The sequence below is a fragment of the Vibrio sp. Hep-1b-8 genome (genome assembly GCF_006124995.1).
Classification (GTDB): domain Bacteria; phylum Pseudomonadota; class Gammaproteobacteria; order Enterobacterales; family Vibrionaceae; genus Vibrio.
Map to the genome: position 1 here is coordinate 1 of NZ_QEWN01000010.1, position 57,671 is coordinate 57,671.

A 57,671-nucleotide genomic window follows, 5' to 3' on the forward strand; every position below is an offset into this window, starting at 1 on the left:
TCTATAAACAGCGTTGGTGAGTTCAAAAATGGTCGGCAACTGTCCGCGTGGTTAGGGTTGACGCCGTCTCAATACAGCAGTGGTGACAAAAACTATCTTGGAAAAATCACTAAACGCGGAAACCGAGATTTAAGGAAGCTACTCATTCAGGGGGCAAGAGCAGTGATAAACTGGTGTGAGCGAAAATCGGACCCACTCAGTCTGTGGCTACAGACATTAAAACCCAAGATGCATGTCTGCAAATTGGTCGTTGCTCTCGCGAATAAGCTGGCACGGATTATTTGGGCCGTGTTGGTAAAAAGAGCGCCTTATAATCCTCATTTGGCGTGTGCCTGATAAAGAGAACCATCTGTAAAAGAGCGGTAATACACTGATGTAAAACGGTTTGTCTTATTCAAAACCTGTTAAGGACAGCGGCTATTGAAAAGCCATGCGTGTGTAGAGGAGGATAAGACGTCAATTTGGAACTCATTAGGGCGCAGCAAACTAAACGTTGCTATAACGACGCCGGATATATGTCGCAAGACCGTCGACCATCAATGTTAATCTCCGTTAAGGGTGCCTATGAAATAGCTTAAAGAAAAGACCGACATTAATTTCAATCAGGCCTTGCGAACAGCGAGGTGACCATATATGTCCTTTTACATTTTTTTTACATGTTCCTTTTGCATTTTTTACATTTTTACATTATTGGCAAACTGATACCGATTTCACCATTAAATGATGTCAAGAACATTAGTGGTTATTTCATTGCGTCTATCCTATCCTTTTGCATTTATTTAACTTTTGACATCCTGTTTTGAGGTAATGGTGTGTGTCCCCTTAGCTTATGCCTTAGCTTATTGTGTGTCCCCTTAGCTTGCTCTTCCCCTTAGCTTTTCTTTAGCTTTACTCATCATCTTTCTGTTCCACACGAGTGACCAGCAGTTGGTCTACTTTATAGTCATCAATGTCAACGACCTCAAATTTGTAGCCTGAGAAGGTGACCGAGTCGGTACGACGAGGAATTTTTTTCAGCATAAACATCATAAAACCAGCGATGGTTTCGTAGTTTTGAGAGTGTGGTAATTCGTCAATTTGCAGCGTGCGCATCACATCGGTGATAGGCGTTACACCATCAACCAGCCAAGAGTGTTCATCGCGAGCAACAATTTGCTCTTCACCTTCGGCCAGCACCCAGCTACCCATTACTGCGCTTTGTAAATCATTAAACGTCACGACGCCAAGTACTAGCGCGTATTCGTTCATTACCACAGAGAAGTCGACGCGATTGGTTTTAAAATAATCCAATGCTTCGGATAAGCTCAACGTATCAGGGATGATAGGGCAGGTTTGAACCACGCTGCTGCTTTTTAAGTCCAAAGTTTGCTCGTTAATAAGGCGAATCAACAGCTCGGTTGAATTGACGAAGCCCTTAATCGCATCAAGTTGTCCATCACAAACAAGGAACTTGTGATGTGGGTTGTCGGCGATTTTACGTTTGAGCATGCTTTCATCGTCATCAAGAGAGAGAAATGCGATGTTTTCGCGTGGCGTCATGGCTGAAGTAACAGCAATGGATTGCATCTGGAACACGCTTTCCATCATCTGTTGCTCATTGGTATCGAGTACACCTGCTTCTGCGCCTGCATCCATAACCGCGTAAATATCATCACTGGTGATGTCGTCATTACGCTCCGCGGGAACGCTGAAAGGCAGCGACGATGAGTCAGAACAAGCGAGCCCAATATCTGGTAAAGGAAAAAGCGGCGATAAGGGCAACCACAATAGTGGTAAAGATAAGGGTGGCAAAGGCAAAGACAAATAGTGTTTGAGCTGTGATCAAAAAGCCCCGCTCATTGCTGAGCGGGGCTTTTGTGTATGATGGCTTACCTAGTCGATCAGCCCGTAATCGCGAGAAAGGATATCGATGATTTCCTGCTTCGGATTGTCACTTAGTTTGATCTCTTGGCCAGTAATTTTAGCGGCAATGCTTAGATAAGTCGTTGAAATATCGATCAGTGATTCTAATGGTAACGCATTGTCACGAGCCAAAGCCTCACGTTCATCCATTCGCTCTTTGTTGAGCAAAATGTCTGGATCTGGGAAGTAACTAAGTAGGAATTGGCGGAAACCTTCTTTTGAGTTCTCGACGATTCGACCTTGATTGTACTCTTCCTCATCCCAAATTCGTGATGAATCGGGTGTACCAACTTCATCCATGTATATGAGCTTTTCGTTACCTGCTGCGTCAGTCACGTAGCCAAATTCGAATTTAGTGTCGACAAAAATCTGGTCGACTTCGGCAAGTGCATTGCTGATAACCACGAAACCTTCACGAAGTAATTTTTCGTAAAGTGCGATGTCTTCTGCTTTAGAGAAGTTAAAGGCAGCGAAGTTATCCTCGATATTTTTACGAGTAATATTAACATCGTCAGCTTCAGGTACACCTGAGATGCCTTTAAGAATGCCTTTTGTCGACGGTGTCATGAGCAACTCAGGAAGCGGCTTATCTTTCTCTAGCCCTTCTGGTAGTTGAATTCCACAGAATTCACGCTCGCCTTTTTCGTATGCACGCCACATTGAGCCAGTAATATATTGGCGACAGATCGCCTCAATCATGATTGGTTTGGCTTTTTGGACAATCCAAACAAATGGGTGCGGAATATCTAGAATATGGCTGTCAGCAAGCCCGTTGTCTTTAAACAACTTAAACCAGTGGTTGGAGATAGCGTTTAGAGCCGCTCCTTTACCAGGAACACCTTTTAATCCACCTTCAGCATGCCAGATACAATCAAAAGCAGAAATACGGTCACTGATCACCATGATAGCCAATGGTGCATCAGGGGCAACATCGTAGCCTTTCTCTTTAATAAGGCGTTTACTGTCTTCTTCCGTCAGCCAATAGACTGAACGGACTTTGCCACTGTGAACGGGTTTATCAGTACGAATTGGGAGATCATCGTTTACGGCAAGAACTTGATCAGCGAGACTCATTTCGACATTCCTATCTTTAGCAAGGTGGGCGACTGCCATTCGCGACAGCCGATATCCAACGCATCATACCAGAACTATTCTGTGCTGCCAGAGAAAAAGCAAACGTTTGCTTATTTTTTTATGTTGCAAGCAAAATGAGCTGAGATTAACAAAAAACAACCCCTCAGAGAGGGGCGATTGGCAGTGTTGATTAGTGAAATTGGTTCACTCTTCCTTCGACGAAGAAGACTTCACATTGATACTGACGAGCATGTTCACAAAGTAGGCTTTGCTCAACAGTAGAAAGATTGTTAGAGGCAACGACAGCACTGGCATTACCGGATTGGATCGCCTTAATGACGATTTCGAATTCAGACTGGGTCTGTGAAGGTTTCATCTGAATAATCTTTTTGCAGCTCACATGGCACGAAGCGAACTGATCATAATTCGGGCGAGGGCACTCAGCAGTAAACAGAATCCATTGCTTTTGATTGGAAAGACCCGCTAGACGATTTAACGTCGTGTCATCGATGTTCATCGGCTGAGTCGGTTGAGCAAGAACATTATATTTTGAAAACGCTGAAGTCTGAGTTTGTGCCTGAATCATAATTACTGTTCCCTTATACATGCTGTATGTGTATACAGTAGTTTTAATCCAAATAAGAAGCAAGCATTTTTGTGGGATTTTTATACGATAAAAACAAAGCCATAGAGGGTGGCGTTTGTTTATATGATTGATATTTAATGGTTTTGTTTGTTTTTTGGAATACTTTTGGGCGTGAGGGCTAAAATGAAAATTGTGAGCTGACGCACTCACATAGCCAGTGTTATCCAGTGGTGGTGGATAACACTGTACAGGTTACTACTGAGGATTATGCGTGAGAAAGCGTTGAGGAAAGTCGCTAAAAATGGCGTCGAGCTTCGATAGATGACGCAATGATTTTGGATTGTTGACGGTATAGCTCCACACCTGAAATCCCTCCGCTTGGAGCCGATAAATCTTGCTGTTGTTAAGGAATTTATAGTTAACGTTGCAGCTAAAAGCAGAGACTTGCTTAAGTAAACGTTCCACCTTAGTCGTTACTCGATCACACAACACGGCGAGTCTGTACTCGGGAATAAGTTGGTGCAGACAACGCACAATGTCGTGGTTAAAGCTCGATAGGACAATGTCTTCAGTTGTGGCTTGGCTGCTGCCTAGCTCTTTAGCGAGGAGTTGACAAACTAGCATTGGATCGTGACGATCGATTTTGACCTCTAAATTAAGTTTTAGCTTGTTCTCTACAGCTAAATTGAGCAGTTCATTGAGTGTCATAATTGTCTGGTTGGCAAACTTGCGGTCGAACCAACGACCAAAATCAAATTGTTTGAGTTCATCCAACGTATAGCGATCAACGCGGCCACGACCGTTACTACAACGGTTGATGGTGTGGTCATGACAGACAACTAGCTGGTTATCTTTGGTTGGTTGAATATCGACTTCTACCCATTTCAAACCAAGCGCGATGGCGGCTTCAATACTGCAACGTGTATTTTCAGGGAAATGTCCGGCGACACCTCGGTGTCCAACAATGATCATATCGAATAATCCTCAAATAGTTCAGAGTGATAGCTTAGTATGAAGTGGTGAAGATGAGTAGATAATAAATAGCTTCTGTTCAATAAATCTGACACTATCAAAACGATAATAACGAGAAAGAGAACTTGAATTTGAACGCTGAAAACAAAGCTGGCTGGATACTATTTGCAACAACAGCACTCGCAGGGCTGGGGTGGATTTTTTCCAAAGAGACGATTCAAGGTTTGCCGCCTTTTGGTTTCGTTGGCTTGCGTTTTCTCGTCGCGTCGGTTTGCTTACTTCCCCTATGTGTTAAGCGTTTTCGCCAATTGACGCTTGCTCTTATTGGGCAGGCGGTTGGAGGAGGGGTGATACTGTCTTTCGCGTTGCTGAGTTGGGTCTATGCGATTTCAATCAGTGAGACATTGGGCGAAGGGGCGTTTATCGTCAGCCTATCGATGATTATTGTCCCTATTATTGCTTGGGTTCTTTACCAAGATAGACCGAAACGAGCATTTTGGATTTCTATGCCTATAGCAGTAGCTGGCTTGGCGATGTTGTCGTTAACCAATGGTTGGAATAGCTCTGCGGGTCAGCTTTGGTTTTTGGCCAATGCGTGTTTACTTGCTCTGCATTTCAACGTTAACAGTCAGCTCGCCCGCAAGGTGCCAGTGTTGTTGCTGACCTGTATCCAGCTATTTGTTACTGGCGTGATTGCACTGCTTATGTCGATGATGTTCGAAACTTTCCCTGAAAGTGTGGACGCTTCCATTTGGGGATGGTTTGCACTGAGCGCCTTGTTAGCAACCAGTTTGAGATACGTGATGCAAACTTTAGGTCAGAAAGGTTGTAATCCAGCCAACGCGGCGTTGATCATGCTCTTTGAGCCAATCTGGACTGTGGTTCTCAGTATTGTTTGGTATGGTGAGCAGTTGTCTGGCAATAAGTTGATCGGTTGTGGGCTGATCTTGGTGTCGCTGATATTCTATCGCACAGATGGGCGGCTATTTAAGAGACGTGTCTAGTCGTTGCGCGATATTTAGATTAAACATCTGATATTTATTTCATAGATAAAATTAAATTAGCATCATTGATGAAATTGTTAGTACAATCCAAAGTTATAGGACAGATCTAACAAGGAAAGATAAATGAAAATCGGTGTGATTGGTGCTGGTTCTGTAGGGGTAGGCGTATGTAACTACCTTCTGACACTAGGAAGTATCAGTGAGCTTGTACTGCTGGATAAAGACTTACAACGCGCAGAAGGCGAGGTCTTTGATTTTAGGCACACAGCCGCTTTGACGTTTTCAAAAAACACCCATTTAGTCCCGACGGATAACTACCTGACTCTCATTGGCGCTGATATCGTCGTGATTACCGCAGGTGCTCAGATCAAACAAGGACAAACACGTATCGATCTGGCTGAAATCAATACCCGCATTGGTGTTGAGATTGCCAAAGAAGTTGAACGCGTAGCGCCTAACGCGACTTTAATCGTGGTCAGTAATCCATGTGATGTCGTGGCTCACTTTATCGCCACCAATACCCATTTCCCGCGTTCTAAAGTGATCAGTAGTGGCTGTGTTATTGATACCGCCCGTTTGATGAGTATTGTCGGCAATCGTGTCAATCTCGACCCCAAGAACGTATTTGGCTATGTGCTGGGTGAGCATGGTAGCCACTGTTTTACACCCAAAAGTCTCATTTCTATCGCTGGTCAGCCCGCGGATTACTATTGTGATACCCACCATATTGAGCGGATCTGTGCTGACGAACTGCTAGAGTCGGTCAAGCAGGCAGGGTATGAGATTTTCAAACGTAAGCAAAATACCACTCACGGTATCTCCGCCAGCGTATTTCGAATCATACAAGCGTTGATGATTGACGAACGCTCTGTCTTGCCTGTTGCTACCTTGCTCAAGGGAGAATATGGCCTGAAAGACGTCGTGCTGAGTTTGCCAACGGTGGTGGGTAAAAATGGTGCAGAAGCGATCTTGCAACATCCGTTTAGTGACGAAGAGATGGAGACACTCAAGCAGATTGCCCAGCAAGTGAATACCGTCGTAGAGCAGGTGGCTAAGATGACTGGCTTATCAACCAGCAAAGCACACTGAGTCAAGGGTATTGATATGAGAGCGCGGTGTGAATGTCGCACTTTTGTGTTTGTATTGTTCTAATTTGTTGGTCAAAGGCATCTGTGACGTCACATATTAGAGCTAATACTCTTTGCAATAGTGATAAGCCTGATAAGTTGAATGTAAATGCAATGTTAAATGTTTAGCGGCTATGAAGATCCATGCTTTAGATGGCTATATCCAAAAAATTTATCTGGTGGAGTATGAAAAAAAGCTGATGTTACTAGATGGTGCATCAAGAGCTGATATTTCGTATCTCAAACATTTAATTACTCATGAGTTGCAACGCCCGTTTAGTGATCTAGCCGCAGTGGTAGTGACACACATGCACCCAGACCATGCGGGCGCAGCGCATAAGCTACGATCGATTACAGGGTGTAAGATAGTGTCGGCAAAACGAGATCATCATTGGTATGGCGGGGTGAGCGGATTTGCAATGCATTTGACCGATATTATGCTGGCGCGTTGGGTTGCGCGACGTAAAAACAAACCGCGGAGAAATTTGTGGTATTCACGAAAGCTGATCGCTGATATTGAGCTTTCAGATGGTGAAATGATTCCTGGCTTTGAAGATTGGACCGTGCTCGAAACACCGGGGCACACCGATAGAGACCTTTCGCTGCATCACCAAGAGAAAGGAATTTTGTATGTCGCCGATCTGATGGTCGAAGTCAAAAAACATCTTATCTCACCGTTTCCCGTCTTCCATCCAAATAAATATCGGGCTTCGATTAAGCGTATCTACAATCTCCAGCCGAAAGTATTGCTGGTTGCGCATGGAGGGCAGGTCGAATTTACTGAGCCTTGGTTGATGTTAGATCCGACTATTCGCACAGTACTTCGCAACTAAGTGCCATTGTCTTCAATATGGCCTTAGTTTAGAATGCGAACCCTTTTCAATTGTACTGCTATTCTCATGTCGCGAATTTTAGTTGTCGATGATGATATCGAACTGTGTCACTTGCTGTCTGATGTTCTGGAAGCTGAAGGTTACCTCGTTGAATGTGTCCACTGCGGTGAGAGCGCACTTAAATACTTAGAAAAGAAGGCCGTAGATCTGGTTTTACTTGATGTCATGCTGCCTAAACTTAATGGTATGCAAGTTGCGCGAAAAATCTGCCAGCGCTTTGCGACTCCTATCCTAATGCTGACGGCTCTCAATGATGAAGAATCGATACTTGATGGCTATCAGTCTGGCGCGGATCAATATATCGCTAAGCCTTTCAAGGTTCCTGAATTACTGACTCGGATCAAGGCGATATTTCGACGTGTCGGTCTAGAGAAACAAAGACAAGCCAATAGTTGCGAGTCTCAAGGTTCGTTTGATTCTTCTCAGTTGCCTTTGACCTGCACCGAGGCTGATTTACTCGGTTATCTGATAAAGAATGAAGGTGTGGTTGTGTCTAAAGCAGAGTTACAGATCCAAGTGCTGAAAAAAGAACTCAGCCCATACGATCGAAATTTAGACATGCACATCAGCAACTTGAGACGTAAGTTTGTGGAAGCCGGACTCTCAAAACAACATATAAAGACGGTGAGAGGCAAAGGATATAGCTTCAACGCCAACGCCAACGCAGGCTAATGACCATGTATCGATTTAGTTTACGCAACAGTTTTGCCCAGCGAAAAGACAGCTTGGTGTTCCAGTTGTTTAGCCATATGGCGGCAGTCATGGTGTCGATACTCCTGTTGCAAGTTATTGCTGAGCAGGCATTAGTTAAAGCGGTGCTCAAGGTGCCGGTGCCAATCAAGCAACATATTTTACAATTGGCTCATCAGGCCAATGTTCTGATCGAAGAAGGGGATATGGATGAACTGGCCGACTGGGCCAACGCACAACCTTATTACCTCTTTGTTCTCGATCGGGACAATCAGCCGCTGTCTCACCGTCAGATGCATCCACACTTCGAATTTAAACTGCGCTTCTTGCGAGAGTTAGATAGCCCCTTAAGCGATACGGTGAGTAAGCCATTGATTGGATTGGGCCTTGATGGTGGCAACACCTTAGTTGTGCAATTGCCAAGTGAAATGCACCCAGCACATCGTTTTCTTGTTTATCTGGCGGTAAGTAAAGTGGTGATCGTCATTACCATGCTCTCGTTGTTTTCGCTGATTTTGGCTAATCAACTGAAAAGACCGTTGGACCGATTGCGCGAGTCGAGTCGTCGACTTGCGTCCGGTGATTTTAATATCAGTGTTGTGAGCGAATTGCGCTCCAACACGCGCGAGTTTAATGACTTAGCTCGTGATTTCGACGATATGACCAAAGAGATCCATGCTTTAGCCCAGCGTCAACGCAACTTGATAAGAGACGTCTCTCATGAACTGCGCACACCATTAGCCAGACAGAATCTCGCACTCCATCTACTTCGAGCAAAATCATCAGATTCACACCGCCCTTTGATTGAGCGATTGGAACGAGAAGTGGATCAAATGGACGTCTTGGTAGCCGAGATTTTAGAGTACAGTCGATTGGAAAACTCTCGCTATGAAGCGAGTTATAAGCCTGTCTGCCTCGAAAGTTTGATTTCAAGTCAGGTTGAGCAAAGCCGTCTCCAACTCAGGCAGCATCAAACGATGACGGTCGATTATGGTGCGAATCTTCCTATGATCGTGACGGATCAGCGCTTGGTACTCCGATGCCTTAATAACCTGCTGACCAACAGCATCAAGTATGCTGGTGATAGCGCTGAAATAAGGGTAAGCGTAGACACTAAATCAACGCACTTAGGCTATGTGGTGGTAGAGGTTTGTGACAACGGGCCAGGCATTCCTCAAAGTCATATTAAGGAGATATTCAGACCGTTTACACGCTTGGAATCCTCGCGCAACAAGCAGCAGGGTGGGTATGGTTTGGGGCTGGCGATTGTCAAAGAGGCAGTGAGTCTGCTTAATGGTAAGGTGATCGCATCCAACCGAGCGACTGGCGGACTGAGTGTTCAGCTCATTTTGCCCATTAGACGTTAATACGACGACGAATCACGCGAAGCGAATGTCATGTGGCATTCGCTTTTGTGCTTTATGGGCAAGGGATTGACGATGAAATGTACGCCCATTGCAAAGATTGTAAATTTAATGCAAATGATATTGGTTATCACTTACACTTCGCTCCATTGAAAATGATGAGGCAGAGCTGCTTTGCTCTGCACAAGCTACGGAGAAGAAAATGTTCACTAAAAGTCGCTTAGCACTGGTTATTGGTACGGTATTGGCGGTACCTGGAGTTTACGCGCACAGTGTTGATACCGATGAACACATGGTGGTTCAAGGGCGTGATTACGGTTATCAGGCAGAGACGAATTCTACCTCTATGCGTATGGAAGTGAGTCAGCTAGAAACTCCGGGACAGGTTGCTGTGATAGGCGAACAGCTTATTGAAGAACAGCGAGCAAGCACTTTGGGAGAGGTTCTAAAGAATGATGCCAGTGTGAGTGCTGGTGGAACAGGCCGTAACCGTGAACGTTTTTCGTTACGTGGTTTTGAAGTTGAAAGTTCATCTGGCTTCTTACGTGATGGTCATCAACATTGGTCTCATTATCGCCAACCTGTCGAGTTACTAGAGCGAGTCGAAGTGGTGAAAGGGCCATCGGGTTTGTTGTACGGTGTCTCTGCCCCTGGCGGCTTGATCAATATGGTCACGAAAAAGCCGACTTATGAGACGCAAGTAAACGTTAGCCAGGATATCGGGTCGAACAATCATTCTCGTACGATGGTTGATGCTAGCGGTGCGCTTAACGAGGCAGAGACATTGCGCACTCGCACGGTGTTGGTGAAAGAAAGTGCGGGTTCGTGGAGAACTTACTCAGACGGTTCCAAACCACAAACTGACCGATTAGTCGCGGGGCTGTTTGTTGATTATGACATTAATGATGACGTCACACTGTCACTTAATTACGACAAAACTAATGATAAAGGCAGTGTTGATTCTGGCGCTCTCTACACTCTAGATGGTCAGCCTGTCAGAGGAAAAGAATTGATATGGGACGCACAGTGGTCTCAAATCGAAAATGATGTAGAGAATATTGGTTTCAACATTGATGCACACCTTTCTGCTGTCTGGTCTGTTAACACGGGCTTTAACTATCAGGACATGGAGCGAACGGATATTGAAAGCTATCCAGACTTCTCTGATTTAGACAGTAACGGTACGGTAGGGCATGGTGGTAACAATCGCCATGATAAGTGGCGTTACAGAACAGGTCATTTCGATCTGATTGGTCATCTTGAATTGGCGGGCATGAGCCATCAGCTACTAATTGGCTCGAACTGGTTGGGATACAGCTATGACCGCAATCAGAAAGGCTTCACGACTCAAGATGTTGCACCTGGCGAAAGCGTGGGAGTACCGACACAAAGCGGTCGAAATATAGTGAGTCATTCCAGCTACGACACTTGGGGCTTTTATGCACAAGACCTGATGACGTTAAACGAGCAGTGGCAGTTACTTGCAGGCGTTCGTTTTGATCGTAAGGTTGCGGATGGCGTTGCTGAAGAGAATATCTCGCCTAAGTTTGCTGTTATCTATCATCCCGCAGACAACGGCAGTGTTTACGCTTCATATGCCGAAAGCTTTGAACCACAAGGCGCGGTGGCAAGTGGTCGCCGCACTTACACCAATGATGGCGCTCTTTTAGACGCAGCAACGGGTGTCTCTTATGAAGTGGGTACTAAGTGGGAATTACTTGATAAGCGTCTATATCTATCTGGCGCGCTATTTGATATCACGCAACAGAATGTTGCTATGGATGTCGAAGATACTATCAATGCCGGCAACTACATCAAAACTCAAGACGGTGAACAGCAACACCGAGGCGCTGAATTGACGGCGCAGGGTATGGTAACAGAGCGAGTGTCACTGTTTGGTTCTGCCATGTATTTGGATGCTGAAATCAGTCAGCACGAGACCTATGCAGGTAACAAACCGAAAGATGTCCCTGAGTTTGCCGCGAGTTTATGGTCTAGCTATGCTGCTACTAACGAGCTAGATGTGAATTTGGGTATTATCTATCAAGGCGCTCGATATGGTGATGATGCCAATACTTTTAAGAAAGAGGGGTATACTCGAGTCGATATGGGGCTTGCCTACACCTATAAGTATGATGCAAACCTTGATATGGTGGCTCGTCTTAGCGTAGAAAACCTGTTTGACACCGATTATTTGGCCGGAGGTGGTGCAACCTCATTGAGCCATAACTACGCGGAAGATGTAGTGATTGGAGAAGGTCGAAACTATATGGCAACACTGCAAATTAAATACTAATCACAGTTGAGTATAATTCTGTGAACGAATCAGGGAGAGGGTAGTACCTTTCCCTATTCCTGTTTAAGTGTAGCGATCATTGCAATTTTGCTTAATGACGCTACTATGAGCATCACCCTAAATGAGATTGCTTCTCAATTATATAATGACATCAGTAAAAACAGACGTTATGAATTCAGTTACGATAAGTTTGGCACTTAGTCTTACCCTCGCAGCAACAAGTACATTGGCTAGCGGTTTAGATACCGCGCAAGGCATTCAAAGCAAGACCAATTCGGCTTCTGCCAGCAGCCAAAAACGCATTGATAGCAGTGCTGAAAAAACACTGTTGCTTAAGGCAGAGATTGAGCAGTTGCAAGAAGAGGTCAAGAACCTCGAAGTCTATCGTCAGCATTTGACATCTTTGGTCAATAGCCAGCAACAAGAGGCAAGTAGCTTAGAGCGCCAGATTGAAGAAATTAAGGCGACACGTCAGGGGATTGTACCTTTGATGTATCAGATGATTGATGGACTGAAACAGATTGTCGCTCAAGATGTCCCAATTAAGTTAGATCAACGCAATGAGCGTCTCGCTAAGCTTGACTCTATGATGACCCGAGCGGATGTCAGTGATGCTGAGAAGTATCGTCGTATTCTGGAAGCTTATCAAATCGAGATGGACTACGGAACAAAGTTGGGGCTTTATCAGGGGCAAGTGATTATCGATGGCGAAAAACGTCAGGCAGATGTGCTCTATGTTGGTCGTGTGTCTCTTGTTGCACGCAGCCTGAATGGCAAAAAATTCTGGTCTTGGAATCAAAATGACTCGAAGTGGTATGAAGTAGACGCTTCCCTAAAATCTCAACTAGATAGCGCGTTTAGTATGGCGGCGAAACAGGTTGCGCCAAGTTTGATCACTTTGCCGGTATCACTGAAAGTTGCGGAGGCGAAGCAATGAGATTCCCAGCCCTAATAACTTTGCTGACCTTAACGGCTTTGCCAATCTATTCTTCGGCGAGTGATTTAGTCTCCGCCGCGAAGAATGAAGCGAAAGTTCAGCAACAGCACAATCAATTACGTGAATCTGGCTTTAAACAAACCGAGCAAGAACTGGCGCAGTTAAAGCAACAACTTTCAAAGCAGAAACAGACACTGCAAGCGCAAAACGACCAGTTAGCCGCTGATTTCAGTCGAAATGAACAGCAGTTAGCAGAATTGGAAGAGAAACTGCGTCTAGAAACAGGTAGCTTGGGCGAGGTGTTTGGTGTCGTGCGACAAAATGCCAAACAACTGCAATCGGAGTTATCTCAATCGGTCACTGGTGCAGGCGCGCAGACGCATACCGAGGCAGTGAATGAGATCGTCGCTGCAATGCAGCTCCCTTCCTTACCGCAGTTGAATGAACTGTGGCTCGCGTTTAGTGAGCAGGTTGATGCTAGCCGAGAGATCGAATCTACGCTTGTGGCCTTTATCGACGGTGAAGGGATATCTCAGCAAACACATGCGCTGCGCTTAGGAGCTTTTGGACTTGTTGGTCAGCAAGGTTACCTCAACTGGAACGGCAGTAAGCAGGTTGCGACAGCGTATATTCAACAACCGGAAAATGGTCCAACGCTAGATACGTTAGCAAACTTGAATAAAGGTCTACCGACAGCGCTAGTCATAGATCCTTCCCGTGGCGTGATGCTAGAGCAACTCGCATTGACCCCAAGTCTTATGGACAGACTTCAAGCGGGCGGTGCTGTGGGTAAAGTGATTCTTGGCTTGCTTGCTATTGGTTTGTTGATTGCTTTGGTTCGTGGTGTAAGTTTATCTGTTGCTCGCCAAAAAATTCGAAGTCAGTTTAAAAATCCTAACATGCCCACGGATAACCCACTTGGTCGTGTGTTGGCGGTTTATGGAAATGGTAAACACAAGACTGTTGAAGCTTTAGAGTTACGCTTGCTAGAAGCGGTGGTTGATGAACAGGCCAGTTTAGAGAAAGGCCTCTCAATGCTTAAATTGCTGGCGGCGTTGGCACCCATGCTCGGTCTATTAGGCACGGTGACAGGTATGATTGAAACCTTCCAAGTGATTACACAATTCGGCAATGGTGATCCAAAAGTAATGGCTGGCGGAATATCAATGGCATTGGTAACGACAGTACTAGGCCTCATCGCTGCCATGCCGTTGTTGTTGGCACACAATATTTTGAGTGCTCAAGCGGAAGCCATCCGTAACATTCTTGAGAAGCAAGGGATCGCTTTAGTGGCCGAGCAGGCGGAACAGGATAATGTCGTGGTTGACGACAAGTTGGGGAATGCAGCGTAATGGACGCGCTATTTGCTCTATTGTCGGAGTTGATCACGACACAATCTTGGCTAAGTGCTCTGCAACAATTTATGCAGCAGGGTGGCCAAGTGCTTTGGTGGTTAGCCTCAGTGGTGTTATTGAGCTGGATTTTACTGATAGAGCGTGTGGTGTTTTTGTGGTTTCAGTTTCCCAAGTTAAAAAAACAGTGGGTGGCTAAATGGCAATTGAGAACCGACCACGACTCTTGGTATGCGCGGTCTATCCGTGATGGTTGGCTATCTGAAGCGCATCGTCAGCTCCACCAACACCTAAATATCATCAAGGTGCTGGTGGCGATTTGCCCAATGTTGGGGTTGTTAGGCACCGTAACAGGAATGATTTCAGTATTTGATGTCATGGCCAATCAGGGCAGCAGTAATCCCAAATTGATGGCGTCTGGTATTTCACTAGCGACCTTGCCAACGATGGCGGGTATGGTTGCGGCTTTAACTGGCATGTTTGCTTACGCCCGTTTACAAAAAGCGTGTCACATGAACGAAATTAAATTAGAAAAATCATTAAGGAGTCAACGATGAGACTCGGTCGACGTCAACAGAGACAAGAAGAAGCGCAGGTCGATCTGACATCAATGCTTGATATTGTATTTATCATGTTGATCTTCTTTATCGTTACCAGTTCATTTGTACGAGAATCAGGTGTAGAGGTCAATCGACCGACTGCATCAAACGTGGTGAGTCAGAAAGAAGTGGGGATCTTTGTCGCTATTACCTCGGCCAACGATATATATATCGACAAACGTGTTGTTGATGTAGAGCGAGTGCAGGCGACGCTTGAACACTTGATGTTGGACAAGCCGGACGCGTCATTGGTTATTCAGGCGGACGAACACGCGTACAGTGGTACCGTGGTTAAGGTCATGGATGCAGCCAAGAGCGCAGGTGTACGCAATATCGCATTAGCAGCGGAGAAGATCTAGTGATGCGATTGCTATTAGCGATACCGCTTGCGTTCGCGTGTGTGCTCGCGATATTCAGCGTGATGGCACTGATGGTAGACAGTGGTCAACGATCTGTCCCCGACACAAGCCAATCGCTCAGTTTTAACATGATCATGTTGGAGAATGAGCAAGACGTGCAGAGACGTCAACGCAGTGTCCCAGAACCGCCTAAAGCACCGCAGATGCCGCAGCATATGCCGACTTCTCAAGCGAATGCTGAACAGACTCAATTATCTCCGGTTTCTCAACCTTCACTAGGTCTCAGTACTGCGATCGAAGGATTGGCGATTCGCGCCCCGAGTTTTGGCGATTTTGGGGTTAATCAACAGGCGATGCCACTCTATCGAGTTGAGCCTAGATATCCAAGCCAGGCGGCAAAGCGCCGCATTGAAGGTTATGTTGTGATTAAATTTACCATTGACCCAACAGGTAGACCGACGGATTTAGAGGTGCTAGATGCTAAGCCCAAGCGCACCTTTGAGCGAGAAGCTATCGCAGCACTCAAAAAATGGAAGTATCAGCCGAAGATTGTCGATGGCAAAGCCTTATCGCAATTCGGTCAGACGGCTACAGTGGAGTTTAAAATAGCGCCATGATTAGACATCTATTCGTCGTTTTTCTTGTGTTGTTTTCCGTGATGGGAACCGCCCAAGAGTTGAGTCAATATAGTGCGATTCGTGTACAAAAGGCGCACCAGTTGGCGCAAAATGACCAGCTCAAAGAGGCGATTAACGAACTTCAGCAGATCGACACATCAAGAGCTTATGACCAAGCATTTATCGCTCGTATGCAGGGTGTTTTTTTATGGCAGGATGGTCAAGTGGATGCCGCGATTGGGCAGTTAACCAAGGCGGTAATGAGTGGACTGCTACAAGATGAACAGGCTTGGACTACCCAGAAAATGCTGGCAGATCTGCATCTTAGCCAGCAAAACTATCAACTGGCTCTCAAGCATTACTATTCGTTGGTTAAATCCGCTGCCGAGAAAACACCAATAGAAGATGTGTGGCTACGTATTGCTCAGTCTCATTATCAACTTGAACAGTGGAATAAGGTAATTCCGGCAGCGAATCACTATCTGAAGGCATCGGCCAGTGACCGAATTCAGCCATTATCACTCATTTTGGGCGCACAATTGCAGTTAAAACAGTGGTCACAGGCGATTCCAACGCTAAAACAGTTGATTGCTTTGCAACCTGAGAAGCTTAATTGGTGGCGACAGTTAGCGAGCTTGCAGATGCGGGTAGGGCAAGACAAAGAGGCTCTGGATACGCTCTCTCTGGCCAAGCTGAATCAGCTAGCATTAACGCAAAATGATCGCCGTATTCTCGCCCAGCTCTACGCTAAACGAGGTGTACCGGAGCGTGCAGCGTTGGAAATTAGTGAGCTCGAAAACGCATCTAGTGACGTAAAACTGTTGGTGGAACAGGCCGTCTATTGGCAATCGGCAAAGGAATGGAGCAAAGCGATAGAGGTGTGGAGGCAGGCCGCGCAGTTAGATAAAGACTATCATTGGAATGTTGCCCAGTTAATGGTACAGCAGGGACACTATCAACAAGCTCTGCCAGTACTAAACAAAGTCGAGGGGCACAAAGAACAAGTGGCGTTAGCTAAGACGCGTGTACTATTCAAGTTAAATCGAGTCGAAGATGCCCTTATTGAGGCAAAACGCGCTGAGCAGATAGAGCCTTCATCGCAGGCGAAAAGTTGGATTCGATACCTCACTCAGGTGAGAAAAATGGCGGATTCGCCTTCGAGTTAAAGCAAACAAAAAAGGGAAGCGCAATGCTTCCCTTTTCCTTATCAACGAATGAGGCTATTTGTTGTTGGAGCAGACAAACTCAGCACGCCACAATAAGCGTTCGGACTGTTTCAAATTGGTCAATAGCTCCTGCCCAGACATTTGTGGATAAGCATGCATCACCGTCACATCCTCGCCTTGATCTGACTTTTGGTAAGCCCTGACATGAGTAAACGTGCTCGCTAGGTTGTTGGAGAGCATACTTCTTGATAAACAAATGCCGAAAATATCCCTTTTCATCGCCTTTTCCTCTGTCATACCTTCAGCCAAAATAGTTGTAGTATTTATGTGAAATTTGGCTGGCCAAACTAACGTTTTGCACAATGGCTGTGCTCAACAATTATACGAAAAATCTGACTGCATTGCGTAAAAAATGACCATAAATATTCATGATCTAGATCAAATGTTATACCGATTTCATATTTCAAAATGCCTAATAACCCCAAGGCAAACGTTTTCTTTATGCGGCCTGGTGGCTTTATAACCACTGTCAATATTTTATCTTTGTGGGCTTCACATATTACTCATCCTCCAATCGTTGGCTTGTTATCCGAATGTTATCCTTTAGGTGGAAAAAGGAGTATTTATGAAATGGAGTAGCATCAGTTTTCGTAAACGAATGCTGATTATTATGACGCTATCTGGCTTAATCGAGTTGCTGTTACTCGTTGCAGCTGGCTTTGTCTATATTAAGCATGCCCAAGAAGATGAGATGGGGCAGAAAGCGTTGGGAATTGCTTCATTTCTTGCCGAATCTCCTTACGTAATTGAAATGATCGAAAATGGCCCAGATGAAGAAAGTCAGGAACGCTATCGAACGCTGACGACCTTAATTGGTGCTGCTTTTATTGTTGTCGGTAACAACGAAGGTGTCCGTTTAGTGCATCCGTTGGATGAGCGAATTGGTAAACCAATGAAAGGCGGGGATAACGATCGAGCTCTGATCGATGGACAATCTTACGTTTCGATCGCTAAAGGCTCGCTTGGTTATTCCGTCCGAGGAAAGTCGGCAGTATTCAATACGCAAGGGCAAATCATCGGTGTCGTCTCAGTCGGTTATCTAATCGACAGACTACAAGACCGAATAGAACCGTTTTTGATTTACCTGATCCTGATGGCATTTGCTGTTGTTGGCGCCAATGCGATTGTTTCGAGCTATGCGTCACGTCGCTTTCAGCGTGCGATTTTAGGCTTTGAGCCCGAAGAAATTGGGCGGTTGTATGTTGAGCTTGATGTTACTCTCGAAACCCTTAAAGAGGGAATTCTAACCATTGATGATAAAGGCAAGTTGCGGTCTATCAATAAGAGTGCGTGCCAAATATTAGGCCTCAGCAAAGAGCAGTCGCTTAACCAACCATTAAGTGAAGTACTCCCAGACAGTGACTTGCAAACCGTGTTGCAAACAGCTCGTACAGACCATGATATTAACCTCTACCTCAACAAGCAGCGTTTGATTGCCAACCGAAGTCCCATCATTGTTGATGGCAAAGTGGTGGGGGCGGTGTCGAGTTTTCGCTTGAGAGACGACCTGACCGAATTGACTGAGCAATTGGCTAAGACCAAAGAGTATGCAGAAATGTTGCGCTCTCAGACTCATGAGCATCGAAATAAGCTCAATACGATTAGCGGCATGGTTCAGATGGGAGAGCTGGAAGCGGTGCAATATTTGATCGGTCAGGAAACTGAGCACTATCAAGCATTGATCGAGTTTTTACGAGAAACAGTCAAAGAGCCTCTGATTGCGGGTATGTTATTAGGCAAAACTGAACGTGCAAGAGAGCTTGGTCTGCGTTTAGTGGTTGAAGAAGGCTCTCGTCTCGAACCTTTACCGAAACGAATTAACCCAGAAGATCTGGTCACGATTCTTGGTAATTTAATCGACAATGCATTCGATGCGACGCGTGAAGCGATAACGAAAGAGACCTTATTTGCCCCCCACCGACGTACGATTGAAGTCTCAATTAGTGACTTTGGTAATGAAGTGATTTTAGAAGTAATCGATCAAGGATGTGGGTTGCCTGAAAACATGAGTGTAGAATCATTGGTAAGACGGGGCGTCTCGAGTAAAGATAAGGCAACACGAGGAGTGGGCTTATATCTCATCAATGAACTCGCAATTCGTTATCACGGTGAGTTGGAAATGGTCAACAATAAGCAACATGGAGCAAGGATCACGGTGTACCTACCTAAGGAAGAACAGATATGACCTCAGTAACGCGAGTAATGATCATTGAAGACGATCTCGCGATAGCGCAACTCCATCAACGCTACTTAGAGCAGATGGATGGCTATGAAGTAATTGGCATTGCGACGACAAAGCGAGAAGCGGGTCTTCAGTTAGAGGTATTAGCGCCTGACTTATTGTTGTTAGATGTTTACCTTCCCGACGGTACTGGGTTAGAGATTTTACATGAACTGCGCAGCAACCATTTAAGTTGTGATGTCATTCTGATTACCGCTGCACGCGACGTTGAAACGCTACAACAGGCGATGCGTGGGGGCGTGGTCGACTACTTGCTCAAACCGGTCGTATTTCCGAGACTTGAAGTGGCACTCAAGAAATACATTTCGCAGAAGCATCAGTTGAATCACGCAAGTGACTTGGACCAAAACATCGTGGATAAGATGCTCCAATCGACACCTTCCAACGAGTCGCCTAAGAATCGTTTACCCAAGGGGATTGATGGGGTAACGCTCGAAAAAATCAAAACGCTATTTGTTGAACATGTTCATCTTACTGCGGATGAAGCTGGGGAACAGATTGGTGCGAGTCGCACCACTGCGAGACGCTATTTGGAGTACCTGATTAGTACAGGTGAACTAGAGGCGGATCTCAACTATGGTTCAGTTGGTCGACCAGAGCGCACCTACAAAAAAGCCAATTAGAGGCTCTACTGAATAGGGTGTTTCCTAGACGGAATCGTTATAGACCTCTACATTAATAAGTAGAATGTTATTAATTTGTAGGGGTCGTATATGCGACTTTTGACATGTTTTTTGATGGGTATGTCCTTTCTCGCTGTTAGCGTAAACGGTAGAGAGCTCAATCAATTAAACTATCTCACCGAACAGTATCCTCCTTACAATTATCAGAACGATGGCGTAGTACAAGGTATTGCCGTTGATGTGTTGGCTGCCGCGAGCGCTCATATTGAAAGTCCTGTTGGTCTTGAGGCGATTCAGGTTCAGCCTTGGCCAAGGGCTTATCGCACTGCATTGATTAAACCTAATACTGTCCTTTTCTCAACCACGCGAACCAAATTGCGAGAGCATATCTTCCAATGGGCTGGACCAATAAGCACGACGAGGATTGTGGTATTAGCAAAACGCTCACGCAATATCGTCATCAACCAAACCATAGCATTAGCTCAATATCGTATAGGGGTCATCCGAGATGATGTGGGTGAACAGCTGCTATTGGAGTTGGGTGTACCGCGTGATTCCATGATTGAAAGCTCAGTACCGGATATGCTGGCGAGTCAACTAGCCAAAGATCGCATTGATTTATGGGCCTATGAAGAGAACGTTGCCAAATGGTGGCTAAAGAGCGCGGGTTACAGCACCGAGGAATATGAAGTGGTACACGTACTTCGTGAAGGTGAACTCTATTTTGCATTTAATCTGGAAGTGGACAGAAAACTTGTGTCTCAATTGCAAAAGGGAGTCGATGCGTTGAAAAAAACAGTGGGTGAAAGTGGTGTAAGCCGCTATCAAGAAATCTTAAACAAATACCGTTAGGCGATGATATGAAATTATTCGTTGTACTGTTATGCGCTCTTGCGCCGTTGACCTGGGCAAAAGAAACCATCACGCTCACTCTAGCCTCGCAAATTGATGGCGGGCATAGGTATTACCATGAACTTCTTTATGAAGCGCTGAGCAATGCGGGTTTTGAAGTTTTCATTGAAGAGCCCAGTGAACATATCCCGCAAAAGCGAGTGCTTAAGATGGTGGAAGCCAACCAGTTAAGTATGACTTGGCTAATCAGTACGGCGGAGCGAGATCGTCGTTATATCGCAGTTGATGTGCCCTTAACGAATGGGTTGATTGGCAAGCGAGTGCTGCTAATTCCGCCTAAACTGCAGCCAGTATTTGATAAGGTAACCTCACTCGAAGAGCTACAAGGCATTGATAAGGTCGCCGGTATGGGGATCAATTGGTATGATGCCAAGGTATGGCAGAACAATGGTCTCAACGTCTACCTTCAGGATGGTGAATGGCGAGTTTTGTACAACCTCCTCACCACCGACGGTAAGGTGAACTACTTTCCTCGTGGTTTGAATGAGATCGTTACGGAGTCGCAGCAAAACCCTCACCTTGCAATAGAGCAACGTCTAATACTCGTTTACGAACGCGACTTTAAGTTCTATCTCTCGCCTAATATGGCACCATATCGTCATAAGATTGAACAGGCATTACTCGATGCCAAACGCAGTGGTTTGATAGATCGCCTAGTTGAAAAATATTGGGGCGAAGACATTAAACAAATCAAACCAGAGCAAAGAGTAGTCATAAAGTTAGCCCTACCTGCCTCTGCCTCTCAAAAACGTTAACCACTTATTGCTGTCTGGGTATAATATCGAATAATTAAATATCAAAAACAAATATCCACTTTATATAGGGTTAGCAGAAACCAGATGGAAAGCGTTTTCATAGTTGTTGCCATATTGGTCATTTTCTTCGTCGTTATACAAAAGCGTTATCTTAAACAAGATGAGCTAAAAGACTGCTCGTATAAAAAGAAAGGCCCACTTCTTACAGGACAAGAGTCGGCGTTTTACAACGCATTGATTACGGCAGTAGGGCATCATGGAGTGGTGATGAGTAAAGTGAACTTGTCCAATGTGATCGCCCCATTGGCGACGGACAAGAAACAGTGGTTTATTGCCAACAATCGCATCGCTAAAAGCTATTTTGACTACGTTGTGTGCGATCCTCGCACTCTTGAAGTTCGTGTCGTTATTGAATTAGACAATGGCAAAGAGTTGGATAAAGGTAAGGTCGAACGGCAAAAGCTCCTGATGCATGTGTGTAAGTCGGCTGGGATCCCTCTGATTGGAGCCAACATCAAACATAGCTATCAGGTGAGTAGATTGCGCCGATTACTTGCGGCACATATTGATCTGATTGAACCCGAAAAAGAGGTTCGTTTTTGTAAACGTTGCGGAAGTCCAATGGTGATTAAGACCGCCAGCCAAGGTGAGCACAAAGGTCGACGTTTTTTCACCTGTAGCCGTCAACCACATTGTACGTACACTGAAAATTATAATGTTGTATTCGAAGAGGGACAGCAGAATTAGGGCTGTAAAAAACTGAGTTTAGAAGGAGAAAGGTTGCAAACTTTTACCTGATTGCGGCCATTCTTTTTAGCGTGATAGAGTTCTTTATCTGCTTCTCTGAGAACAGATTCTAAGTTGGCATAGTGGTTACATAGGTAAACACCAATGCTGGCGGTCAGCGCAATGGGTTCTGCTGGTGTATTAAAGCAATAACATTCGATGGCATTACGAATTTGTTCCGCTTTCATTTTTGCCGAATCCAATCCCGTGTCGTGCAAAGCGACGCAAAACTCTTCTCCCCCAATGCGATAGACCAGATGTTCGTCACTCAGTGAATCGAGTAAGGCGGCGGTTTGCATCAACACTTTGTCACCCACATCATGACCATAGCGATCATTCACTGATTTAAAAAAGTCCAAGTCTAAGACAAGCAGAGACATAGGTAACTTTCTACTTTCATTGCGATACCGTTCAAAGTTGTGCGAGAGTGCGTGGCGGTTGTAAACGCCAGTCAGAGCATCACGTGAGGCGAGTTGCCCTAAAGATGCTTCAGAGACTCTTCGCTTAACCTCAAGCACGTGTGCGGTTACCCATATCGCGAGAAACACTAAAGAGAAGTTAAGTACCAAATGAATCGAGCTGATCAAATCCTCGCCCATAATACGATGCAGTACAATGGCTAACTGAGTAATAAAGCCAACACCAGTGGCGAGAAAGCCATAGCGACGACCAAGGATTAGGTAAAACACGACAGGGAACAAACAAGCCCAAAGGAAAACCCCGTACTTAATGGGATAGTAATAAGTTGCAATTGAGGTTGAGGCAATCAAGCAATATACATAAGTGGTAACAAGTGGCTTTGAGGTATATTTGCGATAGGTGAAGTAACCAACAACAAGAGACAGAACACCAAAAGCCGCTTCATTGCAATGATGAAAACTATAGGTACCAGAAGCAATATTAACGACAGTTAAAAAGGCAGACATGACGGCCAAAAGCATACTGAGCCAAAATAACACAGCTCGACGCAATTGCCGCGAAGGGTTGAATATGTCGAGCTCCATTCGAACCGCCTTCTCCAGTGAGTAAACATATGCTCATTTATGAATATCCACTCATAATATTCTTTTCATGTTGAGAATCAAGGCAAGAAATAATCCCACTTCACACTAATATAACAGATTTGATTATTGAGGCTAAAAAAGCGATCAAACGCACCTCGAATGAACATCGATTTCGTTGCTTTAGTCGCACATGCCGATAATAGGAAAGCATTGAACCCCTCAGCAGATCATAGAGTGGCGAGGGGCAGAAAGAACGGTTTATGAAGTTTGAAATTGTTTCATTAAGCGCTGTAAGCCTTCTATCTTATCAACAAGATCACTGGTACGTTCAATCGACGATTGTGACGTACATAAGGTTTCGTCAGACTGATTCTTAATGTTGACGATATTGGTGTTGATCTCGTTAGTGACACTCGCTTAGTTCAGATTCAGAGTAACCGGCAACGCCACAAAAATCCTCGTTGGCATGAGTAATATGACTTGATGAGTTTGTGGTTGATATTAGGTTTGCAGAAGCGCAGTAATCTTTGTTGAGCGTTGTTTCATCCATATTTTTTGACTCTTTCTCATGTTTTGGCATTGCTACGTTTAAGAATAATTATGTTTAGTTATTGTTTTATTTGACTTAAAGCGGCGCATGATAACTATGCACACACCCATTAGTAATTGATGTGAATCAATTTGATTAATTAATTTCATATAGGGTTGTTGAAACATGATTACGAGCAAAACTCTGTTGCAAAATTGAGCTTATTACACTTTGTTTCGTGCTGTATGAGATGTTGATTCAAAATATTGCCAGGGTGTGGTGACATTTCTATCACTGTGGATGAGAGGTGTGAACAGATATTTCAATCTATACAAATATCGCATAAGGAATGATTGGTGATATTTTATCCAAATATCCATTAATGTAATTAATTTACTGATTTTAGTTGGTTAAATTGTGCTCCTACCCCTTTGGGGTAGTTTAATTCTGTAATTGATTTACATCATGTATTAATTTTCTTTCATAATTAACAATCAGCTCAGATAAGAACCTAACCCTTAGGAAGTATTATGAGCAAGTTGAAGCTGGTCGTTATCGGTAACGGTATGGTAGGACACCGTTATATCGAAGACCTTGTTGATAAAACGGATGTTTCTCAATATGAAATCACGGTTTTCTGTGAAGAACCACGCGTAGCATACGATCGTGTCCACCTTTCTTCTTACTTTTCTCACCACACTGCGGACGAGCTTTCTCTTGTAAAAGAAGGCTTTTACGAAAAACATGGCATTAACATGTTAATTGGTGAGCGTGCGATCAACGTAAACCGCGAGAAGCGTATTGTTCATTCAAGCTCAGGTCGCGAGATTCAATACGACACGCTGATTATGGCGACTGGCTCATTCCCATTTGTTCCGCCGATTAAAGGTCGCGAGAGTAAAGACTGTTTTGTTTACCGTACTATCGAAGATCTTAAAGCAATCGAAGCATGCGCTAAGAAAAGCAAAGTGGGTGTGGTCATTGGTGGTGGTCTACTCGGGCTTGAAGCCGCTGGCGCATTGAAAGCGCTAGGTGTGCAGACTCATGTTGTTGAGTTTGCACCTAAGTTGATGGCGGAGCAGTTAGACCAAGCGGGCGGTAATCAACTGCGTCACAAAATCGAAAGCATGGGTGTGAAGGTACACACTAGCAAGAACACGCTTGAAATTGCACCTGAGGGTAAAGAAGCGAGAAACGTTATGCGTTTTGCGGATGGGACCGAGCTTGAGACAGATTTTATCGTGTTCTCGGCGGGTATCCGTCCACAAGATAAACTTGCTCGTCAAATGGGGTTAGGCGTTGCACCGCGAGGGGGGATTGAGATTGACGACCACTGTCAAACCACGGATAAGAACATTTACGCGATTGGCGAATGTGCATCGTGGAACAATACTTTCTATGGCCTAGTGGCACCGGGTTACAAGATGGCGACGGTTGCCGTTGACCACCTTGTCGGTAATGAGAGCAAGTTTGAAGGTGCAGACATGTCTGCAAAACTAAAACTGCTTGGTGTAAAAGTAGGTTCTATTGGTGATGCCAACGGTCGTACTCCAGGCTGTAAGAGCTATGTCTACCAAAACGAAGAGCAAGAAGTCTATAAACGCCTGATTGTTTCTGAAGACAATAAGACGTTGCTTGGTGCAGTAATGGTTGGCGATACGTCGGACTACGGCGATTTGCTGCAATTAATGCTTAATGAAATTGAGCTACCGAAACACCCAGATACGCTTATTCTTCCGGCTCATGCGGGGGCAGAGAAACCAACATTGGGCGCAGATGCACTGCCAGAGTCAGCGGTTATCTGTTCTTGTTTCGATGTTACTAAAGGCAAGATTGCTCAGGCTGTTGCTGATGGGCACCACACGATTGGTGACATTAAAGCGATAACAGGTGCGGGTACTGGCTGCGGTGGCTGTATCCCATTAGTGACTTCTGTTCTGAACGCAGAGCTTGCCAAAGCGGGCGTTGAAGTGAAGAACGATGTTTGCGAGCATTTCGCATATTCTCGTCAAGAACTGTTCCATCTGATTCGAATCGAAGAGATCAAGTCATTCGAAGAGTTGTTAGAGAAATACGGTCAGGGTTATGGCTGTGAGGTGTGTAAGCCACTTGTGGGTTCAATTCTAGCGTCATGCTGGGGTGAGCACATTCTTAAACCTGAATTGGTTAAACTGCATGATACCAACGATAACTTCCTAGGTAACATGCAAAAAGACGGTACTTACTCAGTCATTCCGCGTATGGCGGGCGGTGAAGTAACCCCTCAAGCATTGAAAGTACTGGCTGAAGTTGCCGCTGAATACAATCTTTATACTAAGGTGACAGGTGCTCAACGTATCGGTCTATTCGGTGCGCAGAAGGATGATCTTCCTGCGATCTGGAGCAAACTGATTGCCGCGGGTTATGAAACTGGTCAGGCATACGCTAAAGCGCTGCGTATGGCAAAGACATGTGTAGGTTCAACGTGGTGTCGTTACGGCGTGCAGGACTCTGTGGGTCTGGGTGTGATGATTGAGAACCGTTACAAAGGTATCCGCACTCCTCACAAGATGAAGTTCGGTGTCTCTGGCTGTACTCGAGAGTGTGCTGAAGCACAAGGTAAAGATTTAGGTATCATCGCAACAGACGCAGGTTGGAACATGTACGTCTGTGGTAATGGCGGTATGAAACCACGCCATGCCGATCTTCTAGCAAGCGATCTTGACCAAGAAACTCTGATCAAATACATCGACCGTTTCATTATGTTCTATATCCGTACAGCGGCACCGCTTCAACGCACTTCAGTATGGATGGAAAACCTAGAAGGTGGCATCAACTATCTACGTGAAGTGATTGTTGACAACAAACTAGGCATCAATGATCAGCTTGAAGCCGATGTGGCTAAGTTGGTTGAAGAGTTCCGCTGTGAATGGACTGATACCGTGAATGACCCCGCTCAGCTAAAACGCTTTGCTCACTTCATTAACTCAGATCAGCGTGATGACAATGTCGTGTTCGTTCAAGAGCGTGCTCAGCATCGTCCGGCTACATTTACGGAAAAACACCCTGAAGTGAAGGGCGATATCCTTCATGTTGAATTGGTTTAAGTGGGAGACGACATCATGGCATTTACCAAAGTATGTAACATTGAAGACATCATCCCGGGAACAGGTGTGTGTGCGTTAGTTGAAGGCGAACAAGTCGCGATCTTTCGTCCAACCAAGACTGAAGAAGTGTTTGCGATTAGCAACATGGATCCTTTCTATCAGTCGAACGTGTTGTCACGTGGTTTGATTGTTGAACATAGCGATGAATTATGGGTGGCGAGTCCATTGAAAAAACAGCGCTTCAACCTGATGACTGGCGTATGCATGGAAAACCAGCAGTTCAACGTCAAAGCCTATAAGGCTCGTGTAGTAAAAGGGCAGGTAGAAATCGCAGCTTAACCTAGCGTTAAGGCGAGATTTAATAGCCTAAAGGTTTGCTGTTTCACAGTGAGGAACAGAGAAACAGCGAGCCTTTCACTATTCGATTTCAACTTTTAACTTTTACTTTGAATAAGGACACATTCATGTCTACTGATTTTAAACCTGCTGAATTTGTACAAACCATGATTAACGTGGGTGAAGCAAAAACCAAAACAAGTACTCGTGACTTGCTTTTGCGTGGCACGATGGCAGGTATCATTTTGTCATTGGCGGTTGTTGCTGCGATTACGACCATCGTTCAAACGGGCATGGGCGTGGTTGGCGCGTTAGTGTTCCCAGTGGGTTTTGTCATTCTTAGCGTGATGGGCTATGACCTAGTAACCGGTGTATTCGGTCTTGCACCTCTGGCTAAGCTTGAAAATCGCCCTGGTATTACTTGGAACCGCGTATTCCGTTGTTGGGGTCTGGTTGGACTTGGTAACCTCATTGGCTCTGTGATTGTTGCGTTTCTTGTTGCAGTCTCATTGACGGGTAACTTCTCACTCGAACCAAATGCCGTTGCACAAAAATTCATTGCGGTATCGACGGCACGTAGCCTTGGTTTCGAGAACATGGGTATGGACGGTTGGATTACCTGTTTCGTACGCGGTATCTTCTGTAACCTAATGGTGTGTCTGGGCGTGATTGGTAACATGACAGGTCGTACATTAGCTGGCCGCATTGCAATGATGTGGTTCCCGATCTTCATCTTCTTTGCTCTTGTGTTTGAACACACAGTCGTCAATATGTTCCTGTTCCCACTAGGTATGATTCTGGGTGCCGATTTTGGTATCACGACTTGGTTGAACTTCAACCTCATTCCAACCATCTTGGGTAACATCGTTGGTGGTCTGCTAATGACTTGTCTTCCTCTATACCTAACGCATGCGAAAGCGGCGCCTGCACTGTCTGATGCTGAAGAAGTAAACGCGAAACCAGTACTAGCGAAATAATCTCAATACCGCCCCATGTGAAATCATGGGGCATCTTTTAGCTTTAACGTTAGTTGACTATAAAAAGTAGCCACTTCATTCCTCGCTGTGAGTGTTACTTTTTATATTCAAATTTTCTCAAAGGGCGTGACTATGACTGCTTCTAATATTTCACCACTTCACAGCGGCTTCGTTTCTTTAGTGGGTGCTGGCCCTGGTGATCCAGAGCTACTGACTGTTAAAGGGTATCGCGTCATTCAGCAGGCAGAAGTGGTTGTATATGATCGCTTAGTCTCCCCAGACATTCTCGCTTTAGCAAATACCCAAGCAGAAATGATCTACGTTGGTAAAAAGCTCGATTACCACTGTGTACCGCAGGAACAGATCAATCAATTACTCGTCGATAAAGCAAGCCAAGGAAAACGAGTCGTCAGACTTAAAGGTGGTGACTCGTTTATATTCGGTCGAGGTGGAGAGGAGCTAGAAGAACTGGCTGAACATGGGATTGGATTTGAAGTGGTTCCTGGGATTACGGCAGCAGCAGGCGCAACCGCTTATGCAGGCATTCCGTTGACTCATAGAGACCATGCGCAAAGCGTGCAGTTTATTACTGGTCATGTTCAGAAAGATGGCCGTGAAATAGAGTGGCGTTCTCTGGCTCAATCGAACAACACCTTAGTATTCTACATGGGACTAAAACAGAGTGGCTATATTGCTGAGAAGCTGCTCGAAACGGGTTTAGATGAGCAGATGTCCTGCGCAATAATAGAAAATGGCACGCGCCGCGAACAGCGAGTCTTTACTGGCCCGCTCAAAGATTTAGCGTCGCTGGCAGAGCAAGCAGTGAGCCCCGCACTGATTGTCGTGGGCAGTGTGACGTCTTTGCACCACAAACTGAAATGGTACAACTAGCCGTGATGACTGCTGCACTGATGCCCTGATTCTGTTAGAGTCAGGGCATCATTCTAAGCTCAAAAGTATCTATGGAAAAAGTGGCTATATTCGTAGACGTTCAAAACATCTACTACACCACGCGAGATAAATATCGCGCCAATTTTGATTACAACCAGTTTTGGTATATCGCCACAGAAGGTAGAGAGGTGATTGCAGCAAATGCCTATGCCATTGCTTCACATGATCCCAAACAGCGTCAGTTTCATCATATTCTCCGCGGCATTGGCTTTAACGTTAAACTCAAACCCTTTATCCAAAGAAATGATGGCAGTGCGAAAGGGGACTGGGACGTTGGATTAGCACTGGATGTTTATGAGACGGCATCGCAAGTAGATCGCGTTATTCTGCTGACTGGTGATGGTGACTTCGACGTGTTGGTGGATAGAATTCAGACTCGATTTGCGACGAAAGTAGACGTTTTTGGTGTACCAGGACTTACCGCGCAATCACTTATTGATGCCGCTGACCGTTATATCGCTATCGATAGAAATCTAATTATCACGCGTAACTGACAACCAAACTGGCATGCTGAGACAAGATGATGGGTGGTTCAATATCCTACCCACTGGTTGCGACTGATTGTTCAAGGTTTGCACAGATTATGGTAGAGTTACCGACTCAACTGTAGGTAGCTTATTCATTGTTTTAGTTAGGTTTTGTTGTATGTTAAATCGAGCGGATCAGGTCACAATCAGCGTTTCAGAACAAAAGATCGAAACGTTAGATACACTACTGAAAACCATTGATACGGATATGGCTGTGTCTATGTCCTTTATTCGACGTGCTCAAGGGATGTCATTTCGCGACTTAGAACAGCGAACAACAGGAATCAATGGCTCGACGCTAAAGCGTTACATGCAGCAAAGCTATCACTCGATCAGACCAATCCATGTCGTGGCAGCAATGTCTTGGGTCATGATGGTTCCGATGACCAGCTTTTATCTTGCCCTCAAAATGAAAGAGCATTACCGAGGAATGGATGACAAAGCCATCGAAGCTTTGTACTGCATTGGTCGACTTCCAGCCGAACAATTTCACCTTTACCTCGATCTCGTGACGAATATGATGAGTGAGGAGAATAAGCAACAGTTTCGATCTTTTCGTTCTGACGTAGAATCTCAGAGTGATCCTGATATTAACTACAACGAGTTGTTGCCGCCGCCAGTGTTAGATATCAATGCCTTTGCGATCGACTACTACCGCTCAGTTGCGATTACAGTTAAACGTTTTCGCTTAGAACACCAAATTCCTATTGATGTCATCTCGCGAGTTTTAGGCCTTTCAGAGTATCAATATCAGCAACTTGAAGATGTGAATAAAGTAAGAGACTTTTCGGTCGCGATAGGATTTAGGGTCAAACTGGGTTTTGAACTTAACTCGCACGTAAATTTCACCAGTGAAATGCGTTTATTCCCACAATTTCATCAATTACGTCAAATCCAGCATTTGCGTGACGCACTGATCGTAGAAGCATTGCGTTATTTAAAGGGTGAATGCAAGAAGCGTGCAGTAGAAATACTGACCACACTATCAAAGATCTACATAAAAAATGTGATCTAGTTCCATCAAGTGGAAATAATCAACTCAAATTGCGCAGAGCCTTGAGTTGATTATATCTCACTAAAAAACAACAATGTTCACTAGTTATTTAGGTTAATGCTAACAGAGCTTCATCGAGCGCTATCGCTGAATTCGCTTGGGCTAACATTAGAGCGGCAACCTTGTCGGGATATTGCAAATGGACTAAATGGTCGGCGTTTTTTATCACCACAAGGCGACCATTTTTGAGTTGGTTTGCAAAGGATTGAGCGGTTTCCTTCGTGACATATGGATCAAACTCACCAACACATATTGTGCATGGTACAGAGATATTGGTCACATTGGACGGTGTATGAACCAGCAATCTAACGGAGTTCTCAAAGAACACGTCAATACGCTGTTGTGACATATTAGTGATGCTCCTGACTGTCGCCTTAATGATGGCTTTGTTACGTGGAATATCGTTGTTGTTTACAGTCAAAGACTCAGTAAATGACTGCGCAAAGCTCGTTGGGTTGTCCATCGCAGCCGCGATCATTTTCTTAGTCGCAAGACGTCCCGAAGAAGGGATGCCTGGGACGCCACCACAAATCGACATCGACAGCACATGCGGCCATATGTCGCACAGTTCTACCGCAACAGCTGTAGCATAAGAAAAGCCAATAATATGGGCATTTTTAACCCCTAAATACTCGATAAAATCGCGCAACATAATCGCTTGTGAACGTATACTGACTGTCGATTCAAGATTTTCTGTATGACCGGTTCCAGGAACCTCAATGGTTATACAGTTCAATTTTGTCGCAAAGAAGGTCGAGAAACTGTGGACACTTTCTATGTCCTGTAACGCGCCTAATAGAAAAATAGCGTATTGGTCTGAACCTTCACAGTGGTGAAACGAATAGCGGTAGTGATTGCCATTTAAGATCGTTTTTATAGTTTCCATTTTAATGTCCTCGGTTGAATAAGGACTTAACTATAAACGATTGATTGATAACGTTATGGCTAGGATCTAATGAATAATCATACTCTAGAACAGCATTTGGCTGATGCGGAACAACCAGTTAAAGATTTTATGGCTGAGCTGTTGGAAGCGCTAGGAAAGAAAGTCACTGACAACCAAGACCCCAAGCTAGCACTTCGCTACTTCGGAGCTAAACTGGAAATCAAGTTGGTTTCGTTTGATGGTGGCTATGAAGCGGGTCAGTGACCAAAGGGAAGAACAAAAAAGCCAGTTGGGTAAACCTCACTGGCTTTTCTATTTGGAAATTAGTGTTGAGCTTGTTGTTCGCTTGCCGCTGATTCTTGCTCGACCAACGCCTCTTCATTGTTGAGGTTTGCCTCTTCTGCTTCTAGCTTAGCGCGCTCGGCTTTTGAGATGTAGCGAGGTTTATTACTCTTATGTAGCTTAGCGTTTATCTTCTTTTGCTTAGCTTTTAAGATGCTATTGATCTTCTTTTTACGGTTCATGGTATCGCTCGGTCCTGAATAAGGCGCCGATCCTATCAAAAATCTGAACACAAATCACCAATATCAGTTTGGCTATTTGTGCTCTAGCGCGGTTCCACTAGGAGAACTTTCAGTGGTGTGAGTTTTGGAACCGACCCCAAATGGGTAGCTAAATGAAAGTCAAAATGACAAATAATTTTGATTCAAGATAAAGTAGAAACGTGAAATACAACAAAGCCCGCATTAAGCGGGCTTTGCGTTTTGTTCCTAAGAACTAAATTTGGTGGGTCCGGGCGAACTCGAATCGCCGACCCCTACCATGTCAAGGTAGTACTCTAACCAACTGAGCTACGGACCCAAATTTAATGTTCTGCATGTTTTGGTTTTAACATGACTTTAAGGAGTGGTGGGTCCGGGCGAACTCGAATCGCCGACCCCTACCATGTCAAGGTAGTACTCTAACCAACTGAGCTACGGACCCATTCCTTAAGAACGAGACGGATGTTACCGAGAGTTATTCGATCGTGCAAGAGCATTTTTATCGATTTTAGCTCGTTTGCTTTATATCTAAGCGAATTGTCGTAGTTTTATCCGCATCAGATACGAAAATGTGCATTAAATCACACACATGCAACGACTATCGTCCTCGGCCATCAAACATAACAATGATGGTTTTTGTGATGATACTCATGTCCATTGCTAACCAAGATTTCATCGAACAGAGTGACAACGCGTAACTGTGGTCGTAGCCGACTTTCCTACGCACATCATCAATACAAGTGTCATAACCTTGGTTAACCTGAGCCAATCCGGTAATACCTGGCATCACGCCATAGGTTCGGTCAGCGAAATAGGGAATGGCTGCTTCCAGCTTGTTGTAAAAACTTGGACGTTCCGGTCTTGGGCCTATCAAAGACATATCTCCGACTACCACGTTAAACAGCTGGGGGATTTCATCTAGGCGCGTTTTACGCAGAAAGCGACCAACAGGCGTGATTCTTGGGTCGTTTTCGGTTGCCCAAACAGCCCCAGTTCGTTGCTCTGCGTCCTGATACATGGTGCGAAACTTAATGATTTCAAAGAAGACCATTTTTTCAGAAGTCGATTTACCAACACGAAGTTGTTTGTAGAAAACGGGGCCCGGTGAACTGACTTTTATTGCCACTGCAATGAAGGGGATAAAAGGCGATAAAAGGAGTAAACCAAAGATCGCACCAAATAGATCAAAAAGGCGTTTAGCTAACCAGATTGACATGTGTGTTGATACATTGCTCATAATATATCCTTATTGGTCTACACGAGACCATTTTCCTGATTCAAGATCGAGTAGATAACGTAAGCCACCAATGAGGTTTGCACAGTGTCCTGCGACAATATAGAGCACCAACTTGCAGACTCTGTGGCTGAATATGTAGGGCAAGAAGTAACTGAGCAACGCCAGAGAATAGAGGGCGATTTGCCCCGTTAAGGCTGCCATAAATAGAGGGTTGTCCATCAATACTATTGACGAAATTAGGCAAAGAATCAGCAGGTAAGGGGTGAGCAGGCGTAAGCCTTTTCCCGATGCAAAGGCAAAAGCGACACCACGGTAGCGAGGCATAAACATATCGGCCAATAGTATCGCTTGTTGCATGTTACCCGCGGAGATTCTTAATCGGCGGTGGTAGTCATTTTGTTGGTTGGTTGCTTCCATTTCCAACGCCACCATTCTTGGCTCATATTTGGCTAAGTAACCTTGGCGAACAATCTCCATAGGAATGATGAAGTCGTCGTTGATCGTGTCCGTACCCATGCTTTTAAACAGATGGGTACGGAATAGATAAAACGCGCCGTGCGCACCGAGCGTAGACCCTAGGGAGGCCTCATGCATTTTGACTTTACTTTGGTACTGCCAGTAGCGAGTCTCGCCTTCATTGTGATGGTTAAATAGTTGGTAGTGACCGTTAACAACACCAACTTGGCAATCATGAAAATGACGATTAGCCAACCACAACGCATCAATAGAGATTAGGGCGGATACGTCGCTAAGCGCAGTAATATCAGTAGATATCGTCGACATCTGTTGATTGATGACGGACACTTTACCGCGATTTTCGTTAAACACACGAATTTCAAAGTGTGTATCAGCGCAGATAGCTTCTTGAATCGTCTGCTCAGCAATTAAGGCGGTGTTGTCTGTGCAACCATCGCAAGCGATAATCACGTTGTAACGACTTTTAGGATAATCGAGTGACGACAGATTGCGAATCTTATCTGCAATCCACTGTTCTTCGTTATAGGCTGGCACGAGAATAGTGATCGACGCACAATCTTGGTCACTCGTCACTGGTCTATAGCCTCGGGAAGCGTGTTTAATCGCCTTGAGCGGATGATGTTTTGAATACCATGAGAGTAATACTGGATATCCAACATGGTGATAGATAATCAAACTACTCGAGATGAAAAACAGAGTGCTCAATAGAAGTTCCATCATGCGCTTTTCTCCACAGCTAGTTGGTCATAGGCTTTGACCATTTGGCGTATATCATTGTTATTAAGAACAAACTCCCTTGGCGAGTACGTACGATGTCTGTCCAATAAGTTATTCAATAGAGCCTCTGCCAGTGCATTTGGGTTATTACTTTCGACCGCTGCACCTGTTATAGGACAAAGGGTTTCGCTGCAAGCACCCACATCGGAGGCAACGGTAACAATGCCGCATGCTTGTGCTTCAAGCGTGGAAAGAGGGTAGCCTTCACTCCTAGATGGAAGGCAGAACAGATCTAAAGATTGGTAAAAGCGACACATGTCGTCGACGAGGCCGAGTAAAATTACACGTTGGCTAATCCCGAGCCTTTGTGCTTGTTGTTCAAGTGCCTCTTTTTGCGAACCTGCTCCAGCAATCACCAGATATAGGTTATTGGGCAGCAACACCATGGCATCAAGCAGTATGTCGTGACCCTTAACATGTTCGAGGCGTCCAGCACTGCCAATGATGGTCGAAGAAAGGGGAAGGCCTAGTGCCTGACGGGCGAGGTGCTTTGATCCTGGTTTAAAACGCTGACAATCAATGCCGTTATTGATCACAGATACGTCGTGATAGTTAAGTCGTTCAAGTAATTGATCTCTCACCAATTTCGCATCGGCGACGACAGAGGGTTTGGCGATAGCGAGAGCCAATTTTTGTAATGAACAGTGCTTTGGGTTGGATAAGTGCCAAGCATCGTGTTCGGTGTGGATGCGGGCTTTGACGTTAGCAAGACGTGCTGCAATCGCTCCGTAAATGATTGGCCCAATATGGTGAGTGTGTACAGTGGTCGGTTTTAATGTGCGAAATAGCTTATATAGACGATGTAATGTCGTAAAACTGAACCCTGCCGGTTTATCAAGAAACACGAGGTGATCTTCGACTTCTCCTAACCGAGGCCAGTGAGAAATCGCCTCTTCCTTTGAACCTTCTAGGCTAACAATCAATACATGGTGCTCAGGGTTGGAAAACGTCATCATGTTGAGTGCCAGTGATTCGAGCCCTCCAGGGGCAAGATGTTGAACGACATGAATGACGTTTTGGGTATGGTTATTCATGCTATCTCCTGACATGGTTTAATTACCTTACTAGTAGTTAGCATAGGATGTGCCAACTATTTAATTGTTATTTATCATATATTTATCTGCTTTTATTGGGTGATTTTCATAGTGAAAATCAAATTACATTTCACTATGAGTGGTAAGGTTTGATTTTGGGAAGTTGAGTCAGCAAAGGTGCTTTAGTAATTGACTCTATCTCTGATTTACGGCGCACCGACGAATCGAAAAGTTCGATTAATGTCGCGACACCGGATCCGAGTGCTATTCCTGCGACAAAACCTGCAATGACAAAAATGATGATCGGTAAGTTAGCGGGGCGACTGGGTGTAAAAGGAAGGTCGATGATTTTAACCCTTTTGTTTTGCTCAAAAACACCGAGTGACCCTGTCAATTGAGCCATTTCGTAGCGTTGAAGCAGTTCATCATAAAGCTGACGTTTGATTTCCGCGTTGCGAACTAAACGGTGCATAGTTTTTGCGTTGTCACCAAACTTATTCGCTTCTTGTTCTAGTTGAACAATCATGTTGTTGAGGCTTTTTGTTTCTTCTTTGAGAGACTCATAACGTCCTCTCACCAGTTGTAGACTGTGGAGTTGGGTGACGAGTAGAGGCTGAATCTCACCCAGTTCTCTCAATTGGCTACTGCTGGCAATATCCCATAGTTGATCACTACTGATGTTTGGCTGCTCCATTTTCAGTAAGATTGTTCTTTCATTCTCAAGACGGCGCAGCTCGCGCTCTTTACCTTGCACAGCGCTGTGGCTTTCCGTGTATTTGGCTTTTAACAACGTCAGTTCACTGCGGATTTCAATGATTTGATCTTCGATTTTACCTACCACAGGATTGGTTTTTGATAGCTGTTGATCGAGCGAACCTAAACTGCGTTCGACACCAGCAAGCTCTGCACTTTTTTCTGCATAGCTTTGCTTTAGTGCCGCTAAGCGAGCGAGCGATTGCGTCTGCATTTCGGGTGTTACGGAGGCAAAGCGGTTTCTAAAGTCTGCGAGTTCATTCTCAGCTTGATCCAATTCCACACGACGCTTTTCAATGTGTATTGCTAGGAATTCAGACGAGTCTTTAATTGATGAACGCTCAGGCGCAAGTAACTGTTCGATAAAATGCTCACTGATTGATTCAAGCATCTCTTTCATACCAGACGGTGAAGGCGCTGTGAGAGATATTTGTAAGAAATCCTTACCTGGTTGGCTGACCGTTAGACTATTCGATAGTTTGTTGATGACATGATCTTTTTGGGCATCTGACATCGAATCGTTGATCAATCCATGCTCGTTGGCCACCGCAGTTAGAACATGGCGACTTTTCAACAGAGTACTCAATGCATTCAGACGTTCTTTAAGCATGGTAGAGACAGCAATGTCCTCTAAGAAAGGGTTCATTTTTGCGGTTTCTTGTATCAGCATAGAAGTATGTGAAACGTAATTGGTCGGAGCCATTTTGCCAACGAAATAACCGATAAATGGCAATATCAACATAGGAACGACGATGACATATCTTTGTCGCCACGCGCCATTGAGAATAACGATGAGACGAAGTTTCAGGTCGTTCATAGAGCCTCCAACATAGCGTTAAGTTTGTTGGTGCGAGCATCCCAACTTTCGTTGCTGATATTCACAACACCGAGACGTGGCTGCTGAATCGCAACACGTTTAAGTGCGAGTGAAAACTGTTCCGAGTTTGTGATTACGTCAACATGCTGTTGATATGTTACCAGGGCAGGGAACGGAGTGCTGATCACACGGCTACCTGCTGCTAGATACTCGAGAAGTTTCAACGGACTACAGGATCTGATCTGTTGATTAGCGACAAAAGGCAACAGGCTCACGTCCCAGTGCTGGCTATAGCTGGGCAGGAGGTGATGTGGGCGAGGCCCGAGGTAATGAACATTATCAAGCTTAGGTAGCGGGTTGTAGTCGAGCTCGAGAGGACCGATAAACACAAACTGCCAGTCGGGATTGTCTCGAAAAACTCGTTCTAACAGTTGATAGTCGAGCCAGTTAGATATACTGCCATAGAAGCCTGCGATTCGTTGTCGTCTTGGCGGTAGATCCTTTGCGCGAACGGCCGGTGTGCTGAACAGCGTGGTATCGACGCCATGCGGTAGATAGTGAGTCTTAGTTTGAGGAAACTTAGTCAGCAGTTTCGCGCTGGCGGCGAGTATTAAATCGGCTTGTTCAACCAACTTCAGCTCATGCTGTGCGACAACACGGTGATCTACGCCTGCCAAGGAGGAAAAATCATCGCCGCAGTAGTAAACCACCGCAGATTCGCCCAGAGAGCCACAAAGATCGGCGGTGGTTGGCAATGAGCTCCACAGGATGGGGTTGTCGAGTTTAAGTGTCTTGATGACGGGAAGCAGTTGAATGCAGATCATCATTTTTGCAATGCGACGAGCCAAATAAGAACGCGGTGCCGGAATGGTGCGTAAATTAACCACCGTTATATTGTCAGGTAAGGTGTGACCAACAGTGAAACCCCCTTTACTTTTACCCAACAGTTTGGCGATGGCTCGCTTTAAATCATGTCGAGTCAACCTAGGCTGGCGCAATCCTATTGAATTGACCCAGAGAACCTTCCTTTGTTTGGCTAAACGTACGATTAAATGTTGGGTGCTCGAAGGCAGGCCACCAAAATCTTCACCAAACACAATTAAATCACGCATGGTCAACCTCCTGACTGTTCAGGTAGCGAACAATTTTGGCTGGGTTTCCTACGGCAACCACCATGGGGGGCAGACTTTTGGTCACTACACTACCGGTGCCAACCACAGTGCCGTGCCCAATAGTGACATTTGGGCATACCGTAACATTGGTGCCTAGCCAAACATCGTGCTCAAGTACGATATCGCCAATATCTCTGCACTCATCACCATGGCCTTGAGCCCGCAATTCTGGGTCAAGTGAATGGCCAGAATAACCAAACAGAAATGCTCGACCAGCGATACGGACGTTATCCCCAATGACGACGCGTGTAGCTACGGCGATGGTGCTTTGCCAGCCGATGTCGACATTGCTGCCGATAAGCAATTGCGGATTGTTGGATTGTGGTCTCGCGCTGAAGGTGGTTTGACCTGAAATACGGCAATCATCGCCGATGGTGATCGATAGCGGGCCAGAGATGAAAGGGACACCACCAAACAAGTAGAGACTCTTACCATGCCGCTTGAGACGGCCTTTGAACGCAGGAGTGTGAATTATCACGCGTACAAGGCTGAGATAGAAACCAGTTAGAGTTTGATACAAGAAGTAACACAGTCTGTTCCACCACTGTGGGGTTGGAATATCGAAAGCTCGAACTGTTTTCAATATGAGAAACAATTTGCGATAAGACGGATTCTCGTGGTGTTGAAGCCACACCTTAAAGTGATTAATGCGTTGTGCCAACATAATCTATCCCTACATTATTTGAATTATGCAGGGATCATTACACTAAGCGTGCCATAATTAATTGTTAATAAAATCATTGGTTTAAATATTTATTCTCTGATTGGGAAGGTGTTTTCTCAAATTGAGAATGCTTTTGGCTAATTCGTGATAGCGCAATACACAAAGCGGCTAGGATATAAATTGGCCACGTAAAGCCTTGGGTGAGAAAGGTTCCGGAAACAATGGTACCAATAATACCGGCATACACTGATAAAGCGGTCGCCTTTAGATAGGGTGAAACGGGTTCGGTGCTGGAGTCTAGGATCGTCATGGTCGCTCGGCTCGTTGTTATCAGCGATACGATCATGATGATAAAAACCAGCAATCCTAAAAACCCCGTTTCTGCTAAAACACCAAACCAAGTACTATGAACCGCATGGTTGAGCCCATCCCAGTGTGGACTGTAGAAAAAATAATTGGCGTAAAAGTTATTCAGACCAACACCCGTTAGTGGATGATCTAATGCCATCTTAAATGCCGCCTCCCATGCATATAAACGTCCCATTGCGGAGGCATCGATACCCTGTTCTGCGGCACCACCTGATTGGCGATCGGATATACCAGCGACTGCGAACAGTATCATCATCGCGATGATACCAATAATGATTAGCAGAGTTTTCGAGCGAACTAATCGTAAACCAAAGATACCAAACACCGCGAGGGAACCGAGCAACCCACCACGACTTTGAGTTGCAATAACTGCCGCCATAGCAAGGACCAAACCTATGCTGCCCAGAATACGAGAAAAGCCTAATTGTTTGGTGGTCGCGAAGCTAATCGCGAATGCGAGCGGAAACATCAGTACCAGAGAGAGATCATTAGGGTCGCCTAACATTGAACCGAGTTCGCGGCCGATGGTCACCCTTGTCCCTTCGACCAGACCGACCCCATTGATCGAATTTGATAACGCCACGACAGCGATTAACGACCCGGCTAAAATGATCAGCGTAGCGATTCTTTTAACGGATTCTTCACTATTAACCAACCATGCTATCGCCAAAGTCATGATGATGATTTTCCAGTAAATATTTTTGAAATAGGTAATAGCAAGTCCAGGATTTGATGACAAAACGGCACCGATGATGACAAGCAGCCAAAAAATGGCCAGCCAAGTAAAGCTCGGGTGCCAAAAGGTGGTCAGTTGTCTGCTAATCAAACTGTGCCAAATCAAAGCAGCCAAAGCGCCGACAGAGAGTAATAATGGAATCTTCAATGAATAGAGAGCTGGTATCGCTTCGTGAATTCGGAAAAATGAGAACAACACGAACAGGCTGACTAGCCAAAATGTCTGATTGAGCACAAACAGAACGCCAAGTGGAGCAAAGCAAAGCACAATCACAATGGCAGGGTGAGGGACAAACATCCATATTGCTGCAAGAGTGAAGCACAGCAGTGACATCCACATGATCGCTTTGATGTGCTTGTATCGGCTCATTGGGTTTTACCTAAGTAAGTTTGCATTGCGATAAACACTGTTTTAATTGAGATAATCGTGACTAATTGGCTGCGAATCGCGTAAGCAATCAGAGCAAGCGGCTGAAGAACTAACATCAGTACTGATACTTCTAAATGTTGGTGGTAGCGGCTGGTTACAATGAAGCTAATGGTTAAAAGCACCAAACCCGTCAATGCTGATAACTGATAGTTAAGATAGAAGAGTTTTTGGCTACGATACAAGGTCAGCACGAAGCGAGTCACTTGACCAATCACCAGCGATAGCAAGATTCCATACAGCCCATGCTCAAGCGTCACAATGCATGTGCCGAGTGCCACCAACGTCGCAAAAATATTAATGTAGAGTAACTGCGGAGTCTTTTTACGATACAAAACGCCAAAATTACACAATTCGACTAACTCCTTAAACAGCATCATGATAATGGTTAGGCTGACGTAGCCAATGGCTGGCTGGTAGTTAGCAGGGAGAGCCAACTCTATGAAAATCTGACTAAGCCAAGAGACGCTGATGGCGATAAGACAAAGAAGTAAAACGCCACGCTGGGTGACTTTAGCTGTGTAGTCAGAACCATGTATTTGCATAGATTCGAAACGTTTTGGCATCCACCACATGTGAAAAGGTTGAATTAAAATTCCGACACCTAAAGCGAATTTGGCGGCAATAGCATACATGCCTAACGTTTCAAGATCAGTCGCACCTGCGATTAACCATCTTTCGGCACCGCTTAAACCAAACGCGACAACCGCTGACAACATTAACGGCATCGAGTAATAGAGGTATTGTCGTAAATGAGTGGTTTTAGGTAAGCGAAATGGGAATCGTAGGTAAAAGTGAAGAAAGAGAAACTGGGCAAAAGTGCATAGTACATTGAGTGCGAAAATGGTTGTTACGTCAGGGGAATGGGTTAGCACGGCAACCAGTAACGCAACCTGAATCACGACTGTTGTTGTACACACTTTAAAAAATAGATCCGCCTGATTATGCAGACGTAACCAAGCGAGACATATCGCCAGTGGCGCTTCGTAGCAGAGCACCAACAGAATGAGGCCAAGCTGATTGGTGTCAAATAGATCGAGTTTAAAAGGAGAAACCATGTAGAAAAACAGGACGACGATGCTTAGAAAAACAGAAAGGGATAGAGACGCACTATATAACTTGGCTGCCTTTATTCTGCGTAATCTAGCGTGGCGGATTGGCCCAATAAATCGGTAGAGATTTTCATGCATTGCCAATCCAACAACCAAGCTGAAAAATACAGTAGTAATCCCCAACAGTTCAAGATGGCCTAGCTCGTTTGGTGACAAGTAGTGAGCCATTAACGGCAAGGTAAACAGTGAGACACCTTTCATCAGAAACAAGCTTACAGCATACAAACTAATGTTCTTTATATGACCGTTGGACATAGCAACCTCCTGATTTGCACTGTTTAGCTATTCTGAATGACACGCGCCATGGTCAGTGCCAAATCGCCATTGATATACTGAGCAAATTTCTTATAGCGAATCTCTGCACGATAGTGCTTGGCCAATAAACGAGCGTTTTGACGACAACGATGAAAAACCTCTTGATCACTGACGGCGTAGAGCAAAGCATTCGCCAGCGAATCGACATCGCCTGGTTGGTACTTGATGCAGTCGTGGTTATGAATCAGCTGTTGGTCCCAATAAGCGCCATCTTGAGGAATAAGCACACACATGCCAGCGGCAAGCGCTTCAAGGATGGAAAGTCCAAAAGGTTCGTTTTGACTGGTTGAGATAAATATATTGGATTGACTGCGTATCTCATCTAGGTTTTGTGGATCTTCAAACCACTGAGTGTTGCTTAGATTTATTGGCGCGTTCGATACGGGTAAACAGGTATCGACTGGACGGATAAAACAGATGTTTAACGCAATCGGTCTATAATGGGTGGTGAGTTTGATGGCGTCGACTAAGAGGTCGAGACCTTTCCATTTCAATAGCGATGCGGCCCAAAAGCAAACTGGCAACTGAGTTTGGCAAGGTGTCGGCCATCTAGATTGAGGTAAGCCATTGGCAAATGGTTGGTAATGTTGAGCACATAGATAAGACTCCGCTAGCGCTGATGCATCCGCAATGTTCGTTTTGTGGCACAAGTAACTCTGTAACGCGGCTTTTAAGCTTTCTTTCGCTGAGGGTAAGTAAAATACCGCATTGGCTTGAGTCAAACAGTACCCAATAGAGCGCGAAAGCCCAACACTACCATGAACGAACTGGATGATTTCGTAAACGACAACACGCCTAAGCAGATAAATCGCCATATCAATACCCGGGCCAGATGCGCCAACCACTTTTGTTATTCCGCGATAACGTAATAGAGTCATAAACAACAGCAGCAGCAAATAGAGTTGGTTGAACCAATATAAAGGCCCTTGATGAATTTTCATCAGTGCCGACACAGCGCGAATAGGGGTAATAATGACATCATGTTTGGCGTAAAACTCGCTGTTGAGCCAAAATTCCGGTTGGATGGTCAAGACAACAAATTGATTCCCGTTTACTCGACATATATTGAGTGCATCGCTGGTTGCGATTTTAGAACCGCCTTTAAACGGGATAGGGTCAAACACCAAGGTAAAATTAGACTTAACCATGTTGGCCTCCTAAAGATACGCGATTCGATAAGTAGGTCTTTAGTGGTGAAAGAGAGGTGAATAGGCCGCGTGCTTGATTATTTTTTTGCGCAAGAATGGTGTTGTAAACTTGTTCAATCTGCGGACACGTTACCGATAAATCATGGCTTTTGATGATATGGCGATAGGCGTTGGCAGCTATGCGATGGCACAACTTAGGATTGTTAATCAAAATCCGCATTGCACTCGCGATTGGGCCAATCCCATGGTTAGGATATAGCACTCCGGTTTTACCGTGGCTGATAAACTCAGGAATACCGCCTTCAAATGGTGCGACAATGGGCAGTTTAGCCAATCCAGCTTCTGCAACCACTAACCCAAAGGCTTCACTGCGTGCACCACTGATAAAAGCGTCACAACCTTTAAGCCAGCCAACAACGTTTCTTTGCTCACCAACAAAGTGTACCTGCATCGCAAGATGGAGATATTCAGCTTGCTCTTGAAGCTTATTTTTAAGAGGACCATCGCCGATAACCACTAGACGTGTATCGGGGTATTCAAGGGTTACATGACGAAGTGCGGTGAGAATTCGATCGATCCCTTTGCGGTGAATTAACGAGCCGACAGTGGCAAAAATAAAATCGTGTTGCGGAATACCGAGTTCACGTCGAACATCAACTTCGGATTGGGCTAACAAAGCGTGTGTGTCAATACCGTTGTGCACAACGTTAACGCGTTCAACGGGATAGCCATCATTGATCAAAGCTTGTGAAACATACTTGCTGACCGAAATAATATGAGGCGATAGATGAAGACCTAGGGTAAGACGCTCTCTGATCTGGTAAGGGCAGTGCAGTTGAGTGACCAAAGGGATATTCTTGATCCTTGCCGCAACCACCATCCATTGACAAGGTGCGCCACTATTGACATGAATAAGGTCGATCTTTTCTCGATCAATGAGCTCGCAACCGTGCTCTACCAACGCCATCCAGCTCATCAAATTGAAACGTGGGGCTTTCCATCCCAGTAACAACCGAAATTGACTCAGTTCTGTGGTGACGTTGAGTTGGTCGAGTTGCTCTGCCAATGTACGATTGTTAGTCCACACCAAGGGCTGGAAGTGATTCGGATTTAGGAACTTAATCAAATCGAGCAAGCATTGCTCACTGCCACGAATCCAGTCATCACCATAGTGTACAAACAGAATTTTTTTCGCCATAGCCAATCCCTTTTGCTGTCGTAAGAATAAAGGTCGATAGCAGATGTAACGCAAACGGGATGCCACAAATTGATGGTTTATAAGCTATTGTTTTATAGTTGTTTTTAGAAATGATAAAGGTAAGGGGCGCTCATTTCTCAATTTGAGAATCAGTTTGAAACTGTTTGGGAAAGTAGAGCTCTAGCATTTGAGGGATGATAGCCGAAGGTGAAAAGTGCTGTTCAACGGTCGCGATGGCATTGCGCTGCAGTGCGTTTCTGCGCTGCGAGTCGAGTGAGACAAAATCTTGCAATTGCTGGTTGAGTTCTTCCATAGAGTTGACCAGAAAACCATTGTGTTGGTGACGAATCAACTTATCGAGGTTGCCGACACTAAGTGCAAGGACGGGTATACCACGCGCCATAGCTTCAAGAGCCGCCATTGGAAGGCCTTCGAACCGAGAGCAAATGACCAACAAGCCAACATTTGGCCATATACTAGACATGTCACTCTGGTGACCGTGAAAGCGAATATTGATTGGGGCACAGGTGGTGAGTGCCGTTTCCATCGGCCCTGAACCATAAACATCAAAGCTTAACTCGTTATTAAGCCGTGCAATTTCAACAAATCGATCAGGCGCTTTCTCTTCACTTAATCGCCCGACAAAAGCAATCTGTTGTCCAGTACTGATGGCTAGCTGGTGGTTATCGATAAAGTTGTTGAAGCAAACAGACCGGCTTGGCAACTTAGCCATGATTGCATGACTGACGGCGAGAGAGTGGGTAGAGAGAAAGCTGCTATATCTGTCGATCAAGTCATAAAGCCATACTTTTCCTTTAGGTGTCTCGCCGGCATGATAAGTAGTGGTCTGTGCAACACCAGTTAAGAGATGCAGCAGTTTACATATGATGCTGGCTTTATAACCATGGGCGTGTACGACGGCGGGGCGCTGAGCTTGAATCTGGTCGCGTAATTGAAACACAAAGTGCTGTTTATCGCGATCAAGATAATCAACGCTGACGTTCGCTTGCTCTAACTGTTGTTTCAATTGGTTGTGATGAGGATAACGGCGCAGAAGCCAAACTTGAACGTGAATGTTAAAGAGCTTGAGCCCTTTCGCGAGCTCAAGCACATGCGTTTCTATACCACCGAAGGTTTGACTATCAATCACCAACCAAACTTGATCAGACGAGTTGCTGCTCATCCTCAGACTCCCAAGCTTGTTTTTTTCGGTACACGGTTGAAGGACTAAGTTCGAGTAGTACCGCCGCATTGAGCACATTGCCGTCACAGTAATCGATCGCTTGTTGGATAGCTTCTCTTTCTATCTGCCACATAGGACGTATATTGTGATCCGACTTTGCCACTTGTGGTGTGGCATCCGTCAACTGAGAGATGGAGTCAGTATCATGTCGCAGTCTGACTGGCTCAGAGACCGCAGCAGTCGGTGAGTTTGGCAGCTGCCTTTTGTTTTTGATCAGTTGCTCCGGAAGATGTTCGTATCTCAAATGACTGTCGTCGTTCAACACGACAATATTGCGAATAATATTTTGCAGCTGGCGAACATTGCCGGGCCAGTTGTAACGTTTCAGCGCAGATTCCGCTTCTCGATGGATTGAAGAGAACTTCTTACCATCTTCTTTGGCGTACATCTTGAGAAAATGGGTCGCTAAGGTAATGATGTCGTTACCACGATCTCGCAAAGGTGGCATTTCAACGGGAACCACGTGAACGCGATAATAGAGGTCTTCCCTAAATCTGCCTTGCTCGACTTCTTGCAAAGGATCGCGGTTTGTTGCGCAGATAATGCGAACATCAACCTTCATCTCTTTGGTTGCACCGAGCGGAGTGAATGTTCCGGTTTGCAGAAAGCGGAGAAGCTTTTTCTGCATTTCCAGTTCCATCTCACAGAGCTCATCGAGAAATAAGGTTCCACCATGGGCTTGAGATGCCGCCCCTTTACGATCCGCTGTTGCACCTGTAAAAGCACCTTTTACGTGGCCGAATATCTCACTTTCCATCAGATCTTTGGGGATAGCACCACAGTTGATGGCGACAAAGGGTTTATCGCGGCGCTTGCTCTCTTGATGAATGGCTTCCGCACATACCTCTTTACCTGTACCACTCTCACCGATAATAAAAACACTCGCAGAAGTCGGTGCGACAGAGTCGATGATCTTATAGATCCCTTGCATGGGAAGGCTTGAACCGATGAAACCATGAAAACGATTACGGTCGAATTTAGCTTCAATATCTTCGACGAGTGTCTCCAGTTTTACCTGCTGTAAATGCAGGGCAATTGAAGTCTTTAAACGGTCGGCGTTAATTGGCTTTTCTAAGAAGTCTTTTGCGCCTTTTTGCAGCAAACTAACCGCCACATCAACGGATCCATGTGCGGTAGCAATCACCACAGACGTAGGGATCTGCTGCTCGTTGATCCAGTCTAAGATATCTTCGCCATCCATGTCGGGTAGCTTTAAATCAAGTATCACTAGATGAGGGACATTACGCTCTATGAAAGCGATCGCTTCTTTACCCGTTTCAACATGGAAAAGGTCGTAATTTTCGTCCTTAACGTACTGCTTATACAGAATAGCCAGTGATGTGGAATCTTCTATTAATAATACTTTTGGTTTCATAGGCGATTTCCTATCGATAAACAGTTAAGGTTGCATCGGTTGTGAAAAGCCTTGCTGCTTACGAATTTCTAGTGCGGCTAGTGATTGTTCAGCAAGGTGTTGCAACTCAGATTTAAGTTTGAAGGCTTGGTGTCCTTGTCCATCTATACATAGATGTTCAATTTTACGCGCAAAATTAGACAGTGTACGGTTGCCCAAAGCCAGTGAAGAACTGCCTAAGGTGTGTGTTTCAAACTCAACCGTATGTGAGTCTTCTCGATCAATGGCTTGGTATATTTTTTCCAGCCGTTGGTGTGACTCTTCAAGATAGTGGTCAATCAATAACGGGATGACATCTGCACTTGTATCTTCAATCATTTGTTGAAGGATTTGTTCATCGACAAGTTCCAAATTAACCTCTTCTAATATTGCTGGTTCAACGGTTTTAATGTTAGCTCGATATGGGTCTGATTGCTTATCTTCTGTGTTTGAAGTGTGAGCAGAACCTGATTCCGTATTGTGTTCTTCATTTAAGAATAGATTAATTTTTTCAATTAGTTGTGATGCTCTTAGAGGTTTTGATAAGTAATCATCCATACCCGAGGCAAGAAACTTCTCTCTGTCTCCCGCTAGCGAGTGCGCCGTAAGGGCAATAATAGGAAGTTGCGAGGTAATGTCATCATCGAGTTCGCGGATTGCTTTACATGCCTGCATACCGTCCATCTCTGGCATAGAGATGTCCATAAAGATGATGTCGTACTGATATTGCTTGACCATCGCTACCGCTTGGACACCGTTTTCAGCAATATCGATAGTGAGGCCGATACGCTTAAACATCTCTCTGATGACCAATTGGTTCGCTCTGTTGTCTTCCGCAACCAAAATACGAGCATTGGTGTATTGCAAAGTAGGGCGACTTTCAGTGGTATCCGGTGACGAGATGAGTTGATCAGCAACAGGTAAACAGATATCAAAGGTGAAGGTACTGCCAATTTGAGGCTGGCTGTCTACACGTACTTCTCCATCCATTAGATTGCAAAGGCGTCGGCAAATTGCCAGACCGAGTCCGGAGCCTTCTTTGCTACGAGAGTATGATTGGTCAACCATAGTGAACTCATCAAACAGATAGTCGATCGCATTTTGGTTGATGCCAATCCCAGTATCTTGTATCTGACAGGTGAGTTTTACCTTGTCTTCAGAGACCCTCTCCGCGCTTACTTTAACGGTGACGCTTCCTTCATGGGTAAACTTAATCGCATTGCCAATTAGGTTCAGTAAAATCTGTTTAACTCGGTTGATATCACCACGAACCTTACTAGGTACGTGGCCTTCAATGTAGCAGTGTAAGACTAAATTTTGTGCTTTCGCTGAAGGCGTGAATGAATCGACAACACTCTCTACACACTGGCGAAAATCAAAGGGCTGATCCTCAAGTATCAGGGTGTTTGACTCCATTCGAGTGAAATCGAGAATATCGTTAATGACGGACAGTAAAAAATGGCCTGATTCAGTCGCTGTCGAAACCAGTTTTCTCTGCTCCTTACTCAGATTGGTCTCTTCGAGAATGTTGAGAATACCCAGTACACCATTCATTGGGGTTCTAATCTCATGCGACATAGAGGCAAGGAAACGACTTTTCGAGTCATTGGCAAGCTCTGCGCCTTCGCGGGCGGCGTGAAGCAACTTATATTCTTGTTCTAGCTTGGCGGACATGCCATCAAATGCACGAGATACGTCACCGATTTCATCTTTCGATTGTGAATTAAGTTGAAAGCCCGGACCCGATTGCTCGATGGTGTTGACCGCGGAAGCAATGCGAGTCAATCCTCGTGTTAAATAGGTGCCTAAGGCGAAAGAGAAAAGGGCAACTAACACCACTTCCATGGTTGCAATGATGACAATGGAGCGCTGTGCGTCATTCAACATCATCATGATAGGTTCGACTTGAAAGCCGATATCGACATAACCGTAGACTTTGCCGTTGACCTCAATCGGGCTACGCAAATCGAAGATTCCATCATCAACACTTTCAAGACTGGTATCATTTTGCATCGCACGTTGTAAGATCTCTTTGTCACCAGCGCAGGCCATCTCTTTGCCATCACGCAATACTCTAACGTAGGCCACATCTTCCAACGTCATGAACTCATCGACGAGGCTTTCCAAAGTGGCAATGTCTGTGGACAGAACGGCATCTTTGGCCGCTTGAGTAAACATGGTTGCGCTAGAGTTGGCTCTCTGTATGAGCTGCTTCTCATTTGAGTTGGAAAGAAAGCTCATTGCACTGAGGACGAGAACGATCAGCACAATGATTTCTATGATGGCGATTCCAAGGATTGTTTTTAAACGTAAAGTCATGCGCTTCTCCACTAATCCAAAATCGTGATGTTTAGCTTACGAACGTCATTCCAGTCTTCATCTTTAGCAGCCACAAAACCTTTTAAGCTTAGTGTCTGTAGTTGAGCTTGTTCGACGCTACTTGAATCCAATGACATTAAGGCGTTTTGCAAGGCAGAGACCTGTTGCTGGCTTAAACGTGGGTGGGTGGCAATCGCATGTGGTGTATAAGACTCGGTTCTCCAGATGACTTTAAGTTGAGACTTGACGACTTCTGGCAGTGAGTTAAAGGTTCGCATTACACCGCCACCAGCGGGATAAAAGCCTTTGGCCACACCGAGATAGACTGAGTCGTGTGAGGAGACGTAGTTGACCTGATAACTGATTCCCGCTTTATTTAGATCGCTTTGAGTTAAAATGGTGGCTGCAAAAGCGGCAGGAGAAGGAAAAGCGAGCTTAGAGTTGTCGAGCTGTGTGAGGCTTTCAATAGGGTCTTTTTTTTTCGCGACAATAATACCTTGAATGAGTTTGTCTTTTGCTTTGGCTATCGCACGATATCCTGGAGTCTGACTAAAAACCGTGTAGTGATAAGGGTTCATATACGCGATGTCATACTTCCCTTCTGCCAAACGTTGCTCGAAGGTAGGAATGTCTGGAGCGGTACTAAATACCACATCGATTCCCGTTTGCTCACTGAGGTAGTTCATTATCGGCGTCCACTGTTCAGCCAATCGACTGGCAGATTGCTGCGGAACGATGCCGAAACTAAGGGTTTGAGCCAGACAGGTCACGGATAAGGTTAGGGCGGAAATAAACACGACTAGACGTTTCATGCTAACTCCTACGCTGACTGTGCCAGAAATTCGTTGGTCAAAATTTTGCTTGCTATACGCTCACGCCAACGACGTGGAATAAAGGTAAAGCGGTTTAACTCGCGGACTATTTCTTCGGCCAAAGTGGCTTGGTCTCTCATATTAAGAATAGAACCCAGCAGAGAAATTGACGCGCAATTGAGCATTTCAGTCGCTTTGGCTAACTGACCCGACGACGTTTTTCCACCCATAACAACAAGGACGGTCTGATCACAAGCCCCCGCGACGACTTGGGCGGGTATATTGCCGCGATTTATGTGTAACAAAGGGGAAGTGTCGCAAATGACTCGATCAAATTGTTGCAGCCACTCGGATACCGCGTTAGTAAGGTAGGTCGGGTCTTTGTATGCCAGAAGCGCAGATTGACTGCTAGGGACAGGTAACCCCGTAAACAGTTGATGCGTATCGTTGTGTTCAACCAAAAATCCAACTTGCTCAGTAAACTGAGGCATCGAATCGATCGATTCAAATGCTGGATGAAAGGTATTTAAATCAACGACTAATGTTTTATGGCCAGCCAATAAGTAACGCTCCGCAAGTGCAGATACAATGGATGTGACGCCGTCACCTGATTGACAGGCGGTAAGACAGAGAGAGCGGCAACCATTCATCTCCGCTGCGAGATAGATTTGCTCAATCTCGGTATGGGTTGAAGGAATAATCATCACAACGCTCCTATTAACACTATGGTGGTGGTTAAGCGCAGAATATCTTCCAAGCCAACACGGGCTTTTTCCAAGATGCTTTCGCTACGGTCAGGAACATAGATGGTGTCACCGGCACGAAGGACAGGCAGTTGATATATGTTGGCCGTTTTACTGAAGTTGACCAAATCAAATGTTCGCGCCTGACCCTGACAGCAGGACATATTTACGATAGAAATCTTTTCAAGGTAAGCTCGGTCAGACGGGCCGCCTGCTTCTGCAAGTATGTCGAGCACGGTCATATTGTCATCGAAAACGTAACGTCCAGGTTTGTTTACCGCGCCAAGGACACGCACGGTGGACTCTTTCGAACGATCCAGCCAGATTTTATCTTTCTCGGGAATGTAGATGGTGTCGCCCATGGTCACGTTAGGTAATAGGCTTTCGTCGCCCGTTTCGAAGTAAAGAGAAAGGTTCAGCTTGCTCACTTTTGAGTAACTTTTGTCTCTATGGGTGATGCGGATGTTATGGATGTCAGCATCTTTGGTTGGGCCATCGGCGGCGGAAAGAATGTCGAGGAAATGCATATCTTTGGTGAAGCGATAGCGTCCAGGCGCGTTGACCTGACCGAAGACGTAAATCGACGCATCCGAACTTTGACGAACCCATTGTGACTTATTATCCGATGGGTCTTGAGGCAGGTCATGAATACGAATAATGGACCCTGCTGTAATGCTCGGCAATTCACTGCTTGGTGCTCCACTCAAAATATAGGCATCGAGGTCGAACACATGGAGTTTATTGTCACTGGTGACAACCTCGATTTTGGAGGTATCAGCGCGTAATGTTGGGCCGCCTACGTGAGAGAGTAGATCCATTAGGTCCATTTCATCAGACCATTCGACACGACCGGGACGAACCACTTCTCCGATGATGCGTACTGCGCGATTCGGCGCTATCTTGAGCCAAGATTTTTCGTTCATGTCGGTTTTCTCGGGGACAAAGATTGCGTCACCAGCACTGATTTTCGGAGGGTTGCGTCCTGATAGTCCTTCAGTAAAAGCGGTTAGGTCGAATTTGACGACCGTACCATTGGCTTTAATGACGCGAATCTGACGGGATTCTGCGTAGCGTGTTGGCCCGCCAGCATTGGCGAGAATATCCATAAAAGAGGCATTTTTTTACCTTCATAGGCACCAGGACTAGCGACTTCCCCCATGATATAAACAACATTAGCACCCGACTTAATTTCCTCTTCTTGCTTGGGTACAAAGATAGTCGTTCCCGGAGTTAGGGTAGGCAGCAGAGAAACATCACCACTATCTAAATAGGATTTAAGGTTGAATAGCTTAGGGGTGTTGTCCGAAATAACTCGGATTTGTTCTACCGAAGCATAGCGAGTGACGCCACCTGCTCGCATAATGATATCAACCAAATCCGTATTGGCTTTGTAGCCGAATGAGCCTGGAGCGTTGACTTCGCCAAATACTTTGATCGCAGTTCGTCCATCAGCGCTGTCGCCAGCGTTTGCGAGTTTGGTTGCGTCAAACTCTTGTTCGATATTGCCGACGAGCGGTGAGGCGGGAACGAAAATCGTGTCCAGTGAATCGAGCTCTGGAAGCAGTGACGAATTACCAGTATCAAGGAAGTTTTTATAATTGAAGGTGATTTTTTCGTTGCCGCGTTTTATGAATAGATCGTTCAACTGAGCGCCTGCACGTAATCCACCGGCTGCGTGCAGTGCCATCTGAATATCCGCGCTCTTGGGTAAGGTGTATTCACCGGGTGACTTTACGTACCCTTGGACAGAAACGAGGATTTGTTGTTCGGCGATGTAAACCGTCGCAGAGGACAGGTCGCGATAGACTTTCTCCAACGCTTGTTTGACCGCCGACTCAAGTTGAGGCTCAGTATAACCTGCAACATAAAGGGCGCCCACTTCAGGCAAGGTGATTCGGCCACGTTTATCAACTTGAAATCCTTTGTTTAGTGAGGTTTCGCCTGGCAGATTAACTTGGATTAAGTCGCCGATATCCACACGCTCTTCATTCGCGTCGGCCAAAGTAGCAAGTGACAGTAACAAGGTGACTAACAGAAGATTAATGTGTTTCATAGTAGCCTCCTTGCATCGGTGACTCGGTGCGTTCCTGCTTGTCGACCACCTCAATGCTTACTCGGCGATTAGTAAGACGAACGCCCTCAGATTCTCCCTGATATAGAGGAAGGGCGTCGCCGACGGAATGGGTTTTGACACGTTCTGGACTGAGGCCAAAAATGATCAGGTATCTCTTAACTTGTTGTGCTCTGCCCATAGCAAGTTTTTGATTGTAACCCACGTCACCCACCGAATCTGAATGACCCGTGACGGAGAGCGTTAAACTTGTATGCTCTTCCAGTAAGTTCGCTGCGCGAGCTAAATGCCCCATATATTTAGGGTTCACCTCTGTAGAGTTGAATGCAAACTGATTATCCACATTGAGTAGACTGTAGAGCTTGTCGATGATGGCCAAACGTTGCTGAAAGGCGTTCTCATCCATTGGTGGAACACATTTCGCTTGAGAGGTTACGTAGTCCAATTGCAGTTCTAACTCATTAAGACGTTTGCGTTGGATGACGATATCATTGGCTGCGTCGAGAAGAAGGCCGCCTTCCAGTTCACGAGCAATGCGATTCTGTTTCTCTAGTGCCTGAACCACTGCGGCTGGAAAACACCAACGTGCACCTTCTCGAATGAGTGAATCAAGCTGAAGTTTGGTCAACTGCCAGTCGAAGCGTAAACCGTGTTCTGGACCAAGAGGCTCATCGGGCATGACAGGAGTGAAACTCGATTGAATATAATCTTCTGCAATACCGCCACGACCACTTTCAGGGTAGCTGGAACAGCCAATCACTGAACTGACAGTGACAGCTAGGGCTATGTGTTTGAGAGAAAAGTTCATGCCAACGTCCTTTGTTAGTGAGTTATTGTTATTTTTAGTGAGTTTGAGAATTGACCGGAATTGCCTGACTGATGCGCAGTAGGTTGATGATTTCCAGTGGCTGCCCTGAAGCGTTTTCGATGCGCATGTTGCGATGGCGTTCAATTAGGCGCTTGTAGAGATAAACGATAGCACCGACACCGGAGGAGTCGAGAAACTGGACGTGGCTGAAGTCGATCTCCACATCGCGGCCAGAGTCTTCAGCAATAATCTGATCGATGTGTGGTTGAGCGAAACGGCTGCCGTCAGCATCTAAGTTTCCGTTGATGATGAGTGTATCTATGGTTTCACTGGCTTGAATTTTACGTAGTTCCATGACGCATACTCCTATGTTGGTTGCATAGAGTGGAGCAGGTTACGTGCCAAAAAAATAACCATTAATAATCATGTGCTTAACGTTTTGCTTTTTGAATTTCTCAATATGAGAAATCGTTTTTCTCAATTTGAAAGTCATAAGAGTGAGGCTAAAACATCAGGTTTAACTAGTTTGTTTCCAGCGAAATGTAACTGTGATTACTAACAACTATCTTTTAGACAGCGATGACTCTGAATCCGTAATATTGAACCTAGAAACGCTCCAGATAGTGGCAATAATTGAGGCAACAATTGAGCTAGGAGCCGTCGCTATGCAGTTAAGATGTTCGTTGGTCGCAATCAGCGTGATCGTGATATTAAACTCGCCTGTATACGCAAAAGAGAAAGACATGCGACCTGAGCCTGTGGTGTTGGCGAGCAACTATAGTGATGAAATCGATTTAGAGCAGTATTGGCAAAGTGAGAAACTTGATGGCATTCGTGCGGTTTGGGATGGTTCCACTCTCCGCACTCGACGTGGAAACCCAATCGCTGCACCAACGTGGTTTACAAAGTCTCTCCCCAATTTTCCTTTGGAAGGGGAGTTGTGGGCAGGTAGAGGAAACTTTCACATTGTTCAACAAACGGTGTTGGATCAATTACCCAAACAAGTGGCTTGGTCATTGATCCGCTACATGCTATTTGACATTCCTTATAGCGATCAGAGCTATCTGAAACGCTATGACGCCTTACAGAGTTTAGTCAATACGCTGGATACAGAACATATCCAATTGATTGAGCATACACCAATAGAAAGTCAGGCGACATTGTTTGACAATCTTGAGCGTGTAGCGGCACTTAAAGGTGAAGGTTTAATGTTGAGGAATATTCATCATGCCTATCACGCAGGGCGAAGCCAAGATCTAATCAAGCTTAAGAAACAGCAGGATGGAGAGGCGGTCGTTGTTGGTTATAAGCCAGGCAAAGGCAAGTTTTCCAATATGATGGGAGCACTGTTAGTCGAATTGCCCAATGGACAACGGTTCTATATTGGAAACGGATTCAGTGACGAGCAGCGTAATTTCCCTCCACCATTGGGTAGTCGCATTACCTATCAGTTCAATGGCTACACTCAAAATGGCGTGCCTAAGTTTGCTCGATTTCTTAGAGCCGCAATAGATCAATAAAAAACAGGCCAGTCAATTGACTGGCCGGTCGCGTTATTTAGATGCGAGTTCTAATTGATGAGCATCATCGAGTCGATGCATCCAACGTAGGCGTAATCCGAGCATGATCGCTGCCGAAGATAGACCAATAATAAAGCCCATCCAGAAGCCGTGAGCGCCCATTGGTTCTACAATCCAGTCTGTCATAGCGAGTATGTAGCCTAGTGGTAAGCCCAATACCCAGTACGCAATAAAGGTACGGTTGAATATTGCTGCCATATCCTTGTAGCCACGAAGAGCACCAGCCGCGACAACTTGTACCGCATCGGTCACTTGATAAACCGCTGCCAGCAATAAGAGCTGTAACGCAAGCTCGATCACTGCTCGGTTGTCGGTGTAGAGCAGGGCGACTTGTTCTCTGAACAAGACGGTGAATAGTGCCGTAAACAGTGAGCTTGCTACCGCAACGATAAGGCCAACACGAGATGCGATGGTAGCCCCCTCAACGTTAAATTCCCCAAGTCTGTGTCCGACGCGGATACTGGTTGCAGCACCAATACTCATTGGGATCATAAACACTAATGATGAGAAATTAATCGCGACTTGGTGAGCTGCGACGACAAGTGGCCCTAATGGTGCCACTAACAGAGCGACAACAGCGAATAGGGTCACTTCAAAAAATATGGCGGCGGCGACAGGGAATCCCAGTTTAAATAGACGTACCAATGGCTTTATTTGTGGACGATGAAACTGTGCAAATAACTGAACGTGTGCCAATCGATTGGACGTCAGCACATAGAAAAGCAATAAGGCAAACATAATCCAATAAACAATGGCTGTAGCGACACCACAGCCAACACCACCAAGAGCAGGGGCGCCAAACTTGCCATAAACAAATATCCAGTTGAGCGGAATATTGATCAGGAGTCCAATAAAACCAATCACCATCGCTGGCTTAGTCAATGACATACCATCGGTTAAGCTTCGAAGCACTTGGAACAGCAAAAATGCAGGGACGGCGAAGATAACAGCGTGCATGTAACCAATCGTTTTGCTCGCCATCAGAGGCTCGACGTCCATTAGACCGAGGATACCTTTGGTTTGCAGCAAGACTAATGAAATCGGGATAGACAGCAAAAGTGCCATCGCTAGTCCCTGATGGATTTCAAATGGAACTTTGTGCTGTCTACCTGAACCATTGAGCTGTGCCACAACAGGGACTAAAGCCATTAGAAGACCAACACCAAATAGAATCGACGGTAGCCAAATACTCGCAGCAATGGATACCGCTGCCATATCTGTTGCGCTGACGCCACCCGCCATTACGGTATCGACAAAGCCCATCCCTGTTTGAGCCACGGAAGCAATCAGAACAGGTGTAGCCAGTTTTACCAGTGTGTTAGCTTCGGTTTTATAGCGATGCAATGAAAAATACTCCAACAAACTGTTTGAAAAACCTGAGTGAATAGGCAAAGGAATGCTGCGCACTCAAGCACGGAGAAAATGATTGTCTGCGATGATAAAGAAATGTCACACTAAGCACCATGAAAAACTGACGGAATTAATCATGTTTACCGGAATCGTTCAGGGAATGGCGAAAGTTGTTGCCATCGAAAAGAAAGAAAAGTTTCAAACACATACCGTTGAATTCACTGGGTCAATGAATCAGGGGCTTGAGATAGGTGCATCTGTGGCACACAATGGTTGCTGTCTTACGGTAACGAAAGTGGATGGAGAGCTTGTTGATTTTGATTTGATGCAGGCGACGTTAGCGTTGACCAACCTTGGAGAGCTGGCTATCGGAGATCGGGTTAATATTGAGAGAGCCGCTAAGTTTGGTGATGAAATTGGCGGACACTCAATGTCAGGTCACATCTCGCTAATGGGTGAAGTGGTTGATGTGATAGACACACCAAATAATCGAACTCTATGGTTCGAAATTCCTCAAGAGATGATTAAGTATGTGTTGGCTAAAGGCTATATTGGCCTCGATGGTTGTTCGTTGACCATAGGTGAGGTTGAAGGTGCGCGGTTCTCCGTTCATCTCATCCCAGAGACGTTGCATAGAACTCTGTTCGGAAGCCGTAAGATTGGTGATAAAATTAACGTTGAATTTGATCCACAGACACAAACAATTGTGGATACCGTTGAAAGAGTATTAGCGAGTAAATCGTTATAAAAAAAGCGCCGTTTGGCGCTTTTTTAAAATACTTGTTCATCGTCGGCATCAACAAACAAGTCAATCGTATCCATTTGCTCATTGACCGTCATGTTGAGGTGGATTGCATGGCAGCAAGCAGGACAATCATCGTAAAACTCTTGGCTACCATTCGACGCATC

Annotated in this window: 55 protein-coding genes, 2 tRNA genes and 3 pseudogenes (1 of these 60 running past the window's edge); 28 read left to right on the forward strand and 32 right to left on the reverse strand. The window is 45.3% G+C overall.

All coding sequences use genetic code 11. From position 1 onward, the window contains the following. A partial coding sequence (locus DA100_RS03430) for a transposase (RefSeq protein ID WP_138970888.1) occupies window positions 1–336 on the forward strand: 336 nt, incomplete at its 5' end. Window positions 337–888: 552 nt separating this feature from the next. Here the strand turns inward: DA100_RS03430 and DA100_RS03435 are convergent. Continuing rightward, window positions 889–1,701, reverse strand: a pseudogene (locus tag DA100_RS03435) (hemolysin family protein); the annotation flags it as partial. Here DA100_RS03435 and DA100_RS20835 point away from each other — a divergent pair. Further along, window positions 1,661–1,807 (forward strand): hypothetical protein, encoded by a 147-nt coding sequence (locus tag DA100_RS20835; protein ID WP_171052128.1) that lies wholly within the window; start codon window positions 1,661–1,663, stop codon window positions 1,805–1,807. The pseudogene DA100_RS03435 and the gene DA100_RS20835 sit on opposite strands and share 41 nt — an antisense overlap. A gap of 65 nt (window positions 1,808–1,872) precedes the next feature. On the opposite strand, the gene DA100_RS03440 is transcribed toward DA100_RS20835, so the two are convergent. From DA100_RS03440 to DA100_RS03450, 3 genes are all read right to left on the reverse strand, one after another. Beyond that, window positions 1,873–2,976 carry a phosphoribosylaminoimidazolesuccinocarboxamide synthase gene (locus tag DA100_RS03440; protein WP_138970889.1) on the reverse strand — a complete coding sequence of 368 codons (1,104 nt, stop codon included), beginning with the start codon at window positions 2,974–2,976 and terminating at the stop codon, window positions 1,873–1,875. Window positions 2,977–3,166: 190 nt separating this feature from the next. Beyond that, entirely contained in the window at window positions 3,167–3,562 is a 396-nt protein-coding gene (locus DA100_RS03445) for a SulA-like leucine-rich domain-containing protein (protein WP_138970890.1), read from the reverse strand. Between the two features lie 255 nt (window positions 3,563–3,817). After that, the gene (locus DA100_RS03450) at window positions 3,818–4,534 is read right to left on the reverse strand and encodes a glycerophosphodiester phosphodiesterase family protein (protein WP_138970891.1); all 717 of its coding nucleotides are present in this window, start codon (window positions 4,532–4,534) and stop codon (window positions 3,818–3,820) included. A 131-nt stretch (window positions 4,535–4,665) separates the two neighbouring features. Between DA100_RS03450 and DA100_RS03455 the strand changes: the two genes are divergently transcribed. From DA100_RS03455 to DA100_RS03510, 12 genes are all read left to right on the forward strand, one after another. Beyond that, the gene (locus DA100_RS03455; protein WP_138970892.1) at window positions 4,666–5,538 is read left to right on the forward strand and encodes a DMT family transporter; all 873 of its coding nucleotides are present in this window, start codon (window positions 4,666–4,668) and stop codon (window positions 5,536–5,538) included. Window positions 5,539–5,661: 123 nt separating this feature from the next. Then, window positions 5,662–6,627 (forward strand): L-lactate dehydrogenase, encoded by a 966-nt coding sequence (locus DA100_RS03460; protein ID WP_138970893.1) that lies wholly within the window; start codon window positions 5,662–5,664, stop codon window positions 6,625–6,627. Between the two features lie 172 nt (window positions 6,628–6,799). Then, window positions 6,800–7,498 carry an MBL fold metallo-hydrolase gene (locus tag DA100_RS03465; protein WP_138970894.1) on the forward strand — a complete coding sequence of 233 codons (699 nt, stop codon included), beginning with the start codon at window positions 6,800–6,802 and terminating at the stop codon, window positions 7,496–7,498. A gap of 66 nt (window positions 7,499–7,564) precedes the next feature. Beyond that, window positions 7,565–8,230, forward strand: coding sequence for a response regulator transcription factor (locus DA100_RS03470; RefSeq protein ID WP_138970895.1), 666 nt, complete (start codon window positions 7,565–7,567; stop codon window positions 8,228–8,230). Window positions 8,231–8,235: 5 nt separating this feature from the next. Continuing rightward, the gene (locus DA100_RS03475; protein ID WP_138970896.1) at window positions 8,236–9,615 is read left to right on the forward strand and encodes a sensor histidine kinase; all 1,380 of its coding nucleotides are present in this window, start codon (window positions 8,236–8,238) and stop codon (window positions 9,613–9,615) included. 199 nt (window positions 9,616–9,814) lie between these two features. Beyond that, window positions 9,815–11,908, forward strand: a complete 2,094-nt coding sequence (locus DA100_RS03480) for a TonB-dependent receptor (RefSeq protein WP_138970897.1) — start codon at window positions 9,815–9,817, stop codon at window positions 11,906–11,908. 169 nt (window positions 11,909–12,077) lie between these two features. Then, window positions 12,078–12,845, forward strand: a complete 768-nt coding sequence (locus tag DA100_RS03485) for a DUF3450 domain-containing protein (RefSeq protein WP_138970898.1) — start codon at window positions 12,078–12,080, stop codon at window positions 12,843–12,845. Next, window positions 12,842–14,197 (forward strand): MotA/TolQ/ExbB proton channel family protein, encoded by a 1,356-nt coding sequence (locus tag DA100_RS03490; RefSeq protein ID WP_138970899.1) that lies wholly within the window; start codon window positions 12,842–12,844, stop codon window positions 14,195–14,197. The genes DA100_RS03485 and DA100_RS03490 overlap by 4 nt, the downstream gene beginning before the upstream one ends. Then, window positions 14,197–14,754 carry a MotA/TolQ/ExbB proton channel family protein gene (locus DA100_RS03495; protein WP_138970900.1) on the forward strand — a complete coding sequence of 186 codons (558 nt, stop codon included), beginning with the start codon at window positions 14,197–14,199 and terminating at the stop codon, window positions 14,752–14,754. The genes DA100_RS03490 and DA100_RS03495 overlap by 1 nt, the downstream gene beginning before the upstream one ends. Then, window positions 14,751–15,155, forward strand: a complete 405-nt coding sequence (locus DA100_RS03500) for a biopolymer transporter ExbD (protein ID WP_138970901.1) — start codon at window positions 14,751–14,753, stop codon at window positions 15,153–15,155. The genes DA100_RS03495 and DA100_RS03500 overlap by 4 nt, the downstream gene beginning before the upstream one ends. Next, window positions 15,155–15,772: an energy transducer TonB gene (locus DA100_RS03505; protein WP_138970902.1), complete on the forward strand. Its 618-nt coding sequence runs from the start codon at window positions 15,155–15,157 to the stop codon at window positions 15,770–15,772. Before DA100_RS03500 ends, DA100_RS03505 begins: the two co-directional genes overlap by 1 nt. Next, entirely contained in the window at window positions 15,769–16,938 is a 1,170-nt protein-coding gene (locus tag DA100_RS03510) for a BTAD domain-containing putative transcriptional regulator (RefSeq protein WP_138970903.1), read from the forward strand. Before DA100_RS03505 ends, DA100_RS03510 begins: the two co-directional genes overlap by 4 nt. 54 nt (window positions 16,939–16,992) lie before the next feature. Here the strand turns inward: DA100_RS03510 and DA100_RS03515 are convergent, their stop codons facing one another. Further along, on the reverse strand, window positions 16,993–17,217 hold the full coding sequence (locus DA100_RS03515) for a hypothetical protein (protein WP_138970904.1): 225 nt from the start codon (window positions 17,215–17,217) through the stop codon (window positions 16,993–16,995). Between the two features lie 346 nt (window positions 17,218–17,563). Between DA100_RS03515 and DA100_RS03520 the strand changes: the two genes are divergently transcribed. From DA100_RS03520 to DA100_RS03540, 5 genes are all read left to right on the forward strand, one after another. Continuing rightward, window positions 17,564–19,183, forward strand: coding sequence for a sensor histidine kinase (locus DA100_RS03520; RefSeq protein WP_138970905.1), 1,620 nt, complete (start codon window positions 17,564–17,566; stop codon window positions 19,181–19,183). Then, window positions 19,180–19,863: a response regulator gene (locus DA100_RS03525; RefSeq protein ID WP_138970906.1), complete on the forward strand. Its 684-nt coding sequence runs from the start codon at window positions 19,180–19,182 to the stop codon at window positions 19,861–19,863. Before DA100_RS03520 ends, DA100_RS03525 begins: the two co-directional genes overlap by 4 nt. A gap of 90 nt (window positions 19,864–19,953) precedes the next feature. After that, complete coding sequence (locus DA100_RS03530; RefSeq protein ID WP_138970907.1) at window positions 19,954–20,715, forward strand: transporter substrate-binding domain-containing protein; 762 nt, start codon at window positions 19,954–19,956, stop codon at window positions 20,713–20,715. A gap of 8 nt (window positions 20,716–20,723) precedes the next feature. Next, the gene (locus DA100_RS03535; protein ID WP_138970908.1) at window positions 20,724–21,530 is read left to right on the forward strand and encodes a hypothetical protein; all 807 of its coding nucleotides are present in this window, start codon (window positions 20,724–20,726) and stop codon (window positions 21,528–21,530) included. An 84-nt stretch (window positions 21,531–21,614) separates the two neighbouring features. Continuing rightward, entirely contained in the window at window positions 21,615–22,277 is a 663-nt protein-coding gene (locus DA100_RS03540; protein ID WP_138970909.1) for a DUF2726 domain-containing protein, read from the forward strand. Here DA100_RS03540 and DA100_RS03545 read toward each other — a convergent pair. The 3 genes and pseudogenes from DA100_RS03545 to DA100_RS20840 all read right to left on the reverse strand — a co-directional run bounded on the left by DA100_RS03545 (window position 22,274) and on the right by DA100_RS20840 (window position 23,870). Continuing rightward, a complete protein-coding gene (locus DA100_RS03545; RefSeq protein WP_138970910.1) occupies window positions 22,274–23,320 on the reverse strand; it encodes a GGDEF domain-containing protein in 1,047 nt (348 codons plus the stop codon). The genes DA100_RS03540 and DA100_RS03545 overlap by 4 nt on opposite strands. Before the next feature lie 258 nt (window positions 23,321–23,578). Further along, window positions 23,579–23,737 (reverse strand): annotated as a pseudogene (locus tag DA100_RS21225) (chemotaxis protein); the annotation flags it as partial. Then, a complete protein-coding gene (locus DA100_RS20840; protein ID WP_171052129.1) occupies window positions 23,724–23,870 on the reverse strand; it encodes a hypothetical protein in 147 nt (48 codons plus the stop codon). The gene DA100_RS20840 and the pseudogene DA100_RS21225, both read right to left, overlap by 14 nt. Window positions 23,871–24,379: 509 nt before the next feature. On the opposite strand from DA100_RS20840, the gene nirB reads away from it, so the two are divergent. From nirB to DA100_RS20845, 6 genes are all read left to right on the forward strand, one after another. Next, entirely contained in the window at window positions 24,380–26,935 is a 2,556-nt protein-coding gene (gene nirB, locus DA100_RS03555; RefSeq protein WP_138970911.1) for a nitrite reductase large subunit NirB, read from the forward strand. A 15-nt stretch (window positions 26,936–26,950) separates the two neighbouring features. Beyond that, window positions 26,951–27,274, forward strand: a complete 324-nt coding sequence (nirD, locus tag DA100_RS03560; RefSeq protein WP_138970912.1) for a nitrite reductase small subunit NirD — start codon at window positions 26,951–26,953, stop codon at window positions 27,272–27,274. A 125-nt stretch (window positions 27,275–27,399) separates the two neighbouring features. Then, a complete protein-coding gene (locus tag DA100_RS03565) occupies window positions 27,400–28,248 on the forward strand; it encodes a formate/nitrite transporter family protein (RefSeq protein ID WP_138970913.1) in 849 nt (282 codons plus the stop codon). A 132-nt stretch (window positions 28,249–28,380) separates the two neighbouring features. After that, a complete protein-coding gene (gene cobA, locus DA100_RS03570) occupies window positions 28,381–29,139 on the forward strand; it encodes a uroporphyrinogen-III C-methyltransferase (protein WP_138970914.1) in 759 nt (252 codons plus the stop codon). Between the two features lie 71 nt (window positions 29,140–29,210). Next, window positions 29,211–29,693, forward strand: a complete 483-nt coding sequence (locus DA100_RS03575; RefSeq protein WP_138970915.1) for an NYN domain-containing protein — start codon at window positions 29,211–29,213, stop codon at window positions 29,691–29,693. A gap of 151 nt (window positions 29,694–29,844) precedes the next feature. Then, on the forward strand, window positions 29,845–30,741 hold the full coding sequence (locus DA100_RS20845) for a hypothetical protein (RefSeq protein WP_171052130.1): 897 nt from the start codon (window positions 29,845–29,847) through the stop codon (window positions 30,739–30,741). Between the two features lie 88 nt (window positions 30,742–30,829). Here the strand turns inward: DA100_RS20845 and DA100_RS03585 are convergent, their stop codons facing one another. Then, window positions 30,830–31,666, reverse strand: a complete 837-nt coding sequence (locus tag DA100_RS03585; RefSeq protein ID WP_138970916.1) for an alpha/beta hydrolase — start codon at window positions 31,664–31,666, stop codon at window positions 30,830–30,832. Window positions 31,667–31,735: 69 nt separating this feature from the next. Here DA100_RS03585 and DA100_RS03590 point away from each other — a divergent pair, with 69 nt between their 5' ends. Then, window positions 31,736–31,930 carry a hypothetical protein gene (locus tag DA100_RS03590; RefSeq protein ID WP_138970917.1) on the forward strand — a complete coding sequence of 65 codons (195 nt, stop codon included), beginning with the start codon at window positions 31,736–31,738 and terminating at the stop codon, window positions 31,928–31,930. Between the two features lie 59 nt (window positions 31,931–31,989). On the opposite strand, the gene DA100_RS03595 is transcribed toward DA100_RS03590, so the two are convergent. From DA100_RS03595 to DA100_RS03695, 21 genes and pseudogenes are all read right to left on the reverse strand, one after another. Beyond that, entirely contained in the window at window positions 31,990–32,190 is a 201-nt protein-coding gene (locus DA100_RS03595; protein WP_138970918.1) for a DUF2986 domain-containing protein, read from the reverse strand. A gap of 260 nt (window positions 32,191–32,450) precedes the next feature. After that, a tRNA-Val gene (locus tag DA100_RS03600) sits at window positions 32,451–32,527 on the reverse strand. Between the two features lie 46 nt (window positions 32,528–32,573). Beyond that, window positions 32,574–32,650, reverse strand: a tRNA-Val gene (locus tag DA100_RS03605). A 156-nt stretch (window positions 32,651–32,806) separates the two neighbouring features. Next, window positions 32,807–33,445: a sugar transferase gene (locus tag DA100_RS03610; RefSeq protein WP_138970919.1), complete on the reverse strand. Its 639-nt coding sequence runs from the start codon at window positions 33,443–33,445 to the stop codon at window positions 32,807–32,809. Between the two features lie 9 nt (window positions 33,446–33,454). Then, window positions 33,455–34,642 (reverse strand): glycosyltransferase family 2 protein, encoded by a 1,188-nt coding sequence (locus DA100_RS03615; protein ID WP_138970920.1) that lies wholly within the window; start codon window positions 34,640–34,642, stop codon window positions 33,455–33,457. Beyond that, complete coding sequence (locus DA100_RS03620; protein WP_138970921.1) at window positions 34,639–35,733, reverse strand: glycosyltransferase; 1,095 nt, start codon at window positions 35,731–35,733, stop codon at window positions 34,639–34,641. Before DA100_RS03620 ends, DA100_RS03615 begins: the two co-directional genes overlap by 4 nt. A gap of 133 nt (window positions 35,734–35,866) precedes the next feature. Further along, complete coding sequence (locus tag DA100_RS03625) at window positions 35,867–37,303, reverse strand: chain-length determining protein (protein ID WP_138970922.1); 1,437 nt, start codon at window positions 37,301–37,303, stop codon at window positions 35,867–35,869. Beyond that, window positions 37,300–38,415, reverse strand: coding sequence for a glycosyltransferase (locus tag DA100_RS03630; RefSeq protein WP_138970923.1), 1,116 nt, complete (start codon window positions 38,413–38,415; stop codon window positions 37,300–37,302). Before DA100_RS03630 ends, DA100_RS03625 begins: the two co-directional genes overlap by 4 nt. Then, window positions 38,408–39,139 carry an acyltransferase gene (locus tag DA100_RS03635; protein WP_138970924.1) on the reverse strand — a complete coding sequence of 244 codons (732 nt, stop codon included), beginning with the start codon at window positions 39,137–39,139 and terminating at the stop codon, window positions 38,408–38,410. The genes DA100_RS03630 and DA100_RS03635 overlap by 8 nt, the downstream gene beginning before the upstream one ends. A gap of 73 nt (window positions 39,140–39,212) precedes the next feature. Then, on the reverse strand, window positions 39,213–40,613 hold the full coding sequence (locus tag DA100_RS03640) for an O-antigen ligase family protein (protein ID WP_138970925.1): 1,401 nt from the start codon (window positions 40,611–40,613) through the stop codon (window positions 39,213–39,215). Continuing rightward, the gene (locus DA100_RS03645) at window positions 40,610–42,037 is read right to left on the reverse strand and encodes a lipopolysaccharide biosynthesis protein (RefSeq protein WP_138970926.1); all 1,428 of its coding nucleotides are present in this window, start codon (window positions 42,035–42,037) and stop codon (window positions 40,610–40,612) included. Before DA100_RS03645 ends, DA100_RS03640 begins: the two co-directional genes overlap by 4 nt. A 23-nt stretch (window positions 42,038–42,060) precedes the next feature. Further along, window positions 42,061–43,245, reverse strand: coding sequence for a glycosyltransferase family 4 protein (locus tag DA100_RS03650; RefSeq protein ID WP_138970927.1), 1,185 nt, complete (start codon window positions 43,243–43,245; stop codon window positions 42,061–42,063). Further along, complete coding sequence (locus DA100_RS03655; RefSeq protein WP_138970928.1) at window positions 43,238–44,443, reverse strand: glycosyltransferase; 1,206 nt, start codon at window positions 44,441–44,443, stop codon at window positions 43,238–43,240. The genes DA100_RS03650 and DA100_RS03655 overlap by 8 nt, the downstream gene beginning before the upstream one ends. Window positions 44,444–44,573: 130 nt before the next feature. Beyond that, a complete protein-coding gene (locus DA100_RS03660; RefSeq protein WP_138970929.1) occupies window positions 44,574–45,626 on the reverse strand; it encodes a glycosyltransferase family 4 protein in 1,053 nt (350 codons plus the stop codon). After that, window positions 45,607–47,061, reverse strand: coding sequence for a sigma-54 dependent transcriptional regulator (locus DA100_RS03665; RefSeq protein ID WP_138970930.1), 1,455 nt, complete (start codon window positions 47,059–47,061; stop codon window positions 45,607–45,609). Before DA100_RS03665 ends, DA100_RS03660 begins: the two co-directional genes overlap by 20 nt. A gap of 24 nt (window positions 47,062–47,085) precedes the next feature. Beyond that, window positions 47,086–49,398, reverse strand: a complete 2,313-nt coding sequence (locus DA100_RS03670) for an ATP-binding protein (RefSeq protein ID WP_138970931.1) — start codon at window positions 49,396–49,398, stop codon at window positions 47,086–47,088. A gap of 11 nt (window positions 49,399–49,409) precedes the next feature. Then, window positions 49,410–50,210, reverse strand: a complete 801-nt coding sequence (locus tag DA100_RS03675) for a phosphate/phosphite/phosphonate ABC transporter substrate-binding protein (protein WP_138970932.1) — start codon at window positions 50,208–50,210, stop codon at window positions 49,410–49,412. Window positions 50,211–50,218: 8 nt separating this feature from the next. After that, window positions 50,219–50,914 carry a CpsD/CapB family tyrosine-protein kinase gene (locus DA100_RS03680; protein WP_138970933.1) on the reverse strand — a complete coding sequence of 232 codons (696 nt, stop codon included), beginning with the start codon at window positions 50,912–50,914 and terminating at the stop codon, window positions 50,219–50,221. Continuing rightward, a pseudogene (locus DA100_RS03685) lies at window positions 50,914–53,006 on the reverse strand (SLBB domain-containing protein). The gene DA100_RS03680 and the pseudogene DA100_RS03685 overlap by 1 nt, the downstream one beginning before the upstream one ends. Then, window positions 52,993–53,832 (reverse strand): OmpA family protein, encoded by an 840-nt coding sequence (locus DA100_RS03690; RefSeq protein WP_138970934.1) that lies wholly within the window; start codon window positions 53,830–53,832, stop codon window positions 52,993–52,995. Before DA100_RS03690 ends, DA100_RS03685 begins: the two are co-directional and overlap by 14 nt. A gap of 34 nt (window positions 53,833–53,866) precedes the next feature. Next, window positions 53,867–54,187: an STAS domain-containing protein gene (locus DA100_RS03695; RefSeq protein ID WP_138970935.1), complete on the reverse strand. Its 321-nt coding sequence runs from the start codon at window positions 54,185–54,187 to the stop codon at window positions 53,867–53,869. Window positions 54,188–54,497: 310 nt separating this feature from the next. Here DA100_RS03695 and DA100_RS03700 point away from each other — a divergent pair, with 310 nt between their 5' ends. Then, a complete protein-coding gene (locus DA100_RS03700; protein ID WP_138970936.1) occupies window positions 54,498–55,352 on the forward strand; it encodes a DNA ligase in 855 nt (284 codons plus the stop codon). Window positions 55,353–55,385: 33 nt separating this feature from the next. On the opposite strand, the gene DA100_RS03705 is transcribed toward DA100_RS03700, so the two are convergent. Beyond that, window positions 55,386–56,756 (reverse strand): MATE family efflux transporter, encoded by a 1,371-nt coding sequence (locus tag DA100_RS03705; protein ID WP_138970937.1) that lies wholly within the window; start codon window positions 56,754–56,756, stop codon window positions 55,386–55,388. A gap of 142 nt (window positions 56,757–56,898) precedes the next feature. Between DA100_RS03705 and DA100_RS03710 the strand changes: the two genes are divergently transcribed. Further along, the gene (locus tag DA100_RS03710; RefSeq protein ID WP_138970947.1) at window positions 56,899–57,510 is read left to right on the forward strand and encodes a riboflavin synthase subunit alpha; all 612 of its coding nucleotides are present in this window, start codon (window positions 56,899–56,901) and stop codon (window positions 57,508–57,510) included. A 23-nt stretch (window positions 57,511–57,533) separates the two neighbouring features. Here the strand turns inward: DA100_RS03710 and DA100_RS03715 are convergent, their stop codons facing one another. After that, a protein-coding gene (locus DA100_RS03715; protein WP_138970938.1) for a CPXCG motif-containing cysteine-rich protein crosses the window boundary here: on the reverse strand, window positions 57,534–57,671 show its 3' portion. The gene runs 66 nt beyond the window's last position; 138 of the gene's 204 nt are visible here — the last part of the coding sequence; its start codon lies off the right edge, out of view; it ends in the stop codon at window positions 57,534–57,536.

Bases quoted from the DNA above. Each gene is read 5' to 3' on its own strand.
- DA100_RS03545 (WP_138970910.1), bottom strand. From the start codon at position 23,320: ATGGAGCTCGACATATTCAACCCTTCGCGGCAATTGCGTCGAGCTGTG.
- DA100_RS20845 (WP_171052130.1), top strand. From the start codon at position 29,845: ATGTTAAATCGAGCGGATCAGGTCACAATCAGCGTTTCAGAACAAAAG.
- nirB (WP_138970911.1), top strand. From the start codon at position 24,380: ATGAGCAAGTTGAAGCTGGTCGTTATCGGTAACGGTATGGTAGGACAC.
- DA100_RS03565 (WP_138970913.1), top strand. From the start codon at position 27,400: ATGTCTACTGATTTTAAACCTGCTGAATTTGTACAAACCATGATTAAC.
- DA100_RS20835 (WP_171052128.1), top strand. From the start codon at position 1,661: ATGTCGTCATTACGCTCCGCGGGAACGCTGAAAGGCAGCGACGATGAG.
- DA100_RS03510 (WP_138970903.1), top strand. From the start codon at position 15,769: ATGATTAGACATCTATTCGTCGTTTTTCTTGTGTTGTTTTCCGTGATG.
- DA100_RS03540 (WP_138970909.1), top strand. From the start codon at position 21,615: ATGGAAAGCGTTTTCATAGTTGTTGCCATATTGGTCATTTTCTTCGTC.
- DA100_RS03645 (WP_138970926.1), bottom strand. From the start codon at position 42,037: ATGTCCAACGGTCATATAAAGAACATTAGTTTGTATGCTGTAAGCTTG.
- DA100_RS03710 (WP_138970947.1), top strand. From the start codon at position 56,899: ATGTTTACCGGAATCGTTCAGGGAATGGCGAAAGTTGTTGCCATCGAA.
- DA100_RS03585 (WP_138970916.1), bottom strand. From the start codon at position 31,666: ATGGAAACTATAAAAACGATCTTAAATGGCAATCACTACCGCTATTCG.
- DA100_RS03490 (WP_138970899.1), top strand. From the start codon at position 12,842: ATGAGATTCCCAGCCCTAATAACTTTGCTGACCTTAACGGCTTTGCCA.
- DA100_RS03475 (WP_138970896.1), top strand. From the start codon at position 8,236: ATGTATCGATTTAGTTTACGCAACAGTTTTGCCCAGCGAAAAGACAGC.
- DA100_RS03670 (WP_138970931.1), bottom strand. From the start codon at position 49,398: ATGACTTTACGTTTAAAAACAATCCTTGGAATCGCCATCATAGAAATC.
- DA100_RS03495 (WP_138970900.1), top strand. From the start codon at position 14,197: ATGGACGCGCTATTTGCTCTATTGTCGGAGTTGATCACGACACAATCT.
- DA100_RS03445 (WP_138970890.1), bottom strand. From the start codon at position 3,562: ATGATTCAGGCACAAACTCAGACTTCAGCGTTTTCAAAATATAATGTT.
- DA100_RS03675 (WP_138970932.1), bottom strand. From the start codon at position 50,210: ATGAAACGTCTAGTCGTGTTTATTTCCGCCCTAACCTTATCCGTGACC.
- DA100_RS03630 (WP_138970923.1), bottom strand. From the start codon at position 38,415: ATGCGTGATTTAATTGTGTTTGGTGAAGATTTTGGTGGCCTGCCTTCG.
- DA100_RS20840 (WP_171052129.1), bottom strand. From the start codon at position 23,870: ATGGATGAAACAACGCTCAACAAAGATTACTGCGCTTCTGCAAACCTA.
- DA100_RS03635 (WP_138970924.1), bottom strand. From the start codon at position 39,139: ATGTTGGCACAACGCATTAATCACTTTAAGGTGTGGCTTCAACACCAC.
- DA100_RS03465 (WP_138970894.1), top strand. From the start codon at position 6,800: ATGAAGATCCATGCTTTAGATGGCTATATCCAAAAAATTTATCTGGTG.
- DA100_RS03530 (WP_138970907.1), top strand. From the start codon at position 19,954: ATGCGACTTTTGACATGTTTTTTGATGGGTATGTCCTTTCTCGCTGTT.
- DA100_RS03525 (WP_138970906.1), top strand. From the start codon at position 19,180: ATGACCTCAGTAACGCGAGTAATGATCATTGAAGACGATCTCGCGATA.
- DA100_RS03575 (WP_138970915.1), top strand. From the start codon at position 29,211: ATGGAAAAAGTGGCTATATTCGTAGACGTTCAAAACATCTACTACACC.
- DA100_RS03595 (WP_138970918.1), bottom strand. From the start codon at position 32,190: ATGAACCGTAAAAAGAAGATCAATAGCATCTTAAAAGCTAAGCAAAAG.
- DA100_RS03620 (WP_138970921.1), bottom strand. From the start codon at position 35,733: ATGAATAACCATACCCAAAACGTCATTCATGTCGTTCAACATCTTGCC.
- DA100_RS03650 (WP_138970927.1), bottom strand. From the start codon at position 43,245: ATGGTTAAGTCTAATTTTACCTTGGTGTTTGACCCTATCCCGTTTAAA.
- DA100_RS03500 (WP_138970901.1), top strand. From the start codon at position 14,751: ATGAGACTCGGTCGACGTCAACAGAGACAAGAAGAAGCGCAGGTCGAT.
- cobA (WP_138970914.1), top strand. From the start codon at position 28,381: ATGACTGCTTCTAATATTTCACCACTTCACAGCGGCTTCGTTTCTTTA.
- DA100_RS03660 (WP_138970929.1), bottom strand. From the start codon at position 45,626: ATGAGCAGCAACTCGTCTGATCAAGTTTGGTTGGTGATTGATAGTCAA.
- DA100_RS03690 (WP_138970934.1), bottom strand. From the start codon at position 53,832: ATGAACTTTTCTCTCAAACACATAGCCCTAGCTGTCACTGTCAGTTCA.
- DA100_RS03665 (WP_138970930.1), bottom strand. From the start codon at position 47,061: ATGAAACCAAAAGTATTATTAATAGAAGATTCCACATCACTGGCTATT.
- DA100_RS03610 (WP_138970919.1), bottom strand. From the start codon at position 33,445: ATGAGCAATGTATCAACACACATGTCAATCTGGTTAGCTAAACGCCTT.
- DA100_RS03655 (WP_138970928.1), bottom strand. From the start codon at position 44,443: ATGGCGAAAAAAATTCTGTTTGTACACTATGGTGATGACTGGATTCGT.
- nirD (WP_138970912.1), top strand. From the start codon at position 26,951: ATGGCATTTACCAAAGTATGTAACATTGAAGACATCATCCCGGGAACA.
- DA100_RS03470 (WP_138970895.1), top strand. From the start codon at position 7,565: ATGTCGCGAATTTTAGTTGTCGATGATGATATCGAACTGTGTCACTTG.
- DA100_RS03625 (WP_138970922.1), bottom strand. From the start codon at position 37,303: ATGAACGACCTGAAACTTCGTCTCATCGTTATTCTCAATGGCGCGTGG.
- DA100_RS03485 (WP_138970898.1), top strand. From the start codon at position 12,078: ATGAATTCAGTTACGATAAGTTTGGCACTTAGTCTTACCCTCGCAGCA.
- DA100_RS03440 (WP_138970889.1), bottom strand. From the start codon at position 2,976: ATGAGTCTCGCTGATCAAGTTCTTGCCGTAAACGATGATCTCCCAATT.
- DA100_RS03615 (WP_138970920.1), bottom strand. From the start codon at position 34,642: ATGATGGAACTTCTATTGAGCACTCTGTTTTTCATCTCGAGTAGTTTG.
- DA100_RS03700 (WP_138970936.1), top strand. From the start codon at position 54,498: ATGCAGTTAAGATGTTCGTTGGTCGCAATCAGCGTGATCGTGATATTA.
- DA100_RS03450 (WP_138970891.1), bottom strand. From the start codon at position 4,534: ATGATCATTGTTGGACACCGAGGTGTCGCCGGACATTTCCCTGAAAAT.
- DA100_RS03515 (WP_138970904.1), bottom strand. From the start codon at position 17,217: ATGAAAAGGGATATTTTCGGCATTTGTTTATCAAGAAGTATGCTCTCC.
- DA100_RS03590 (WP_138970917.1), top strand. From the start codon at position 31,736: ATGAATAATCATACTCTAGAACAGCATTTGGCTGATGCGGAACAACCA.
- DA100_RS03460 (WP_138970893.1), top strand. From the start codon at position 5,662: ATGAAAATCGGTGTGATTGGTGCTGGTTCTGTAGGGGTAGGCGTATGT.
- DA100_RS03480 (WP_138970897.1), top strand. From the start codon at position 9,815: ATGTTCACTAAAAGTCGCTTAGCACTGGTTATTGGTACGGTATTGGCG.
- DA100_RS03640 (WP_138970925.1), bottom strand. From the start codon at position 40,613: ATGAGCCGATACAAGCACATCAAAGCGATCATGTGGATGTCACTGCTG.
- DA100_RS03520 (WP_138970905.1), top strand. From the start codon at position 17,564: ATGAAATGGAGTAGCATCAGTTTTCGTAAACGAATGCTGATTATTATG.
- DA100_RS03535 (WP_138970908.1), top strand. From the start codon at position 20,724: ATGAAATTATTCGTTGTACTGTTATGCGCTCTTGCGCCGTTGACCTGG.
- DA100_RS03695 (WP_138970935.1), bottom strand. From the start codon at position 54,187: ATGGAACTACGTAAAATTCAAGCCAGTGAAACCATAGATACACTCATC.
- DA100_RS03680 (WP_138970933.1), bottom strand. From the start codon at position 50,914: ATGATTATTCCTTCAACCCATACCGAGATTGAGCAAATCTATCTCGCA.